At 61.9% G+C, this 57671-nt stretch carries 45 protein-coding genes and 2 pseudogenes (1 of these 47 running past the window's edge); 12 read left to right on the top strand and 35 right to left on the bottom strand.

From position 1 onward, the window contains the following. Together ccoG and FQ192_RS28280 are read right to left on the bottom strand one after the other, a co-directional pair. Positions 1–1290: the 5' portion of a cytochrome c oxidase accessory protein CcoG gene (gene ccoG, locus FQ192_RS28285; protein ID WP_149661475.1), read on the bottom strand. 123 nt of this gene lie to the left of the window's left edge; the window shows 1290 of its 1413 coding nt (coding positions 1–1290); its start codon is at positions 1288–1290; its stop codon lies off the left edge, out of view. Positions 1291–1485: 195 nt separating this feature from the next. Further along, entirely contained in the window at positions 1486–1719 is a 234-nt protein-coding gene (locus FQ192_RS28280) for a DUF3203 family protein (protein WP_149661474.1), read from the bottom strand. A gap of 121 nt (positions 1720–1840) precedes the next feature. Here FQ192_RS28280 and FQ192_RS28275 point away from each other — a divergent pair, with 121 nt between their 5' ends. Continuing rightward, a complete protein-coding gene (locus FQ192_RS28275) occupies positions 1841–2347 on the top strand; it encodes an MgtC/SapB family protein (RefSeq protein WP_149661473.1) in 507 nt (168 codons plus the stop codon). 141 nt (positions 2348–2488) lie between these two features. On the opposite strand, the gene FQ192_RS34110 is transcribed toward FQ192_RS28275, so the two are convergent. After that, the gene (locus FQ192_RS34110) at positions 2489–2656 is read right to left on the bottom strand and encodes a hypothetical protein (protein WP_178129263.1); all 168 of its coding nucleotides are present in this window, start codon (positions 2654–2656) and stop codon (positions 2489–2491) included. A gap of 218 nt (positions 2657–2874) precedes the next feature. On the opposite strand from FQ192_RS34110, the gene FQ192_RS28265 reads away from it, so the two are divergent. The 3 genes from FQ192_RS28265 to glgB all read left to right on the top strand — a co-directional run bounded on the left by FQ192_RS28265 (position 2875) and on the right by glgB (position 10597). Continuing rightward, entirely contained in the window at positions 2875–4869 is a 1995-nt protein-coding gene (locus tag FQ192_RS28265; protein ID WP_149661472.1) for an alpha-1,4-glucan--maltose-1-phosphate maltosyltransferase, read from the top strand. Between the two features lie 152 nt (positions 4870–5021). Next, on the top strand, positions 5022–8363 hold the full coding sequence (treS, locus tag FQ192_RS28260) for a maltose alpha-D-glucosyltransferase (protein WP_149661471.1): 3342 nt from the start codon (positions 5022–5024) through the stop codon (positions 8361–8363). Between the two features lie 2 nt (positions 8364–8365). Continuing rightward, the gene (glgB, locus tag FQ192_RS28255) at positions 8366–10597 is read left to right on the top strand and encodes a 1,4-alpha-glucan branching protein GlgB (RefSeq protein ID WP_149661470.1); all 2232 of its coding nucleotides are present in this window, start codon (positions 8366–8368) and stop codon (positions 10595–10597) included. Between the two features lie 161 nt (positions 10598–10758). Here the strand turns inward: glgB and FQ192_RS28250 are convergent, their stop codons facing one another. From FQ192_RS28250 to FQ192_RS35180, 22 genes and pseudogenes are all read right to left on the bottom strand, one after another. Continuing rightward, a complete protein-coding gene (locus FQ192_RS28250; RefSeq protein ID WP_149661469.1) occupies positions 10759–11826 on the bottom strand; it encodes an autotransporter outer membrane beta-barrel domain-containing protein in 1068 nt (355 codons plus the stop codon). 322 nt (positions 11827–12148) lie between these two features. Then, positions 12149–14857 (bottom strand): autotransporter outer membrane beta-barrel domain-containing protein, encoded by a 2709-nt coding sequence (locus FQ192_RS28245; protein WP_149661468.1) that lies wholly within the window; start codon positions 14855–14857, stop codon positions 12149–12151. A gap of 267 nt (positions 14858–15124) precedes the next feature. Further along, positions 15125–15952: an endonuclease/exonuclease/phosphatase family protein gene (locus FQ192_RS28240; RefSeq protein WP_372242367.1), complete on the bottom strand. Its 828-nt coding sequence runs from the start codon at positions 15950–15952 to the stop codon at positions 15125–15127. Positions 15953–16184: 232 nt separating this feature from the next. Then, the gene (locus FQ192_RS28235; RefSeq protein ID WP_149661466.1) at positions 16185–16943 is read right to left on the bottom strand and encodes a PIG-L deacetylase family protein; all 759 of its coding nucleotides are present in this window, start codon (positions 16941–16943) and stop codon (positions 16185–16187) included. Positions 16944–17122: 179 nt separating this feature from the next. Then, positions 17123–17782 (bottom strand): glycosyltransferase family 2 protein, encoded by a 660-nt coding sequence (locus FQ192_RS28230; RefSeq protein WP_149661465.1) that lies wholly within the window; start codon positions 17780–17782, stop codon positions 17123–17125. After that, a complete protein-coding gene (locus tag FQ192_RS28225) occupies positions 17779–18378 on the bottom strand; it encodes an SAM-dependent methyltransferase (protein WP_149661464.1) in 600 nt (199 codons plus the stop codon). The genes FQ192_RS28230 and FQ192_RS28225 overlap by 4 nt, the downstream gene beginning before the upstream one ends. Then, entirely contained in the window at positions 18375–19133 is a 759-nt protein-coding gene (locus tag FQ192_RS28220) for a PIG-L deacetylase family protein (protein WP_149661463.1), read from the bottom strand. The genes FQ192_RS28225 and FQ192_RS28220 overlap by 4 nt, the downstream gene beginning before the upstream one ends. Further along, on the bottom strand, positions 19130–20119 hold the full coding sequence (locus tag FQ192_RS28215; protein ID WP_149661462.1) for an acyl-CoA dehydrogenase family protein: 990 nt from the start codon (positions 20117–20119) through the stop codon (positions 19130–19132). The genes FQ192_RS28220 and FQ192_RS28215 overlap by 4 nt, the downstream gene beginning before the upstream one ends. Position 20120: 1 nt before the next feature. Next, positions 20121–22280 (bottom strand): glycogen debranching protein GlgX, encoded by a 2160-nt coding sequence (glgX, locus tag FQ192_RS28210; protein WP_149661461.1) that lies wholly within the window; start codon positions 22278–22280, stop codon positions 20121–20123. A 228-nt stretch (positions 22281–22508) separates the two neighbouring features. Beyond that, on the bottom strand, positions 22509–22838 hold the full coding sequence (locus FQ192_RS28205) for a DUF2934 domain-containing protein (RefSeq protein ID WP_149661460.1): 330 nt from the start codon (positions 22836–22838) through the stop codon (positions 22509–22511). A 21-nt stretch (positions 22839–22859) separates the two neighbouring features. Beyond that, positions 22860–25655, bottom strand: a complete 2796-nt coding sequence (locus FQ192_RS28200; protein ID WP_149661459.1) for a malto-oligosyltrehalose synthase — start codon at positions 25653–25655, stop codon at positions 22860–22862. Then, a complete protein-coding gene (gene malQ / locus FQ192_RS28195) occupies positions 25652–27730 on the bottom strand; it encodes a 4-alpha-glucanotransferase (protein WP_149661458.1) in 2079 nt (692 codons plus the stop codon). The genes FQ192_RS28200 and malQ overlap by 4 nt, the downstream gene beginning before the upstream one ends. Continuing rightward, positions 27727–29520 (bottom strand): malto-oligosyltrehalose trehalohydrolase, encoded by a 1794-nt coding sequence (treZ, locus tag FQ192_RS28190; protein WP_149661457.1) that lies wholly within the window; start codon positions 29518–29520, stop codon positions 27727–27729. The genes malQ and treZ overlap by 4 nt, the downstream gene beginning before the upstream one ends. Positions 29521–29536: 16 nt before the next feature. Further along, positions 29537–31117 (bottom strand): glycogen synthase GlgA, encoded by a 1581-nt coding sequence (gene glgA / locus FQ192_RS28185; RefSeq protein WP_149661456.1) that lies wholly within the window; start codon positions 31115–31117, stop codon positions 29537–29539. Between the two features lie 588 nt (positions 31118–31705). Continuing rightward, positions 31706–32659 carry a D-2-hydroxyacid dehydrogenase family protein gene (locus tag FQ192_RS28180; RefSeq protein WP_149661455.1) on the bottom strand — a complete coding sequence of 318 codons (954 nt, stop codon included), beginning with the start codon at positions 32657–32659 and terminating at the stop codon, positions 31706–31708. Between the two features lie 10 nt (positions 32660–32669). Then, on the bottom strand, positions 32670–33692 hold the full coding sequence (locus FQ192_RS28175; RefSeq protein ID WP_149661454.1) for an alpha/beta fold hydrolase: 1023 nt from the start codon (positions 33690–33692) through the stop codon (positions 32670–32672). Between the two features lie 85 nt (positions 33693–33777). Further along, on the bottom strand, positions 33778–34212 hold the full coding sequence (locus FQ192_RS28170; protein WP_149661453.1) for a YqaA family protein: 435 nt from the start codon (positions 34210–34212) through the stop codon (positions 33778–33780). After that, on the bottom strand, positions 34212–34658 hold the full coding sequence (locus FQ192_RS28165) for a DUF411 domain-containing protein (protein ID WP_149661452.1): 447 nt from the start codon (positions 34656–34658) through the stop codon (positions 34212–34214). Before FQ192_RS28165 ends, FQ192_RS28170 begins: the two co-directional genes overlap by 1 nt. A 300-nt stretch (positions 34659–34958) precedes the next feature. Further along, positions 34959–35225, bottom strand: a complete 267-nt coding sequence (locus FQ192_RS28160) for a short-chain dehydrogenase (RefSeq protein WP_149661451.1) — start codon at positions 35223–35225, stop codon at positions 34959–34961. Further along, positions 35222–35506, bottom strand: coding sequence for a DUF3077 domain-containing protein (locus FQ192_RS28155; RefSeq protein WP_149658722.1), 285 nt, complete (start codon positions 35504–35506; stop codon positions 35222–35224). Before FQ192_RS28155 ends, FQ192_RS28160 begins: the two co-directional genes overlap by 4 nt. Before the next feature lie 435 nt (positions 35507–35941). Continuing rightward, positions 35942–36469, bottom strand: a pseudogene (locus FQ192_RS35185) (methyl-accepting chemotaxis protein); the annotation flags it as partial. Between the two features lie 336 nt (positions 36470–36805). Further along, positions 36806–37933, bottom strand: a pseudogene (locus tag FQ192_RS35180) (cache domain-containing protein); the annotation flags it as partial. 419 nt (positions 37934–38352) lie between these two features. Here FQ192_RS35180 and FQ192_RS28145 point away from each other — a divergent pair. Continuing rightward, complete coding sequence (locus FQ192_RS28145; protein ID WP_149661449.1) at positions 38353–38862, top strand: hypothetical protein; 510 nt, start codon at positions 38353–38355, stop codon at positions 38860–38862. 46 nt (positions 38863–38908) lie between these two features. Here the strand turns inward: FQ192_RS28145 and FQ192_RS28140 are convergent, their stop codons facing one another. Further along, positions 38909–39904 carry an aldo/keto reductase gene (locus FQ192_RS28140; RefSeq protein WP_149661448.1) on the bottom strand — a complete coding sequence of 332 codons (996 nt, stop codon included), beginning with the start codon at positions 39902–39904 and terminating at the stop codon, positions 38909–38911. A 118-nt stretch (positions 39905–40022) separates the two neighbouring features. Between FQ192_RS28140 and FQ192_RS28135 the strand changes: the two genes are divergently transcribed. Then, complete coding sequence (locus FQ192_RS28135; RefSeq protein WP_149661447.1) at positions 40023–40949, top strand: LysR family transcriptional regulator; 927 nt, start codon at positions 40023–40025, stop codon at positions 40947–40949. Here the strand turns inward: FQ192_RS28135 and FQ192_RS28130 are convergent. Genes FQ192_RS28130 through FQ192_RS28110 form a run of 5 tightly spaced genes read right to left on the bottom strand, consistent with a single transcriptional unit; the run spans position 40938 to position 47995 of the window. Next, on the bottom strand, positions 40938–41873 hold the full coding sequence (locus FQ192_RS28130; protein ID WP_149661446.1) for a GNAT family N-acetyltransferase: 936 nt from the start codon (positions 41871–41873) through the stop codon (positions 40938–40940). The two genes, FQ192_RS28135 and FQ192_RS28130, sit on opposite strands and share 12 nt — an antisense overlap. Continuing rightward, positions 41870–43159 carry an AMP-binding protein gene (locus FQ192_RS28125; RefSeq protein WP_149661445.1) on the bottom strand — a complete coding sequence of 430 codons (1290 nt, stop codon included), beginning with the start codon at positions 43157–43159 and terminating at the stop codon, positions 41870–41872. Before FQ192_RS28125 ends, FQ192_RS28130 begins: the two co-directional genes overlap by 4 nt. 45 nt (positions 43160–43204) lie before the next feature. Further along, the gene (locus FQ192_RS28120; RefSeq protein WP_149661444.1) at positions 43205–45613 is read right to left on the bottom strand and encodes an acyl-CoA reductase; all 2409 of its coding nucleotides are present in this window, start codon (positions 45611–45613) and stop codon (positions 43205–43207) included. A 1-nt stretch (position 45614) separates the two neighbouring features. Beyond that, positions 45615–46745, bottom strand: coding sequence for an acyl-protein synthase (locus FQ192_RS28115; RefSeq protein ID WP_149661443.1), 1131 nt, complete (start codon positions 46743–46745; stop codon positions 45615–45617). A gap of 26 nt (positions 46746–46771) precedes the next feature. After that, positions 46772–47995, bottom strand: a complete 1224-nt coding sequence (locus FQ192_RS28110) for an MFS transporter (RefSeq protein ID WP_149661442.1) — start codon at positions 47993–47995, stop codon at positions 46772–46774. A 573-nt stretch (positions 47996–48568) separates the two neighbouring features. Between FQ192_RS28110 and FQ192_RS28100 the strand changes: the two genes are divergently transcribed. Continuing rightward, positions 48569–48757 (top strand): hypothetical protein, encoded by a 189-nt coding sequence (locus tag FQ192_RS28100; protein ID WP_149661440.1) that lies wholly within the window; start codon positions 48569–48571, stop codon positions 48755–48757. On the opposite strand, the gene FQ192_RS28095 is transcribed toward FQ192_RS28100, so the two are convergent. Next, positions 48747–49148 (bottom strand): fe2+ zn2+ uptake regulation protein, encoded by a 402-nt coding sequence (locus FQ192_RS28095; protein ID WP_149661439.1) that lies wholly within the window; start codon positions 49146–49148, stop codon positions 48747–48749. The two genes, FQ192_RS28100 and FQ192_RS28095, sit on opposite strands and share 11 nt — an antisense overlap. Positions 49149–49403: 255 nt before the next feature. On the opposite strand from FQ192_RS28095, the gene FQ192_RS28090 reads away from it, so the two are divergent. Then, entirely contained in the window at positions 49404–51749 is a 2346-nt protein-coding gene (locus tag FQ192_RS28090; protein WP_149661438.1) for an acylase, read from the top strand. A 58-nt stretch (positions 51750–51807) separates the two neighbouring features. On the opposite strand, the gene FQ192_RS28085 is transcribed toward FQ192_RS28090, so the two are convergent. After that, positions 51808–52809, bottom strand: coding sequence for a FecR family protein (locus FQ192_RS28085; protein WP_149661437.1), 1002 nt, complete (start codon positions 52807–52809; stop codon positions 51808–51810). A gap of 153 nt (positions 52810–52962) precedes the next feature. Between FQ192_RS28085 and FQ192_RS28080 the strand changes: the two genes are divergently transcribed. Continuing rightward, on the top strand, positions 52963–53232 hold the full coding sequence (locus FQ192_RS28080; RefSeq protein ID WP_149661436.1) for a PepSY domain-containing protein: 270 nt from the start codon (positions 52963–52965) through the stop codon (positions 53230–53232). A gap of 378 nt (positions 53233–53610) precedes the next feature. Further along, entirely contained in the window at positions 53611–54642 is a 1032-nt protein-coding gene (locus FQ192_RS28075; protein ID WP_149661435.1) for an Ldh family oxidoreductase, read from the top strand. A 56-nt stretch (positions 54643–54698) separates the two neighbouring features. Here the strand turns inward: FQ192_RS28075 and FQ192_RS28070 are convergent, their stop codons facing one another. Continuing rightward, positions 54699–55016, bottom strand: coding sequence for a YqjD family protein (locus tag FQ192_RS28070; RefSeq protein ID WP_149661434.1), 318 nt, complete (start codon positions 55014–55016; stop codon positions 54699–54701). Positions 55017–55180: 164 nt separating this feature from the next. Here FQ192_RS28070 and FQ192_RS28065 point away from each other — a divergent pair, with 164 nt between their 5' ends. After that, entirely contained in the window at positions 55181–55432 is a 252-nt protein-coding gene (locus FQ192_RS28065) for a hypothetical protein (RefSeq protein ID WP_054046380.1), read from the top strand. A 160-nt stretch (positions 55433–55592) separates the two neighbouring features. On the opposite strand, the gene FQ192_RS28060 is transcribed toward FQ192_RS28065, so the two are convergent. Next, positions 55593–56537 (bottom strand): LysR family transcriptional regulator, encoded by a 945-nt coding sequence (locus FQ192_RS28060; protein WP_149661433.1) that lies wholly within the window; start codon positions 56535–56537, stop codon positions 55593–55595. An 85-nt stretch (positions 56538–56622) separates the two neighbouring features. Between FQ192_RS28060 and FQ192_RS28055 the strand changes: the two genes are divergently transcribed. After that, positions 56623–57546 (top strand): carbon-nitrogen hydrolase family protein, encoded by a 924-nt coding sequence (locus FQ192_RS28055; protein ID WP_149661432.1) that lies wholly within the window; start codon positions 56623–56625, stop codon positions 57544–57546. Positions 57547–57671: the final 125 nt, after the last annotated feature.

Here is a 57671-nt window from a genome sequence, read left to right as displayed (position 1 = left end):
CACCGACAGCGGCACATCGACAATCTCACCCGGCGCCAGGCTCAACTCCGTCTTGCCTTGCAGCTGGAAGCCCTCGCCATCCACCAGGCTCAGACGGTAATCCTGGCGCTGCTGGGTCTTGTTGATGACTTTGAGGCTGTAGATGTTCTCGATCAGGCCTTCGCTGTTTTCACGGTACATGCCCCGGTCCTTGGTGACGTCCAGCGACACCATTGGCCGTTCCACCAACGCCAGGGCCAGCGCGCCGATCATGATCAGCAGCACCGCCGTGTAGCCAATCAACCGTGGCCGCAGCAGATGGGTCTTGCCACCCTGCAATTCATGTTCGGAGGTGTAGCTGATCAGCCCGCGAGCGTAGCCCATTTTGTCCATGATCGAATCGCAGGCGTCGATGCACGCCGCGCAGCCGATGCATTCCATTTGCAAGCCGTCGCGGATGTCGATGCCGGTCGGGCAGACCTGCACGCAGACCTGGCAGTCGATGCAGTCGCCGAGGCCGACGTCGGCCGGTTTCACCTCGCGTTTGCGCGGGCCACGGTTTTCGCCACGGGCCACGTCGTAGGAAATGGTCAGGGTGTCCTTGTCGAACATCACGCTCTGGAACCGCGCATACGGGCACATGTGCATGCACACCGCTTCACGCAGCCAACCGGCGTTGATGTAGGTGGCGCCGGTGAAGAAGATCACCCAGAACAGACTGACCCCGGCCATTTGCAGGGTCAGCAGTTCTTCGGCCAAGGGGCGGATTGGTGTGAAGTAACCGACAAAGGTCAGGCCGGTGAGCAGGCTGATGGCCAGCCACAATGTGTGTTTGGCCGAGCGCCGTAGCAGCTTGTTCAGGCCCCAGGGCGCGGCTTGTAGCTTGATCCGCTGGTTGCGCTCGCCTTCGGTGATCTTCTCGCACCACATGAAAATCCAGGTCCAGGAGCTTTGCGGGCAGGTGTAGCCGCACCAGACCCGCCCGGCAAACACGGTGATCGCAAACAGGCCGAACGCGGCAATGATCAGCAACGCCGACAGCAGGATGAAATCCTGGGGCCAGAAGGTCGCGCCAAAAATGTGGAATTTGCTTTCGGACAAATCCCAGAGCACCGCCTGGCGGCCGCCCCAGTTCAGCCACACCGTGCCGAAGAAGGCGAGGAACAGGAAACCGGCACCGCTCATGCGCAAGGTACGGTACAGGCCGGTGAAGCTGCGGGTGTGGATCAGGTTGTCGCTGGATTTGACCTTCATCTTTGGGCGTGAAGGTTCATAGGTCTCTACGGTTCGGACGGGGATTCTCTCGCTCATGGTCGTTCGCTCATCAGCCTCCATCAGGCCGGTGCACTATGAGCGTCGATCTGTTTGCATAACAGACTCAGGTATTGCAATAAAAAGCGGATCAGATGGGATTTGAACGAATGCCTGCGACAACTTGATGCACCCGCGAACGCAGGCCGCAAACGCCTATCCCAGGCGCCTGCGGGCGTTGTTGATCCGGGTCAGTCAAATCACCGAATCACTGTCGGTGGCCTTCAGATGCTTACGACCGTCGACAGCACCTGCTACGGTCAATGCGTCGGCTTCTGCTTCGGTGATGTAGATACGCTGGCCGTTGATCTCCACTGCCGACATGGCTTTTTCCGAGTCGGTGATGATGGTGACGTCGGGGCACAGACGAATTTCTTCGCCGTTTTCGGTGGTGAAAAAGCAGGTTTGGCTTTCGATGCGCACGGTCATGGGACTGTCCTTTTTTCGGCGGAGACTAAAACCTTAGGTCGCCGGGGGCGGCCATCGTTCTGTGCAACCGATTAATGGTCGACGCGGTCCATCCTTTATCAACTCTCACAAGGACTGCGCGATGGATGCCTGGTGGCATGAAGTTTGGGTGACGCTGCAAGCGGAGTTCGCCGACGTTGGCGACGCTTCACAACTGACGCGCATTACCGTGCGTTTGCTGATGGCGGCCGTGTTGGGCGGTATTTTGGGTTTCGAGCGCGAGCACAAGGGCAAGGCTGCCGGGGTGCGCACGCATATGTTGGTGGCCCTGGGCGCTGCGCTGTTTGTACTGGTGCCGCAGATGTCCGGCTCCCAGGCGGATGCCATGAGCCGGGTGGTGCAGGGGGTGATCGCCGGGATCGGCTTCCTCGGTGCCGGGACCATCCTGAAGAACACCGAAGGCGATGAAGGTCACGTGAAAGGCCTGACCACGGCTGCCGGCTTGTGGATGACTGCGGCCATTGGCGTTTCCGCCGGGTTGGGCCGCGAGGCGACGGCGGTGCTCAGTACGTTGCTGGCCTTGGCGATTTTCAGCGTGATGCCGATGGTGGTGCGGATGCTCGACAAGAACAACAACCGCGAACCGTAAGATCGTTCCCACGCTCTGCGTGGGAATGCCTCAAGGGACGCTCCGCGTTCCACTGGGACGCAGAGCGTCCCGGGCTGCATTCCCACGCAGAGCGTGGGAAAGATCAGTCGCGCACAGTCGCGCAGTAGCGTGGGAACGATCTTACGCGGGGCTGACGATCACCGGCGGCATGGTCTGCGGCGGGTCTTCGCGGGGTGGCGGGGTGGTGCCTGGTGGCTCTTGTTCGGGCACCGGCTCCGGTTCGGTTGGCGGGATCGTCGGGTTGTCGATGTTGGGATCAGGTGTTTCTGCCGGGATCGGAATGCTCATCGTTGATGCCTCCTGGTTGCACATGGCGTGAGTCGTGCTTAAGTGAGTTGACCACCGCGTGAAGGTTTTGATTCCCACCAATACTCAGGCAAATCCCCGTGAACTTTTACCGGCGCCCGTCGCTCGGAACCTAAGTGAGTTCATTCCGGGACGGACCGGCCCATGTGGATGAACATCTGGCACAAGAGCGTCCTTGGGGCGTAAAGGAGAGATGCTCGATGATCGCTGAAAAACCGACAGAACTCAGTTACAACCCGCACATGCCGCTGTCGCAGGCGTTATTGCTGCCGCGCATTGCGATTGAAAACGTCATGCCGACCCTCGATGGCGGGCAGTTTGCCGTCAAGGCCGTGGTCGGCCAGGACGTGTTGGTGACCAGCAAGGTGTTTGCCGATGGCCACGACAAACTGGCCGTGCGCATCCGCTGGCGCGGCGAGGGTGAGGAGTCCTGGCACAGCGAAACCATGGCTGAACTGGGCAACAACGGCTGGCAGGGCCGGTTCCGGGTCGAGCGCCAGGGCCGTCATGTGTTCTGCATCGAAGCCTGGATCGATCAGTTCGCCAGCTTCTGTTATGAACTGGAAAAGAAACACACCGCCCGCGTGCCGGTGAGCCTGGAGCTGCAGGAAGGCCGCACGATGGTGCAACAGGCCGGCGAGCGCAGTGACGGTGAGTTGAGCGAGCAACTGGCGGGGCTGCACCATGAGCTGTCCGGGTTGCTCGAAACCGAGCAGGTCGCGCTGTTCCTGCACCAGCGTAGCGCCGACCTCATGGCCGAGGCCGACCATCGCGCCTACCTGAGCCTGAGCCAGGAGTACCCGCTGGACGTCGAACGGGAAATCGCCCAGTTCGCCAGCTGGTACGAGCTGTTTCCGCGCTCGATCACCGACGATCCCACCCGCCACGGCACCTTTAACGACGTGCACTCGCGGCTGCCGATGATCCAGGACATGGGCTTCGACGTGCTGTACTTCCCGCCGATCCACCCGATCGGCCGCAGCTACCGCAAAGGCCCAAACAATTCCCTGACCGCCGGCCCCGACGATCCGGGCAGCCCGTACGCCATCGGCAGTGCCGAGGGCGGGCACGAGGCGATTCATTCCGAGTTGGGCACCCGTGAAGATTTTCGCCGGCTGGTGGTCGCAGCGGCGGAGCATGGGCTGGAAATCGCCCTCGACTTCGCCATCCAGTGCTCCCAGGACCACCCGTGGCTGCAACAGCATCCGGGCTGGTTCAACTGGCGGCCCGACGGCACGATCAAATACGCCGAGAACCCGCCGAAGAAATATCAGGACATCGTCAACGTCGACTTCTACGCCGCCGACGCGATTCCCAGCCTCTGGGTCGAATTGCGCGACATCGTGGTCGGTTGGGTCGAGGAGGGCGTGAAGATCTTTCGCGTCGACAACCCGCACACCAAGCCGCTGCCGTTCTGGCAATGGCTGATTGCCGATGTGCGGGCGCTGCACCCCGAAGTGATTTTCCTCGCCGAAGCCTTTACCACCCCGGCGATGATGGCGCGGCTGGGCAAGGTCGGTTACTCCCAGAGCTACACCTATTTCACCTGGCGCAACACCAAGTACGAACTGTCGACTTATTTCAGTGAGCTGAACGAGTCGCCGTGGAGTGAATGCTTTCGCCCCAACTTCTTCGTCAACACCCCGGACATCAACCCGGCGTTCCTGCACGAATCCGGACGCCCCGGCTTTCTGATCCGCGCGGCGCTGGCGACCATGGGCTCGGGCCTGTGGGGCATGTATTCGGGGTTCGAGCTGTGCGAGGCGGCGCCGATTCCGGGCAAGGAGGAATACCTCAATTCCGAGAAGTACGAGATCCGCCCGCGAGACTTCAATGCGCCGGGCAACATCATTGCCGAGATCGCCCAGCTCAACCGCATCCGCCGGCAGAACCCGGCGTTGCAGACGCACCTGGGGCTGAAGATCTACAACGCCTGGAACGACAACATTCTGTACTTCGGCAAACGCAGCGCCGACGGCAGCAACTTCATCCTGGTGGCGGTCAGCCTCGACCCGCACAACGTGCAGGAAGCGAATTTCGAATTGCCGCTCTGGGAAATGGGCCTGCCCGACGATGCCAGCACCCAAGGCGAAGACTTGATGAACGGCCACCGCTGGACCTGGCACGGCAAGTACCAGTTCATGCGGATCGACCCGGCGCATCAGCCGTTCGGGATTTGGCGAATTACCGTTTAGCACGATCGTTCCCACGCTCTGCGTGGGAATGCAGCCCGGGACGCTCCGCGTCCCCTCCAGAGCCGAACGCGGAGCGTCCGTTGAGGCATTCCCACGCAGAGCGTGGGAACGATCTGGGTCGAGGCGTTTTCTGTTTTTCACAGGAGTTTCAAATGGCGAAGAAACCCAAGGCCACAACTTTTATCAAGGATCCACTCTGGTACAAGGATGCGGTGATTTACCAGGTTCACGTTAAATCCTTTTTCGACTCCAACAATGACGGGATCGGCGACTTTCCTGGGCTGATCGCCAAACTCGATTACATTGCCGACCTGGGCGTCAACACCATCTGGCTGTTGCCGTTCTATCCATCGCCGCGCCGCGATGACGGCTACGACATCGCCGAATACCGTGGCGTGCATTCCGACTACGGCACCATGGCCGACGCCAAGCGCTTTATCGCCGAGGCGCACAAACGTGGTTTGCGGGTGATCACCGAGCTGGTCATCAACCACACCTCCGACCAGCACGCCTGGTTCCAGCGCGCGCGCAAAGCCAAAAAAGGCTCGGCCGCCCGGGACTTCTACGTCTGGTCGGATGACGACCAAAAGTACGCCGGCACCCGCATCATTTTCCTCGACACCGAGAAGTCCAACTGGACCTGGGACCCGGTCGCCGGTCAGTACTTCTGGCACCGTTTCTATTCCCACCAGCCGGACCTGAACTTCGACAACCCGCAAGTCATGAAAGCCGTGCTCTCGGTGATGCGCTACTGGCTGGACATGGGCATCGACGGCCTGCGCCTTGACGCGATCCCGTACCTGATCGAACGCGACGGCACCAACAACGAGAACCTGCCCGAGACCCACGACGTCTTGAAGCAGATCCGTGCCGAAATCGATGCCAACTACCCCGACCGCATGCTGCTGGCCGAGGCCAATCAATGGCCCGAAGACACGCAGCTGTACTTCGGTGACGCGGATTCCATCGGCCTGAACGGCGACGAATGCCACATGGCGTTCCACTTCCCGCTGATGCCGCGCATGTACATGGCGCTGGCTCAGGAAGACCGCTTCCCGATCACCGACATCCTGCGCCAGACCCCGGAAATTCCGGCCAACTGCCAGTGGGCGATTTTCCTGCGCAACCACGATGAGCTGACCCTGGAAATGGTCACCGACAAGGAGCGCGATTACCTGTGGAATTACTACGCGGCCGACCGTCGGGCGCGGATCAACCTGGGGATTCGCCGCCGTCTCGCGCCGCTGATGGAGCGCGACCGTCGCCGCATCGAACTGCTCAACAGCCTGCTGCTGTCGATGCCCGGCACGCCGACCTTGTATTACGGCGATGAAATCGGCATGGGCGACAACATCTACCTCGGCGACCGCGACGGCGTGCGTACGCCGATGCAATGGTCCATCGACCGTAACGGCGGCTTCTCCCGCGCCGACCCGGCCAGCCTGGTGCTGCCGCCGATCATGGACCCGCAATACGGCTACCTGTCGGTCAACGTCGAAACCCAGGCCGGCGACCCGCATTCGCTGCTGAACTGGACCCGACGCATGCTCGCCGTGCGCAAGCAGTCCAAGGCGTTCGGCCGTGGCACGCTGAAAATGCTCTCGCCGAGCAACCGCCGGATTCTGGCGTATACCCGTGAATTCACCGGCGCCGACGGCAAGCACGAAATCATCCTCTGCGTGGCCAACGTGTCGCGCAGTGCGCAAGCGGCGGAACTCGACCTGTCGGCCTACGCCGGCATGGTCCCGGTGGAGATGCTCGGCGGTAACGCCTTCCCGCCCATCGGCCAGTTGAATTTCCTGCTGACCCTGGCGCCGTACGGCTTCTATTGGTTCGTCCTGGCGGCGGAAAACCAGATGCCGAGCTGGCACGTGGAACCGGCGCAAAGCCTGCCGGACTTCACCACCCTGGTGCTGAAAAAACGCATGGAAGAACTGCTCGAAGCGCCGTCCCGCGGCACCCTGGAGCAAGACATCCTGCCGAACTGGTTGCAGAACCGGCGCTGGTTTGCCGGCAAGGACGCGGCCATCGACAAGGTCAGCATCGCGTACGGCGTACGCTTCGGCGATCCGCTGCACCCGGTGCTGTTGAGTGAAATCGACGTCACCAGCGGCGGCCAGACCAGTCGTTATCAACTGCCGTTCGGCTTTATCTCCGAGGATCAGGTTGGCGCGGCGCTGCCGCAACAACTGGCCCTGTCGCGGGTTCGCCGTGTGCGTCAGGTCGGTTTGATCACTGATGCGTTCAGCCTGGAAACCTACGTCCGCGCGGTGCTTGAGGGCATGCAGGCCAGTACCGTGTTGCATTCCAGCGAAGGCGAGATTCGGTTCGAACCGACCCAGGAACTGGCCAAGCGCGGCCTGAGCGCCGAGTCGGAAGTGCGCTACCTGTCGGCCGAGCAGTCCAACAGTTCGGTGGTGATCGGCAACAGCCTGGTGCTCAAACTGATCCGCAAAATCGCCTCGGGCGTGCACCCGGAACTGGAAATGAGTGCTTACCTGACCCAGGCCGGGTTCGCCAATATTTCACCGCTGCTGGGTTCGGTGATTCGCCGCGATGCCCAGGGTGAAGACACGCTGTTGATGATTGCCCAGGGCTACTTGAGCAATCAGGGCGATGCCTGGGAATGGACCCAGAACAACCTCGAACGGGCGCTGCGCGATGAACTCGCTGACGCCGTGTCCGAGCAGGAGCAGCACTACAACGCCCTCGGTGAGTTGAAGGATTTTGCCGGCATGCTCGGCCAGCGCCTGGGGGAAATGCACGTGGTGCTGGCGACCCCGAGCGACAACCCGGACTTCGCCCCGCAGGTCACTACGCAGAAGGAAGCCCTGGCCTCGGCCAAGGACGTGGCGGCGCAACTGGAACACGCGCTGAAGTTGCTAAAGCAGCATCAAAGCGAATTGAACCCGGCAGACAAAGCGCTGGTCACTCGTTTGCTGGACAACAAAAAAACCATCCTCGGCCATGTCCAGGAACTGGGCAAAAAAGCCGCGGGTGGCTTGCGGATTCGTGTCCACGGCGACTTGCACTTGGGTCAGGTGCTGGTGATCAAGGGCGATGCCTACCTGATCGACTTCGAAGGCGAACCGGCGCGGCCGCTCAGTGAGCGTCGCGGCAAGCACAGTCCGTACAAAGATGTCAGCGGCGTGCTGCGCTCCTTCGACTATGCCGCGGCGATGGCGATCAACGTGCATAACGTCGACAACACCGCCGATGCTCAAGCGGCCCGGCAACGGGTGGCCGACCGCTATTTAGTTGAAGCGCAACAGGCATTTATCGACGCTTATCGGCTGGCGGCAGCTAGTCTTGGTCATGCGTGGCAAGATCCTGAAGGCGAGGACGCCGCACTGGCGTTGTTCGGCCTGGAGAAGGCGGCCTATGAAGTGGCTTATGAGGCGGAAAACCGCCCCACCTGGCTGCCGGTGCCGTTGCACGGTTTGTATGGGTTATTGAGTGGGCTCAAACCCTTTTCCGATCTTGGTGGAGAGTAGTCATGAGTTTCTCGAACAAGGAACAGGGGCACCATAAAGAAGCGCTGCTACCCAGGGCGCGAGACATTGATGCGCTGGTACGCGCCGAACACCACGACCCGTTTTCCATCCTCGGCCCCCACGGCGACGACCAGGGCGGGCAATTCATCCGCGCCTATCTGCCGGACGCTCTGAGCGTGCAGGTGTTGGCCAAGGATTCCGGCGAAGAGCTGGGCAACCTTGAAGCCACCCAGACGCCGGGGCTGTTCGTCGGCCATTTCGACCGCGCGCAGCCGTACCTGCTGCGCACCCGCTGGGCCGGTGGCGAGCAGGTGGCGGAAGATCCTTACAGCTTCGGGCCGTTGCTCGGTGAAATGGACTTGTACCTGTTCGCCGAGGGCAATCACCGCGACCTCAGTGCGTGCCTTGGCGCGCAGTTGAAGAATGTCGATGGCGTCGATGGCGTGCGTTTCTCCGTGTGGGCGCCGAACGCCAAACGCGTGTCAGTGGTCGGCGACTTCAACGTCTGGGACGGCCGTCGGCATCCGATGCGCTTGCGTCATCCGACCGGGGTCTGGGAGTTGTTCATCCCGCGCCTGCAAGCGGGGGAGGCCTACAAATACGAAATCCTCGGTGCCCAGGGCATTTTGCCGCTCAAGGCCGACCCGATGGCCCTGGCTACACAGATGCCGCCGGACACCGCCTCGAGAGTCGCGGCGCCCCTGAGCATCGACTGGCAGGACCATGAGTGGATGCAGTCGCGCGCTGACAAGCAGAAACCCAGCGCACCGCTGTCGATCTATGAATTGCACGCCGGTTCGTGGCAATGCGAGCTGGATGACCTGGGCGAAGTCGCGCGCCAGTACACCTGGCACGAATTGGCTGATCGGCTGATTCCGTATGTGAAGGAGCTGGGGTTCACCCACATCGAACTGATGCCGATCATGGAGCATCCGTTCGGTGGCTCCTGGGGTTATCAATTGCTCTCGCAATTCGCCCCGAGTGCGCGTTACGGTTCGCCGGACGATTTCGCGGCGTTCGTCAACGCCTGCCACCAGGCCGATATTGGCGTGATCCTCGATTGGGTGCCGGCGCATTTCCCTACCGATACCCATGGTTTGGCGCAGTTCGACGGCACGGCGTTGTATGAATACGCCAACCCGATGGAAGGCTTTCACCAGGATTGGGACACGTTGATCTACAACCTGGGGCGCACCGAAGTGCACGGCTACATGCTCGCCTCGGCGCTGCACTGGCTCAAACACTTCCACGTCGATGGCCTGCGGGTCGATGCCGTGGCCTCGATGCTCTATCGCGACTACTCGCGCAAGGCCGGCGAATGGGTGCCGAACCGCCATGGCGGTCGCGAAAACCTGGAAGCCATCGATTTCCTGCGGCACCTCAATGACGTGGTCGACCTCGAAGCGCCCGGTGCCTTGGTGATCGCCGAAGAATCCACCGCGTGGCCCGGCGTCAGCCAGAACACCCAGCAGGGTGGCCTCGGTTTCGACTACAAGTGGAACATGGGCTGGATGCACGATTCGCTGCATTACATCCAGCAGGATCCGGTGTACCGCGCCCATCACCACAACGAGCTGAGTTTCGGCTTGGTGTATGCGTGGTCCGAGCGTTTTATCCTGCCGATTTCCCACGATGAAGTGGTGCACGGCAAGCATTCGCTGATTGACAAGATGCCCGGCGACCGCTGGCAGAAATTCGCGAATCTGCGCGCCTACCTGAGTTTCATGTGGGCGCATCCGGGCAAGAAACTGTTGTTCATGGGCTGCGAGTTTGGCCAGTGGCGCGAGTGGAATCACGATCAGCAACTGGACTGGTACCTGTTGCAGTACTCCGAGCACAAAGGCGTGCAGAAACTGGTCGGTGACCTCAACCGGTTGTACCGCGAAGAACCGGCGCTGCACGATCAGGACGATGCGCCGCAAGGCTTCCAGTGGTTGATCGGCGATGATGCGGTCAACAGCGTTTATGCCTTTATGCGCTGGAGCAAGGACGGTCGGCCCGCGCTGGTGGTGGCCAACTTCACGCCGGTGCCGCGTCCGGCCTATCGCATCGGCGTGCCGTTTGCCGGACGCTGGGCCGAGCTGATCAACAGCGACGCCGACACCTATGCCGGTTCCAACTATGGCAATGGCGGCGGGGCGTTTACCGAGGAAGAGCCGAGCCACGGCCAGGCGTTGTCGCTGGTGTTGAATCTGCCGCCGCTGGCAGTGTTGATTTTGCGGCCGGAGGGTTGATCCTCTAACACCGCGTCGCTCCCTTCGCGGGCAAGCCTCGCTCCTACGGAATTGATCGTTCCCACGCTCTGCGTGGGAATGCCTCAAGGGACGCTCCGCGTTCCATTGGGACGCGGAGCGTCCCGGGATGCATTCCCACGCAGAGCGTGGGAACGATCACCTCACCACCGCATCCGAACCCCCAGACTGCCAATCAACCCATTCAAATCATTGTCGTCCACGTCACTGCTGTAATCGGCGCTGACGTACAGGCTGACGGCGGGCGTGACCCTGGCCACCAACCCCAATCCCACATCCACCGTCGATGAATTGCGACTGCTGCTGATCTTGTCCACCTGATCCAGGGTCACGGTCGTGCCGGTGTACACCGTGTGCCACAAGTTGGTCCGCACATAGGGTTCGACTGGCAGGCCATTGATGTCGTAACTGCCTTTCAACCGCGCACCGACCCGGCCGCTCCATGACGTCAGATCGCTGGAAGACGCGTTATTGGCCCCCGCATAGAGCGTGTCCAGGGTAATGCGCTGGTTGATCAATTGCGCCTGGGGTTCCACCACCCAGTTCTCGCCCAGGCCGATGGGGAAGCCACCTTCCACCGACACCGTCATCGCGCTGCCCTCGGCGGTTTGCCGCATGCCTTGGGCATCGCGGCTGTAACCATTGACCCGGCCACCGCTGGCGGTCAGGTCGACGTGCCAGCCTTGAGGCCCGGTCAGGCTCCAGTAGGCGCCGAGGCTCTGGCCTTGCAGGTTGAGGGTGTCATTGCCGGGGTCGGCCATCGCGCGGCCGGTCAACAAGCCATCGCTATTGCCCTGGTACTGGCTGGTGCCCCCGATCAGCCCGACCCGTTGCACATGACCGCTGCTGCTTTGCAGGGTCAGGATGGCCGGGCCTTTGAATTCGTCGACACCGGGGCTCGCAAAACTCCCGGACAGCGCGTCGGTTTGGGCTTGGCGTGACGCTTGGCCATAGAGCTGATCCCAGGCAGTGGGTGCGGCGTTTTCGATGGTCAGGTGTGAACTTCGCAAGTCCGGGTTGAAGGTGTAGCGTCCCGGGTAGGTGGCGGCGACATTGGGCAAGGTCAATGTCGGCACCTCCTGACGATACCAAGGGGTGGCGTCGTCTTCGGCGGGACCGGCTTGTACATCCATGGATGAACACAGCAACAGTGTGCTCGAGACGGTGCAAACAGTGATTCTGATCTCTTGTGGGGTGAATGAGGTTTTCATGGAGGCCTACCTTGCACACGCATGCCGTTTCTCGCTTGGGCGTCTCTCCTACCCCGAATGAGGGGCGACCGAATGGATTGAGGCAAGCCTATGGCCGCCCGTTTTTGCGGGTGTCTGAAGGTTTGCCCCGGATGTATTTCCGGGGGTAGTACCGTGTAGCTAAGAAGACCTGTGACCTTGCGTCAAGAAAATGGCCGATAAATGGTAGGGCTATTTTAGCGATTGCAAGTGTCTGTTTTATCGCGTGTCTATAAGTGATTGTTTGTGCAAAAGATCATCAGGAAACCCTCAAGCCAGCGGCTTTTGATAGTTGGCTAAACACCTACCAACTCAACCTGACGCCGACATTGCCCACCACGCCGCGCAACGGATTACTGTCAATATTGCGGGTGTAATCGGCACTGGCGTACACACTGACGGAGGAATCCAGGCTCAGGACCACGCCGATCCCGAGGTCGGCGCTGGAGGATTTCTGTTCGCTCTCGATCCGGTCGACGTGATCGAACGTCACCGTGTCGGTCCCCGAAAACGTGTGCCACAGATTGGCCCGCAGATACGGCTCCAGCGGCCGACCACTGACTTCATAACGACCCTTGAGGCGCGCACCGAGGCGACCGGTCCAGGCGCCGTCGGAATCGAAGGACACCCGGGAAATGCCGTCGTCCTGACTGTCCAGGGAGATTTTCTGGTGAATCACTTGCGCCTGGGGTTCCACCACCCAGTTGCCGGCCAGGCTGATCGGGTAGCCGGCCTCTGCCGACAGCGTCAGGGCGTGCCCCCGGTTGTCGAGCTTGAGGCCGCGCTCGGAACGGTTATCGCCGTCGAAGCGCGTGCCCATCACCACCGTATCGACGTACCAGCCCTTGGGATCGGTCAGCGTCCAGTACAGGCCGTAGCTGTCGCCTTCCAGTTCCACGCTGCCGGCACGCTTGCCTTCAAAGCCTTCGTTGAAACCGTCGACATCGCCCTGTAAACGGGTGTGACCGACGAAGAACCCGGTGCGCCGGGTTTGCCCGCCGTCGGTTTGCACGCTGTACAAATCGTTGCCCACTTGAAAACCGTTCAGCGAACCGTTGAGCCGTGGCGTCACGGTGCCGGCCCAGGTCTGGTCGAAATTCCGGCCATAGACCCGCGCCCAACCCGCGCTGAAGGCGCCGGTCTCGGTGAGCAGGCGCTGCTCGCCCTGGCGATCGTGGAAGGTGCCGAGGGCGCTGAGGGTCAATTGCGCGGCGGCCGGTGGCAGCACCGACCAGGTCGGGACTTCCGGGCGGTACAAGGGAATCGGCGCCGCCCCGGGGACGGCGGCGGGCAACACGGGTAGCGGCGAACTGCCGGCCGGTGCGGCGGGCACGGTGACGAGGGTCGGTGGCAGGGTCGGGTCGGCGTTGGGAATGCTGATGACCGTGGGTGTCGCGGCGGCCGCCACGAGGATCGGCGGCAAGGTTGGATCAGGGTTGGGAATGCTGAAGATCGTCGGCGTGGCCGCCGCCACGGGCGTCGCCACCGCCGGCACGATAATCGGCGGCAAGTCTGGATCGGGATTGGGAATGCTAAAGGCCGCCGCTGGCGCGACCACCGCTGAGCGCAGGTACCAACTGTTCTCAGTGCCTGCGGTGACGCCGCCCTTGAACAGACGGTAATCATAGGCGCCCGCCGACACCGTGCCATTGAGCACAAACGCGCTGTTATCGCTGACGGCCGTGCCCTGGGCCTGGACTAACTGGATGCCGTTCTGCTGGGTCAAACCGCCGACGCCGCCCAGGTTGCTGACGCTGATCACGGTGCTGCCGGTCAAGGTGCCGTTGTTCACCACCAGTTTGTCGCTGGGGGAACTGTCGTCGCCGACCACGCTTTGCAGCCGCAGTTGGCCGTTATTGCCGGCGTAATTGCCCTGGACGGTCAGGCTGTCGTCGGTGCTGGTGTTGCCGCTGGCCAGGTCAATCACCCCGGCGTTGTTCAGGGTCGCGAACTGGCCGGCGGTAAACGGTGTGATGCTGCCCTGAGTCGACGTCAGGGTGCTGCTGGAATCGATGTTGAATGCCCCGGTGCCGCTGGCGCTGTCGCCCAGGACGAAGTTGCCGGCCAGGTCGAATCGCGAGCCGTTGCTCAGGTTCACCGTTTCCCAGTTGATGTAGCGGGCGGGGTTGGCGGTGGCGGTGTGGTCGAAGGTCAGCAGGTCGTTACCGGTTCCGCCGTCGATACTGGGGGTGAGGGCGAGGATGCTTTCATCGAGGTTGCTCAGAGTCGCGCGGTCGTTACCTTCGGCCATGAGGATGGCTGAGCGGATAATGCCGCCACCGCTCCAGTTCAAAATGTCATCGCCGACACTGGCGCGGATTTCACCGACGATCTCGCCGCCGGTCACGGTGATGCTGTCGTTGCCGCCGCTGACGCTGATATTGCCGCCGATGAAGCCACCGGAAACGATGATGGTGTCGGTGCCGAACCCGGTCACCAGGTTGCCGAGGATCTGCCCGCCGGACAGGTCGAAAATATTGTTGTCGAGCTTCATGTCGACCCGACCGATAGTGCCGCCGGTCATCCGCGCCACGTCGCCATCCTCGAAGGCGCCGGTGATCGTGCCGCCGGTCATCAGGAAGGTGTCACGCCCATCGCCCTGGGCCAGGGACTGAATCGTGCCGCCGCTCATGACGAAGTCATCGATGCCGTTGCCTTGGCTCACGGCGCCGGTGATTTGCCCGGCGCTGATGCGCACGCGGTCGTTGCCGTCACCCTGATCGAGCGCACCGGCGAGGGTGCCGGAGTTCATGTCGAAGGTGTCGCTGCCGGCGCCAAAGGTTACGTTGCCATTGATGCGGCCCGTGCCGTTGGCGGGGAAGGTCAGGCTGTTGTTGCCCGCCAGATCGGTCAAGGCACCGCTGGTGCCGCTGTCGCAGGTGAAGGCATCGTTGCCGGGGCCGGCGATCAGTGAGCAGGCGCCAGAGGCGAGGGGACTGACGAAAATCAGGAGTGAAGCAGGAACAACGAAGACCTGCGGCATTGTCCGCAGCAGCCAGGCATAGCGACTCATGGCGAATCCCTTCTCGTGTTTCGGGGGATGTCATCCTTGGTGGTTCGCCGGACTGTAAAACAACCCTAATTCATGAACTGCGTGAGGCACGGGCCCTAACGAATTGAATGTGCTAGTCCTTAAGCTTTTTTAAGGTGTAGTCGCATTCTTTGACCAAGGGGAGCGCTACTGACGAATGGTTCTGTCAACCCTGACATCGTGGCGAGGGCTTGTTGTGGCGCGGGAGCAAGCTCCCTCGCCACAGGGTACTCAACCGACTTGCATCACTCACAGATGCACTTCCACCGCCAACGGCAAATGGTCCGACAGGTGGGTCCAGGGCCGGTTGCCGAGAATGGTCGGGTGGTGGCTGCTGGCATTGCGCAGGTAGATGCGGTCCAGGCGCAACAGCGGGAAGCGCGCCGGGTAGGTCTTGGCGGGGCGACCATAATGGCGCTCGAAGGCTTCGTGCAGGTAATCGCGCCGGGCCAGGGCGGCATTGCCTTGCAGCTGCCAGTCGTTGAAGTCGCCGGCGATGATCACCGGCGCATCGTCGGGCAGGGACTCCAGCAGTTGGCAGAGCAACTGCAGCTGCAACTGGCGATGGCTTTCGAGCAGGCTCAGGTGCACGCAGATCGCATGGACTTCGGCGTGGCCCGGCACATCCAATACACAGTGCAATAAGCCTCGGCGTTCGGGGCCGGTGATCGAGACGTCGAGGTTGCGGAATTCGCGAATCGGGTACTTCGACAGCAGCGCGTTGCCGTGATGGCCGTCGGGGTAGACCGCGTTGCGCCCATAGGCGAAATCACTCCACATGCTGTCGGCAAGGAACTCGTATTGCGACATCTGCGGCCACTCGTGGTAACGGGAAGAGTGACGCTCGTGTTCGCCAATCACCTCCTGCAGGAACACCAGGTCCGCCGAGGTACTGCGCACCGCTTCGCGCAATTCCGGGAGGATGAAACGGCGGTTGAGCGCGGTGAAGCCTTTGTGGGTATTGACCGTCAGCACGCGCAGTCGATGGATGGCGGTGGGGGTGTTCAAGGGCGCCGATGTGCGCGTGCGGTGTTCTGAATCGCTGGTCACGTTGGCTCCTCTGAATCCAGGCTGCATAAGTATGCGACTGATGGAGGCGCGGGCAGTTCAGCGGGATTTTGTGTAGGAGCAAGGCTTGCCCGCGATAGCGTCCGTGAGATCGCTGTCGCGAGCAAGCTTTGCTCCTACGGGGCACGTTCAGACGAACACATTTCGTATGGCAGACGGATTTTGTGTAGGAGCAAGGCTTGCCCGCGAAGGCGTCCGTGAGATCGCCATCGCGAGCAAGCTTTGCTCCTACGGGGCGCGTTTAGACGAACACGATTTCGTACGGCAGGCGAATCCGCTCGAGCAGTGCCTTGGGCAGCAGCGGCGCGATACCGATGGCCGGTTCGCCGTCGAGCTGGCTGGCGTAGGCATGGGTGGCGTGGCTTTTGCGGGCGATGGTCCAGGTGTCGAGGCGCAACTTGCGGGCGCGGTGCCAGGGGATCTGCCCCTGGTCGCGCGTCGGCAAGTGCCAGGCCCAGACCGGCATTTCGTAGAACGCCACGCCGACGATCGCCGCAGCCCTGGCGGCGGCCCGGCCAACGGCGTCATGGTCATCGGTGCCGTCTTCACGCCAGGTGCTGAACAACACATCGCCGGGGCGCAGGTAGCGCGCAATGTAGTGACTCAACGGTTGCTCGTGCTCGGCCAGGGCGTTATCGGTAAAGCCGCCACGAATCCATTTCAGGCTGTGCATCGGCAAGCCGAGGCGGCGCAAGGCCTCGACACTTTCCTGGGGGCGGAACACGCTCAAGCGTTTTTCCGACCATTGCTGCGAGCCCGGATGGCTGGCGCTGCCGTCGGTGATCGAGATCAGTTGCAGGGGATGGCCGAGGGAGGACAGCAGTTGCAGCAAGCCGCCGCACATGACCACTTCATCGCCCGGATGGGGCGCGATCACCACGGCGCGTGCGCCTTCGGGGACCAGGGTTTGAGTATTGATGACCGGGATGTTGTCCAGTTGCTGGGCGTTGTTCCAGATCTGGGAAGGCAGGCTGCTTTCGCTGAGGTAAACCGATTTCATGGGCTACATCCTTGTTCTGTCTCGCCCTCAGTCGTGCAACGCTTGATCGTCAAGCCTGGCAGACCCGTGAAGGCTGGTTGATAGCAATGTGCCGTGCTCCGAACCCTGGATTGCGGCCAGCAGAGTATTGCTCATACAACCCTGTTCGTCGCCTCGCGGTTACATCTGATCCGGTTTTTTTATTCAATCTGTACCATGTTTCGCAAAAAATCCCCGAAACCACCCCGTGCACGGCTGTCCAGCCGGGCGCTGGTCAGCACTTGCGGTTGATGGCTCCAGGCGATGTTCGCCCCGCTGAGTTCCAACTGGCGCACCAGTTGCACATCTTCATCGCAGGCCAAGGCTTCAAACCCGCCGGCGCGCTGATACGCCTCGGCGCTGATGCCCAGGTTAGCGCCGTGGATGTGCCGGTGACCGTCCCGGGCCTGGTAATGCTGGTGATAGCGAATCTGCGCCGACTCATCGAAATCAGCGGTCCACTGATCCACGGTGACCGTGCCGCATACCGCATCGGCGCCCAGGGCCAGTTGCGCCACCAGCCAGTCCTTGGCGACCAGGCTGTCGGCGTCGGAACAGGAAATCCAGCGCGCACCCTGTTCCAGCAGATAGCGTGCGCCGGCGGCGCGGGCCTGACCCACATTGCGCGCCTCGATCGCCAGGCTGTGCACCGGGTATTGCTCGACGATCCAGGCGGAGCGGTCGGTGCAACTGTCGAGCACCACCAGCACCATCACCGGTTCGCCCTCCAGTCGTTCATGGCAGCCGGCCCGCAGCGCAGCGCGGATACAGGGTTCGAGCAGGTCTTCTTCGTTGTGTGCCGGGATCAGGATTCCAATCATCGCAAGCCCTCCAGAGCCGCCACGGAGCGGGGTTCTCGGCTCCAGAGTTCCAACAGGAAATCCGCTTCCTGGTGCAGGACCAGGCGCGGCAGATGCAACTGTTCGTGGAGCAAGTCATGCACCTGACGGGCATTCAGCGGGCAGCCGTCGATGGGCGGGCGCCAGTGGCAGGCAAGCAATTGGCCGTCCGCCGTCAGCGACTGTTCGGCTTTGGCGATCAGGCGTTTCAGGTCGTCGGCGTCCAGGTAATAGCCGATCTCGCTGATCACGATCAGATCGAATTTCTCCTCGGGCCACTCGGCGGGCAAACGGCTTTGGCGCACTTCGGCGTGGTCAAACAGGCTCAGGCGTGTGCGGGCCAGGGCGACGGCGGCGGCCGCGGTGTCGCAACACAGCAGGCGGTCGCAGCGGCTGGCCAGTTCGGCGCTGAGTTCGCCGTTGGCACAGCCGGGCTCGAAGATCGCGCGGTAATGGGGCCGGGGCAGGGCAGCGAGGGTGATCGCGCGTTTGCGTTGTTCGTACCAGCGCTGGCGAAACGCCCAAGGGTCATCGTTGCCGGAAAACAGTCCGTCGAAATAGCGATCCTCGACACTCATACAAACACCACTTCGAACGGTTGCAGTAAGCGGTCCAGCACGTAGGGCGGCAGCACCGGCGCCAGGCCGATGTGCGGGTCGCCTTCCAACTGGCTGGCGAAGGCCTGGACCGCGTGACGCTTGCGCGCGATCAGTGGCGGGTCGAGCAGAATCTTGCGCGCCCGGTGCCACGGCACGACACGGTCTTCCGGGGTTGCCCAATGCCAGGTCCAGACCGGCAGTTCGTGCAGCGTCGCGCGCACCCGTCTGACCGCCTCGGCACTGGCGCGGCCCACGGCTTCGTGGTCGCAATGGCCGTCCTCGCGCCAAGTGGTGAAGACCACGTCGTCGGGCTGCAAATGCCGTTCGATGAACGCAATCAGCTCGACTTCCCGCGCCGCGACCTGACTGTCGGCAAACCCGCCACGCAACCATTCCAGGTTGTGCACCGGCAGGCCGAGTCGGCGCAAGGCTTCGGCGGATTCCTGCGGCCGCACGGCGCTCAGGCGCTCCACGGGCCAACGCCGCGAGCCGGGATGACTGGCGCTGCCGTCGGTGACCGATATCAGTTGCAAGGCCCGGCCCGCGTCGGCGAGCAGTTGCAGGAAGCCGCCGCAACCGAGCACTTCGTCGTCCGGGTGCGGGGCGATGATCACGGCGCGGGAACCTTCGGGCACCAGGTCGAGGATGTCGATCACCGGCACTTGCGCCAGGTGTCGCGAGCTTTGCCACAGGTGCAGGGGCGTGCCTTGGCCGACGATGGGGTTGGCTTTCATAGCGCCCAACCTCCGCTGACGACCTGTTCGCCGAGGGCGGCGAGATCCCGTTCGGCGTGGCTCTGGCGCAGGAACACCGGCAGATCCGCCATCAATTGGGCGAACTGCCGATCCTTGCAAAAAGGCCCGGCGCCGAGGGCATGGCCGACGTGCCGAAGGACCTGCTCGACGCTGTGCTCGACCACCGCACGGGCGCGTCGAGCGAGCACTTCGGCGTTATCCAGGGGATTGGCATCGATGGTCAAAGCACTGACCCGCAACACTTGCGCCGCTGCGTGCAAGGCACTGTCGACCGCGCCGAGGTGTGCCAAAGCATGGGGTTCCGGGCGTTGTGCGCAGTGCCGGCGCAAACGCTCGGCGATACTCTGGGCCGCGCCGTACCAGCACGCGGCAATGCCGATCCCGCCTTGCCAGAACCCCGGCCGCTGCAAGTAGTCGCCGGGGTTGCCGATGGCTTGCGCCTCGGCCCCTTCAAACACCACCTCCACGCTGCCGGTGGCGCCCATGCCCACCGCTTGCCAGCCCTGCGTCGTGACGTTGACGCCGGGTTGATCCAGCGCCACCGCGACCAATTGCTGGCGGTCCTGGTTATCCCACGCCGTGAGCAAGGCATGGCTGAGCACCGCCGCGCCCGAACACCAGGCCTTGCGCCCGGTCAGTAAAACCATATGCCCCGAAGGGCTGAGCCGAACCTTGGCCTGGGGCGGTTCGGCCGCCCACATGCCCCAAGTGCTGGCCGGGGTCGGCGACCCCCCGAGTTGCTGGATGATCGCCAGCGCGTCGGTATGGCCTTCGTATAACTTACACAACCCCAGGTCATGCCCACCGACCTCGGCCAGACGCTGGAAACGCGCCAGGGTCTGGCCATCGCCGGGCAAGGGCAACTGATCAAGACCCGCCTCGACGATCGCCCGCAGGCACCGGCCTAGCGCCTGGGTATCGGCGTAGTCCGGCGCTTGCTGTTGAAGAAAGCCTTGAAGGTCCATTTCACTCATCTTCCTCATGCTGCAATTCAAACAGCAGCAGCGAACGGCCGGTGACCGAATATTCATGACCGAAATCGAAGCGTTCCTGACCGCGAATCGACGGTTGATTCGTATCGATCATGCAGGTCCAGTGACCGCCGTCCGGCACTTCGGGCAAGGTGAAGTTGACGATGTCGTGGTGGGCGTTGACCACCAACAGTAGCGTCGCGTCGCCACCCTTGCGGCGGATCCCGGTTTCCTGAGCGCGACCATCGAGCAGCATGCCCAGGCAACGACCGTGAGCTTCCTGCCATTGTTCGGTGCTCATCTCGCTGCCGTCCGGGGCCAGCCAGGTCACGTCCTTGACGCCGATGTCCTCGTTGTAATTACCCACCAGGAAACGACCACGGCGCAGGATCGGATAGGTCAGACGCAGCTTGATCAGGCGTTTGACGAACTTGAGCAGGGCCTTGCCGTCATCGCTCAGGTCCCAATTGACCCAGCCGATGTCGCTGTCCTGGCAATAAGCGTTGTTGTTGCCGTCCTGGGTGCGGGCGAATTCGTCGCCGGCCACCAGCATCGGCGTGCCTTGGGACAGCAGCAGCGTGGCAAAGAAGTTGCGCATCTGGCGCTGGCGCAGTTCGTTGATCTCGGGATCGTCGGTCGGGCCTTCGACGCCGTGGTTCCACGACAGATTGTTGTTGCTGCCGTCCTGATTGTTTTCGTCGTTGGCCTCGTTGTGCTTGTCGTTGTACGACACCAGGTCGTTGAGGGTGAAACCGTCGTGGGCGGTGATGAAGTTCACCGAGGCGTATGGCCGACGTCCGCGCTGGTTGAACATTTCGCCGGACGCGGTCATGCGGCTGGCGAAGTCCGCCAGTTGCCCGTCATCGCCTTTCCAGAACGCACGCACGGTGTCGCGGAATTTGTCGTTCCACTCGACCCAGCCCGGTGGGAAGCCACCGACCTGATAACCACCGGGGCCGCAGTCCCAGGGCTCGGCGATCATTTTCACCTGGCGCAGCACCGGGTCCTGGCGGCAGGCGACGAGGAAGCTGTGGCGCTCGTCGAAACCGTCGTGATAACGCCCGAGAATGGTCGCCAGGTCGAAGCGGAAACCGTCCACGTGCATTTCCGTGGCCCAGTAGCGCAACGAGTCGGTGACCATTTGCAGCACGCACGGGTGACTCAGATCCAGGGTGTTGCCGGTCCCGGAATCGTTGATGTAGAAGCGCTTGTCGTCGGGCATCAAGCGGTAGTACGAGGCGTTGTCGATGCCGCGCATCGACAGGGTCGGGCCTTGTTCGTTGCCCTCGGCGGTGTGGTTGTAGACCACGTCGAGGATCACTTCCAGATTGGCTTCGTGCAGGTGCGCGACCATCTCCTTGAACTCGGCGATCTTGCCGCTGGCCAGGTAGCGCGGGTCCGGGGCGAAGAAGGCGATGCTGTTGTAGCCCCAGTAATTGGTCATGCCTTTGTGCAAGAGATGCTGGTCGTTGACGAAGGCGTGGATCGGCAGCAATTCCACGGTCGACACGCCGAGCTTGCGGATGTGTTCGAGCACGTCATCGACCATCAACCCTGCGAAGGTGCCACGCACGTTCTCGGGGACGGAAGGGTGACGCATGCTGATGCCGCGCACGTGAGTCTCATAAATGATCGTTTTGTCCCACGGAATGCTGACCCGATGGTCGTGGCCCCAGGTGTGGGCCGGGTCGATGACTTTGCACTTGGGCACGAACGGCGCGCTGTCGCGTTCGTCGAAGCTGAGGTCGGCGTCTTTATGGCCGATGGTGTAGCCGAACAGCGCTTCCGACCATTTCAGCTCACCGACCAATTGCTTGGCGTAGGGGTCGATCAGCAATTTGTTGTGGTTGAAACGATGGCCGTTGGCCGGGTCGTACGGACCGTAGACACGGTAGCCGTAGATCAGCCCCGGATGGGCGTCAGGCAGGTAGCCGTGGTAGATCTCGTCGGTGTATTCCGGCAGCTCGATGCGCTCCAGTTCGACTTCGCCGGCATCGTCGAAGATGCACAGCTCGACCTTGGTGGCGTTGGCGGAAAACAGCGCAAAGTTGACCCCCAGGCCATCCCAGGTCGCGCCCAGCGGGAAGGGCAAACCTTCACGGATTCGCGAGGCCTCGGCATGAGGTTCTGGCGCGGCTTTCTTTGGATTGGTCATAGATGCTCCTGCAAATAGGGGTGACATAAACGGTGTAATGCCCGTCGGTCTTGATACGTAGGCGCTGCCGAAGGCTGCGATCTTTGATCTTGCTTTTCAAAGTCAAAAGATCGCAGCCTTCGGCAGCGCCTACGGGGAACGGTGGCGTTCCGGTTTTTTTGCGGGCGAACGCGCCCACAGTGGCGAGCGAACCCGCCACGGGATCAGTCAGTTCAAAAGCGTGAAACGTCAGACCGCAGGTGGTTTTTTCGCGGTACGTGGTTTCTTCTCGGCAGCTTTTTCCCCTGGCGGGGTTACTTTTGCCGCCGCAGCCGGTTTGGCTTTGGCCTTCGCTGCTGGCGCCTTGCTGTCGGGCTTGGCGTCGAGCTTGCCGTTAGCCTTGCTGGCAGCCGGGGTCTTGCCGGCGGCTGCTTTCGACGATTTCTTGGGTGCCAGGGCTTCCGCTTCAGCCAGTTTGCGCGCCATCTCCCAATGACGTTCTTCCTGGCCTTCTGGCTTGCCTTCGGACTCCCAGATTTGATAGGCAAATTCGCGAACGCGTTTATCTTCGGTACTCATCGCAATGCTCCTGAACTGAACTCAAGTGTCGATAGTTTGGATAAAGAGATTGACCGGGAAATCCCCCAGCGCGGCGCTGATATTCAGCTCCCTGTGGTTTGTGACTGCTACGGTGGAAAAAAGTCCCTTCAGGTTTTGGTCCGGGGCGGCGAACGGTAATTTGACCCGGGTATCGCCCCACTGCGGCGCGCCAACCTGAGGTTCGGCACTGTTTTCCAGCAGCCCGGCACAGCGGATCGGCACGATCACGATGGCCCAGGTGTGTGCGTGCTGGCGAGCAAACGCCAACACCCGATGCGCCTCGCTGCCGACCACTTCAAGGGCATGATAGGCCCCTTGACGGAACAGCTCGGCGTGCTCGGCCCGGCGCTGCAACGTCGTGGCGATCAGGCGCTGCTTGATGCGCCCGTCACGCCAGTTCGTCAGCAACGGCGGCAGTTCGAACGGTGCCTGCAACGCCTGTTCACGGGCCGGGTAATCCACGGGGCGGCGGTTGTCCGGATCGACCAGGGTAAAGTCCCAGAAGTCGTTGCCCTGATAGAGGTCCGGCACCCCCGGCACGGTCATGCGCAGCAAGGTTTGCGCCAAACCATTCAACGCACCGGGTGCGGCAATGGCCTGCGCCGCTTCAGCGAGGGCGGTGCGCAATGCCTGTCCTTCAGCGCTCAGCAACAGCCGGTTGAGAAAGGCTTCGGTGGCTTGCTCGTAAGCGTCGTTCGGCGCGCTCCAACTGCTTTGCAGCTTGGCTTCGCGCAGGGCTTTTTGCTGCCACTGCCACAGGCGTTTGGCGTAGTCCGCCAGGGCTGGTTGATCGTTGCTGCGCAGTTCCAGCGGCCAACTGCCGAGAATCGCCTGATACAGAATCAACTCGTCACCCGGCGACGGCGCGCTGTCATCGCTGCGCAGTGCTCGCGCCATTTCCCGCCAGTGCTCGACCTGTTCGGCGTACCACGTGCTGCGCTCACTCAACACCGCGAGCCGCGCCCGGGTGTCTTCCCCGCGTTTGTGGTCGTGGGTCGCGGTGGCCAGCAGATTGTTCGGGAAGGTGTCGAGGCGACTGCGGCACACCGCATGGAAGTCGCTGACCGGCGCACTGAACTGCTCGGTGCTGAAGCCCACGTCATTGCGCGACAGCAACACCGCCGAGCGATAGAACGCGGTGTCTTCCACAGCCTTGGCCGCCGCCGGCGACGTCAGCTGCTGAAAGCGTACGCAGGCATGCTTGAGGATCTTGCGCTGGCGGCCCATCGGGCGCTTGCGCCAAGGCTCGCCGCCAAGCCAGCCGGCCAGGCAATCGAGCACCGGCCAGTCGGCCTCGCTCAGCGTCAGCCGCGCACCGTCCATGGCTTGCTGGAAAAACACATCGTCCTCGGCCGAGCGGCCACGGGGGCTGATGTAGGTGCGGTACACCGGGAAATGCACGATCAATTCCTGCAAGGCCCGGCGGATCGCGCCGAGGGTCAGGTCGCGGGTCATCACGTCATCCCGGGCCACTTGCAACAGCGCTTGGGCGACGCTTTCGAAATCCCCGGCTAGCGAGCCATTGAGGATCTGCTGGCGTGCCAGTCGTGCTTCCTGGATGAATTCGGCGGGGCGCTCGCTGTGACGGTTCCACAACTCGCCCAGGGTTTCAGCGCCGGCCGGGTCGTGTTGCAGCAGCGACAACTGGTTCATGAATTCGTAACCGGTGGTGCCGTCCACCGACCAGTCGCGGTGCAGGGTTTCGCCTTCGCCGAGGATCTTTTCGACGTAGATCGGCAAGTGCCGCTCTGGCGACAGGCTATCGACCCGGCGGCGCAGTTTGCGGCAATAACCCCGTGGGTCGGCGAGGCCGTCGATGTGGTCAATGCGCAAGCCGTCCACCAGGCCTTCGGTGATCAGCTCGAAGATTTTTGCGTGGGTGGCTTCGAACACGGCCGGGCGCTCAACGCGCAAACCGCCGAGTTCGTTGACATCGAAAAAGCGCCGCCAGTTGATGTCATCCGCCGCCGTGCGCCAACTGGCCAGCCGATAACTCTGGCGCTCCAGCAGGTTGTGCAGGTTGTGGAAGCCTTCTGGTGTCAGCGAGTCATAGGTGCTGATCTGCTGTTGGAGGGCGTGCAGGATTGCCGGGTCGCCCGCCAACTCGCGCAGTTCCTCTTGCAGGGGAATCGCCAGGCTGTGGGCGTCGGTCTGAAAGCTCAGCGCCGCAAAACGGTCGCTGAGGAATTTCAGTTGTTCGGTCTGTTCGGCGTTCAGTTGCTCGTTGGGCTTGAGCAGCTCGCCGTACCAGGTCGGGCAGATTGGAAAGTGATGGTCGTAGTGCTCGACGAAAAACTCGCCGCGCCCGGCATCGAAGCGCAGGGGCAGGGTGCCGTCCTGCAACGCCACGCCGTAGTCGCTGCCCAAGAACGGCAGCAACAATTGGCCTTCCATCAATGGGTCCGGCGAATGCCACTGGATGTCGAAAAACTCACCGTAGGGACTCAGGCGTCCCCATTCCAGCAAGTCCAGCCACCACGGGTTGTCGCCGCCGCCGACGGCCATGTGATTGGAGACGATGTCGAGGATCAGCCCCATTTTCTGCTCGCGCAGGGCCGCGACCAAACGGCGCAACGCCGCTTCACCGCCGAGTTCCGGGTTAACCGTGGTCGGGTCCACCACGTCGTAGCCATGCATCGATCCGGCGCGGGCGCTGAGCAGCGGCGAGGCGTAGACATGGCTGATGCCCAGGCGGGCGAAGTACGGCACCAGCGGCACCGCATCGTCCAGGGTGAACCCTTTATGAAATTGCAGGCGCAGGGTCGCGCGCAGCGGCTGAATGAGGGCTTGATTCATTGGTCACGCTCGGCCGCCTGAAGTCGCGCGCAGGCGAGCAGTTCCAGGCGCCGGGCGGCGTCCGGGTCATCGAGCAAGGCTTCACTGCCGCCGCGCAGGCGTCGCGACCAGTTCGGGTGCGAATCGGTGGTGCCCGGCAGGTTGGCTTGCTGTTCGATGCCCAGGGCATCTTCCAGCGGCAGCAGCACCAGCGGCGCACGGGTGTGGCCGAGGAACCGGATGGCAGCGTCGAGCACCTGATCGGATTCGTGGGACTCTTCGCGAAAGTTCTGCGGGTCTTCACTCAAGACCCGGCGCAAGCCTTCGCGCTCGCGTTCGCGGTGATGGCGCCACTCGATCTCACCTGGGGCATCCACCAGGCCGAGACGCGCATTCCAGTCGATGTCATGGCCGTGCCACCAGCCGTTGAGTGTCGGCAAGTCATGGGTGCTGGTGGTCGCCAGGGCGTTGTCCGGCCAGTCGAGGATCGACTTGAAGTGGGTGTTGTCCTGTTCAAACAACAGCACGCGCATGCCGAGGATCGAGCGGGCGATGAGTTTTTCCCGCAGGCCGTCGGCCACCGTGCCCAGGTCTTCGCCGAGCACGATTGCCTGATGTCGATGGGATTCGAGGGTCAGCAGACGCAGCAGGTCGTCCACCGGGTAATACAGGTAGGCGCCATCGGCCGGCGGTGCGTCGTTGGGGATCACCCACAAACGTTGCAGGCCCATCACATGGTCGATGCGCAGGCCACCGGCGTGGGCGAAGTTGGCCCGAAGCATTTCGATGAACGCGCGAAAGCCGTTACGCACCAGGCCTTCCGGGGAAAACGCGGAAATGCCCCAGCCTTGGCCGGTACGGTTGAGGATGTCCGGCGGTGCGCCGACGGTCAGCGAGGCGAGCAATTCGTCCTGACGACTCCAGGCCTGGCTGCCACCGCCATCGGCGCCGACTGCGAGGTCCGCCACCAGGCCAATGCCCATGCCGGCGCTGACTGCAGCGGTTTGCGCACGGGCCAGGCAGCGGTCGATCAACCATTGGCAGAAGGCGAAGAAGCCGATACGGCCGGCGTTTTCTTCGGCAAAGTCGGCCAGCGCGGTGCTGCGCGGGTCCTGCCATTCCTGCGGCCAGTGCCGCCAGTCCAGGTCTTCACCGCGAGCGGCGCGGGCTTCCTGGATCGCTTCGAAACGGCAGTGGTTTTCCAGGGCTTCGCCGCCGGCGTGGCGGAAGCTGCTGAAGTCTTCGTGCAAAGGGTGTTCGCCCTGGACGAAGCCTTCGTAGAGCGCCTGCAACAACCGGTGTTTGGCTTCAGCGGCCACCGGCCAGTTGATCAGCGGCAGGGCTTCGAGTGCTTGCAGTTGCTCGGCCAGCCCGGTGGCGTCAATCGCGTCACGCAGGGCGCGTTCGCCGAGGATCGCCCCCGGCGCGGCATAAAGGCTGTTGAGGAACAAACGGCTGGACGGTGAATACGGGCTATAGCGGTGGGTGTCGCTGCTGAACATCGCGTGCATCGGGCTGATCGCCAACGCTTCGGCACCGCGTTCGCCGGCCACTCGGGCCAGCTCTTCCAACGCCTGGGTATCGCCAAAGCCGCCATCGCCGGGACGACGCAGGGAATAGAGCTGCACGCTCAGGCCCCAGGTGCGCGGGATCGGACTGTCGACCGCGTCACCGACGCTGTAGCAGCGTTCCGGGGCCACGGCCAACGTGAAGGATTGGCCGTCGATGCTGACGTGCTGATAGCCGACCGGGATCAAGCCGGGCAGGACTGCTTCGGCATCGAGTTTGAGGTGCAGGCGCGAACCGTCTTCCAGGTGCACTTCGCACGGTGTTTCGGGCTCGAAATAGCGCGCCAGATCCAGGCCTTTGCCGAAATCCGCGGTGATCAGCGGCGGCAAGTGCCGGGTTTGCTGGAGCTCTTGCAATTGCAGGAGGCTGGCGTCGATTTCCTGGGCCGTGCTGGCCGGGTGGCCGAGCCCGATCAGCACCGCGCGCAGCACGGCCGGGGTGACTTTCTGTGGACGGCCATTGGCGTCGATCCAATCGACCGCCAGGCCAGCTCGGCTGGCCAGTATTTCCAGTTGCGCATCGCTCATAGGCGCTCTCCATCAGGTAGCAAAGGGTTTGCAGCCGTGAGGCTGACGAGCACGCTAAATGGGGCGAGGCTGCTCTGATTCAGCAGGTCGGATGCGGGCGGGTGTTCGAACAACAGCAACGCATCGGCCTGTGGAGGGTGGACCACAGGCGTGTCGCTGAGGTTCAGGTCAATACGCAGCAGGTTGCCGTTGCCCAGGCGCCAGCGCGCGGACACGGCACCGGCGCCCAGCACCTCAGCGCCCAAGGCGCGGGCGCCGGGCAGGTGCGCAACGATGTGCTCATGGCGCAGTTTCAGCAGGTGCCGATACAACGCGTGAATCGCCTGTTGCTCCGGCTCATCCGCCGGGCGCGGCTGTGACGCCTCAAAGGTGTCGGGCGCGTTCGGGTCGGGGATCTTTTCCCGTTTGTGCGGATCCTTGAACGCGCTGAACGCCGCAAATTCATTACGCCGCCCCTCGCGCACCAGTTCCGCCAGTTCACCGTGATGGCTGGTGAAAAACAGGAAGGGTTGCGCGGCGGCGAACTCGTCGCCCATGAACATCAGCGGGATCATCGGGGACAGCAGCAGCAACGCGGTGGCGGCTTTCAACGCATCGGTCGGCGCCAGTTGATGCAGGCGTTCGCCAAAGGCGCGGTTGCCGATCTGATCGTGGTTCTGCAAAAACAGCACAAACGCGCTCGGCGGCAAGTGACCGCTGGGCTCGCCCCGCGCTTCACCGTGGCGATTGATGTGGCCCTGGAACACAAAGCCTTCGCTCAGGCAGCGCGCCAGTTGCTCGGTGGGGTTTTCGGCGTAGTCGGCGTAATAGGCGTCGGTTTCGCCGGTCAGCAGCACATGCAGGGCGTTGTGCCCGTCGTCGTTCCACTGCGCGTCGAAGCCTTGCTCCAGCAGGCTGGCCTGGTTGTGTTCGTTTTCCAGGTTTAGCCAGACGTGCCGACCCGGCTCGGTCTGGCGGCGTACCCGTTGCGCCAGTTCCTGGAGGAAGTCCGGGTCTTCGATGGCGTGCACCGCGTCCAGGCGCAAGCCGTCGAAGCGGTATTCCTGCAGCCACATCAGCGCGTTTTCGATAAAGAAGTCACGCACCTCGCGGCGGCGGAAGTCGATGGCCGCGCCCCACGGCGTGTGTTTGTCTTCGCGGAAGAAACCCTTGGCGTAGCGATGCAGGTAATTGCCGTCGGGGCCGAAGTGGTTGTAGACCACGTCGAGAATCACCGCCAGGCCATGGCCGTGGGCCGTGTCGATCAGGTGCTTGAGTTGTTCGGGGGAACCGTAGGAGGCCTGGGGCGCGTAGGGCAGGACCCCGTCGTAGCCCCAATTGCGCTCGCCGGGGAATTGCGCCAGTGGCATCAGTTCGATCGCGGTGACGCCCAGTTCGACCAGGCGCGGCAGGTGCTGCTCGACCGCGCTGAAGCCGCCGAGCGTGCCGACGTGCAATTCGTAGATCACCGCCTCATGCCACGGCCGACCTTGCCAGTCGTTGTGTTGCCAGTGGTAGGCGAGGGGGTCGACCACCACGCTGTGGCGGTCGAGGTCCCCGGCCTGGGCGCGGGAGGCCGGGTCGGGCACCTCCTGTTCGCCATCGATGTTGTAGCGGTATCGCGTGCCGGCCGGGCAGCGGGTCTGAATCACAAACCAGCCATCGGCCTGGGGTTGCAGCGGTATGGATTGTCCATCATCCAGTTCGACACTGACGTCGAACGCATCTGGCGCCCACAAGGCAAAACGCGTGTGTTCTGCGTCCAGCATGATTGCGCCGTGGGGCCAGGTCTCAAGGGTCCGTAACGGCATCTTTGAAAACCTCTTCTTATTTGTGGCCCGATTTACCCAAGGCTTTAGCCACCAGTTGTTCGTAGAGTTCGGCGTAGGGTTCGACCGCCTTGCACCAGTTGAACGGTGCGGCCATGGCACGGCAGCGCATGGCGTTGAGCAGATCGGGGAAAGCGAACACCTTGAACGCACGGCCCACGGCTTCGCGGTAACTTTCGACGGTGGATTCGTCGAACAGGAACCCGGTCACACCGTTTTCAATGGTGTCCGCCAGGCCGCCCGTGTTGCGTGCCACCGGCAATGAGCCGAAGCGCTGGGCGTACATCTGGCTCAGGCCGCAAGGTTCGTAACGCGACGGCATCAGCAGGAAATCGCTGCCGGCGAACATGCGGCGGGCGTCGGTTTCGTTGAAGCCGATGCGTACACCCACTTGACCGGGGAAGCGCAGCGCCAATTCGCGCATGGCTTGTTCTTCTTCCGGCTCGCCACGGCCGATGATTGCGATCTGCCCGCCGTTTTCGACGATGAATTCGGCTACGGCTTCCGTCAGGTCGAGGCCTTTCTGGTAGACCAGCCGCGACACCACGGCGAACAGCGGGCCTTCGGAATCTTCAAGACCGAACAACTCACGGACATGGGCGGCGTTGACGGCTTTGCCGTCCCAGTCGCCAATGGTGAACGGGCAGAACAGGTGCGGATCGGTGGCCGCGTCCCAGCTTTCATCAATGCCGTTGGGAATCCCGCTGAGCAAGCCTTGCTGGGTCTTGGCGGCGAGAAAACCGTCGAGGCCGCAGCCAAAGGCTGGCGTGGTGATTTCCTGGGCGTAGGTGGCGCTGACCGTGGTGATATGGCTCGAATAGGCCATGCCGGCCTTGAGGAACGACATCTTGCCGTAGAACTCCATGCCTTCTTGTTGCAACGCGTGCATCGGAATACCCAGTTCCGGGCAAGAGCCGAGGCTGGTCACGCCTTGGTAGGCGAGGTTGTGGATCGTGAAGAGCGTCGGGGTGCGTTGTCCACGCCAGTGCATGTAGGCAGGGGCCAGGCCGGCCGGCCAGTCATGGGCGTGCACCAGGTCCGGGCACCAGTGGATTTGCGCGAGGTTGGCGGCGATATCGGCAGCGGCCAGGCCCAGGCGGGCGAAACGAATGTGGTTGTCCGGCCAGTCGCGACCGTTATTGGCGCCGTAGGGCGAGCCTTCGCGCTCGTAGAGCTCGGGGCAGATCAACACGTAAATGACCAGGCCGTCGGGCATGTCCATGCGCCCGATCTTGCAGGGCGGCAATGCGGCATGACCGCCGAGTTCACCAATGATGTGGATCGGGTTTTCGCTGTGCAGCACTTGCGGGTAACCGGGGATCAGCACACGCACGTCGTGCAAATGAGCCATGGCCCGGGGCAGTGCCGCGGAGACGTCGCCCAGACCGCCGGTCTTCACCAGATCGGCGATTTCCGAGGTGACAAACAAAACCTTTTTCTTGTTCGGGTTCTGACTGGCCACCGGTGCAAGGGTCTTGGGAACGCTGATGACCTTGCTGCTGGGGGCATTCACGGCGCTCGATTCGCCGACCTGCTGATGAGCACGTTCTCCCTGAATATCTAAAGCCGCACTGATCATATGAATCTCCCGTGTTGTTGATCTAATTCTAGGCCTGGCACAAACGGTGTTCGTGGCCGAATCCTGTGGCCGGGCGCAAACGCGCTACGCATCGAGGAGCAAGGGCTGCCCAATACGCTAAAGCACAAAGGGTGGAGCGGCTCATACAAGGGTTACTGCAAGGATTGCACCAGTCGGAACGCACCTGTCTTAGAGAGGACTCTGCACGACAGGCAAAAGTTTCGACTATTTTCCCGCTTTGTGACCGACCGGTTTCAACCCGCGAAAATCAGTCTAGGCCAGAACTTAGAGCGGCACGGACCAAATGGCAAAATTGTTCGACAATCGGTTTAAAGAGGTACGGACGTGCAGATACGGAGGGTAAACGCACCGACGAAGGGCATGTTTTTTTGGAATGGCGGGCCAAAATGTCACGTGCAAGTCACATGGGTGTGCGAGGGGGAAAGAGGTTTTGCACCATTGCGGTGCGCAAGGTTTTTCAGAGGTGTGGTGAATGTGAGGGCCTCTTCGCGGGCAAGCCTCGCTCCTACAGAGGATCGCGTGAACCTGTAGGCGCGAGGCTTGCCCGCGAAGAACGATAACGGGGTTTTACGTCAACAACCGAACCGGCGCCCCTGCCGCCCAACCCTGAATGTCCTCAATCATCTGCGAAAAAAACTGCTGGTAATTCTGTCGGCTGACATACCCGACATGGGGCGTGGCCAGCACATTGGGTAGCGTTCTGAACGGATGCAATGCGGGCAACGGCTCCACATCGAACACATCCAGCGCCGCCCCCGCCAGCCGATTTTTCTGCAACGCCTTGATCAGCGCCGCTTCATCGACAATCGGCCCGCGCGCGGTGTTGACCAGCAGCGCGGTGGGTTTCATCCAGTCCAGCGCCTGAGCGTCGACGATCCCACGACTGCGGTCGCTGAGCACCAAATGCACCGATAGCACATCGGCCTGTTCGAACAACTCCTGCTTGCTCACATAGGTCACGCCAACCTCGGCAGCCCGTTCGGTCGTGAGGTTTTCGCTCCAGGCGATCACCCGCATGCCAAACACCTGGCCGAATTGCGCCACGCGCTGGCCGATGCTGCCCAGGCCGAGAATCGCCAGGGTCTTGCCATGCAGATCGCCGCCCAGGCCTTGTTGCCAAAGGCCGGCGCGCAGGGCGTTGGCTTCGGCGACGAGGTTGCGGGTGGCGGCCATGATCAGTGCCCAGGTCAGTTCCGGCGCCGCGTGTTTGTAGCTGTCGGTGCCGCTGACCTGAATTCCCAGCGCGGCGGCGGCTTTCAGGTCCAGGGCGGCGTTGCGCATGCCGCCGGTGACCAGCAACTTCAGTTTCGGCAAACGGCGCAGCAGGTCTTCGTCGAACCGCGTGCGCTCGCGCATCACGCAGATCACCTCGAACCCGCCCAGGCGTTCGGCCAAGGTGTCGTTGTCGGCTGGGTAGTCGTGGATAAAACTGACGTCGCCGATGCTGTCGAGCACTGACCAGTCCACCACGCCGCTGGCCACGTCCTGCCAGTCATCGATCACCGCAATCTGCACTGCCATCAGCCTTACCTCATCCGCGAACAGGGTTGTATTTGCTTAGCCAGCCCAGCAGGGCCTGGTGGAATTTCGCCGGTTCTTCCATCTGTGGTGCGTGGCCCAGGCCGGGGAATTCGATCAGCGTCGATTGGGGAATCAGCTGGGCCACCTGCTTGCCGAGCACTTCATAGTGACCAATTTTCGCCTTCACCGCCGGGGGCGCGATGTCTTTGCCGATGGCGGTGGTGTCGGAAGTGCCGATCAGCAACAGCGTCGGCACTTTCAAGTCCTTGAACTCGTAGTACACCGGTTGGGTGAAGATCATGTCGTAGATCAGCGCCGAGTTCCATGCCACCTGGGCCTTGCCCGGACCTTTGCTCAAGCCGGCGAGCATGTCGACCCAACGGTCGAACTCAGGCTTCCAGTGCCCGGCGTAATAGGTGCTGCGTTCGTACTCGCGGATGCTCTCGGCGGTGACTTTCAGCTCTCGCTCATTCCATTGATCGACGGTGCGATACGGCACGCCGAGGGCTTTCCAGTCTTCCAGGCCGATGGGGTTGACCAGCGCCAGTTGCTCGACCTGTTCCGGGTATTGCAGGGCATAACGGGTGGCGAGCATGCCGCCGGTGGAGTGCCCCAGCAACGTGGCTTTCTGAATGCCCAGCGCCTTGAGCAACTGCTGGGTGTTGGTCGCCAGTTGCTGGAACGTGTATTGGTAATTGTCCGGTTTGCTGGAAGTGCAGAAACCGATCTGGTCCGGGGCGATCACCCGGTAACCGGCCTCGCTCAGGGCCTTGATCGAACTGTCCCACGTGGCGCCGCAGAAATTCTTGCCGTGCAGCAGCACCACGCTGCGCCCGTTGGCCTTGCCATGGGCGGCGACGTCCATGTAACCCATCTGCAGGGATTTGCCCTGGGATTGAAAGGCAAAGTGCTTGACCGTGTAGGGGTAGTCGAAACCTTGCAGCTGCGGGCCATACGCCGGGCCTTCGGCATGGGCCAGGACGGGCAGTGCGGCGGTCAGCAGCAGGCTGGGCAGCCAGCGGGAAGGGGACATAGGTTTACTCCATGGGAAATTCACGGATGCTGGAAGCGCATGATTAGGGCGACATTAAACACAGGCAATCAGCGACCCCGATCGTTCAACTCATCCAGCCCAGGGTTGCCAGGGCCAGCACGGCGTAACGGGCGCCCTTGGCGAGGGTCACGATCAACAGGAACCGCCCCAGCGGCTCGCGCAGGACGCCCGCCACCAGCGTCAGCGGATCACCGATCACCGGCACCCAACTGAGCAACAACGACCAATGGCCGTAGCGCTGATAATGTTTTCGGGCTGTTTCAAGATGCCGCGGGCTGACGGGAAACCAGCGTCGCTCGCGAAAGCGCTCGATGCCACGGCCCAGCCACCAATTGACCAGCGAGCCAAGGACATTGCCCAGGGTCGCGACCGCCAGCAGCGACCACAGCCAATACTGGTCGCTGAGCAACAGCCCCACCAGCACCGCTTCGGACTGCAACGGCAACAGCGTCGCGGCACCGAACGCCGCCAGGAACAACCCGATATAAGCGCCGGACATCAATGGGCGGGATAGTCCGCCACCACCGTGTCCGTCCCGTCCTTTTTCAGGCCGATGACTTGATAGGCGTCGCTCATGCCGTCCATTTCCATGCCGGGCGAGCCCATCGGCATACCCGGCGCCGCCACCCCCAGCAGATCAGCACGCTTGCTCAGCGCCAGCACTTGCTCGGCCGGCACATGGCCTTCGACGAACTTGCCGTTGATCAATGCGGTATGACACGACGCCAGGCGGGGCGGCACGCCGTGCTGTTGCTTGAACGTGCTCATATCGGCTTCGACGTGATCCTCGACCTTGAAGCCGTTGGCTTCCAGGTGGCTGATCCATTTCTTGCAGCAGCCGCAATTCGCATCGCGGTGCACTTCGATGGGGACCAGGTCGGCGGCCTGGGCCAGGGAGGAGAGAAACAGGGCGCTCAGGGCGAGCAGACGCAGGTGGGTTCGCATGGGAAGGTCTCGACTCGGGTGGCGGTCAAAAAAAGAGGCATTTTGACGACTTTAGCCAGGAACGCGGGGGGAGAGTGTTTCGAAGTAATACGAAAACGACACCAATCCTGTAGGAGCGAAGCTTGCTCGCGAAAGCGGCGGGTCAGCCAACATCCCTGCTGAATGTGAAACCGCCTTCGCGGGCAAGCCTCGCTCCTACAGGGATCGGCGGTGAACACAGATGTTGTGTACGACGATCCCCCGTGTAGGAGCAAGGCTTGCCCGCGAAGAGGCCCTAACGGCTGGCCTCAAACCCGGCAATTACACCCGAGCCCGAATCCGCCGCCCCAACACATCCATCACATCACACCCATCCCTCAACAACAGCGCCGCCGCCAGCGCCAATTGCTGCACATCGGCGCCCTTGGCCTGACTGATATCGAGGCTGGCCAGGCTCTCCATCATCTGCGTCCCCGCCAGAAACCGCGCGGCGGCCTGGCAGTGCAAAACGTCCAGCGGCGCCTGCGTGGCCACCAGTAACACCGGGGTATCGGATTCATTGCTAGTCATCGGCATGTGCGGATTCATGCCTCACCTCCCGCTTGCGCGGCGTGCAAACCATCGATCGAGGCCTGTACCAGCGAACGGGCAGTATCGAGCAGGTGCTTGCTGGCCCAGCGCAGAGTCGCGATATGTTCCGGGCGGGTGGCGTTGGGGGCTTGATGGGCGAGGGCTTCGGCGCCGCTGAGGAAGATTGAGGCGTGTTCCAGGGCATCGAGCAGGGGGATGTCGGGTTGTACGGCGAAGAGGTGGTGGTCGGTGTGATCGCAGGGGGCGAACGGGGTGGATTTTGTGGTTGCGTGGGTCATTGTTGTAGCTCCTTAGTCATCAAGAGCTGCCACAAGATCGCCGTCAAACGAATGGGTGGCAACTGTGCGCAGGTTGACGGACCGGTCTAAGGTACCCGGCGCACTCGAAAGTGCCCCGCGCACAGTCACCATAAAGCTTTGTGTCGAGCACACGAGTGCACGAGCAAAGTTGGAGAACAATGCGCACCTTAAAACCGCCGAGCCGTCAAACCCGATCACGAATGAGTCGTGACGGGCGTGAGGATAGGGAGCGCGGGCAGGGCAGTCAACCGGCGCAAGGCTGGAAAAGGCGGCGTTACCTGTAGGCATATTCTGGCGTGACGTTGCCCCTGTAGGAGCAAAGCTTGCTCGCGATGGCGTCGTGTCAGCCAACATCATTGTTGGATGTACCGGCGCTTTCGCGAGCAAGCTTTGCTCCTACAGGGGTTGTGTTGACTAGCGGACTTTGAAGCGCCCCATGATCGAGCTGACGCGGCTATTGGCTTCCAGCAACTGCTGGGTGTTCAGCTCGCTGGCGTGACCGCTTTTCACCAGTTCATCCACCATGTGGCGGATTTGCACCATGCTGCGGTTGATCTCTTCGGTCACGGCGCTTTGCTGTTCGGCGGCGGTGGCGATCTGGGTGCTGAGGCTGTTGATGTGGCTGACGGAGCCGGCCATTTCACCCAGGCCGGAGTTGACCCGTGCCGTCGCATCGGCGGCGGACTGGCAACTGGCCTGGGTGTTTTCCATGGCCGCCACCGAGGAGCTCACGCCTTGGGTCAGGCGTTTGAGCATTTCGTTGATTTCCGAGGTGCTGGCCTGGGTCCGGGCGGCGAGGGCGCGGACTTCATCGGCCACCACCGCAAAGCCACGACCTTGTTCACCGGCACGTGCCGCTTCAATCGCCGCGTTGAGCGCCAGCAGGTTGGTTTGCCCGGCAATTGCGCCGATTACCCCGAGAATCTCGGTGATGCGTTGCGCGTCCTGCTGCATGTTTTCGACTTTATGGGTGGCGCTGGCCACTTCTTCAATCAACGCCACCACACTGCTGGAGGCTTCACCCACCACCACCCGCGAACGATCCGCGTGTTCGCTGGCGCGCTGGGTGAACGATGCGGTTTCGGCGGCGTTCTGCGCCACGCTGTCGGCGGTCGAACTCATTTCAGTGATGGCGGTGACGGTCTGATCGGTTTCCGAGGCGTGACGCACCAGGATCTGGCTGGTGTGCGCCGAGGTCCGTTGCAGGTTGTCCAGGCTCGAGGCCATGGCGCCGGTGGCCTGGGTCACTTCGCCGATCATGTTCTGCAAGTAGATGATGAAGGCGTTGACCGAGTGCCCGATGGCCCCCAATTCGTCTTCGGCGCGGATAGTGATGCGCTTGGTCAAGTCAGCATCGCCAGCCGACAGCGCGTCGATGTTGGCCTTGAGGATTTTCATGCGGTTGATCAACTGGCGGATCGCGTAGATCTGCAGCAGCACCAGCAGGATCACCATCGGAATCTGCAACAGGCTCAGGGTGTTCAGGACATCGTCACGCTGGGCGGTGATCAGCTTGGTCGGCAGGGCGGTGGCGAGGAACCACGGCGTGCCTTCGATCGGGCGCATGAAGAAGGTACTGGCTTCGCCGTTGTTGTCGAATTCGACGCGCTGGGCTTTGTCGCGGTTAGGCAGACCGGCCTTGACCTGGCTGGCGAACGGCGAGCCGCCGGCCAGCTCACTGATGTTCTTCAGCACGACCGGCCCGCTGATGCGCGAACTGTTGCTGATGATTTTGCCGTCGGCTTCGACGATCAGCATTTCGGCGCCGAGGTCTTTTTCCTTGCGCGCGATCAGGTCGTTGAAGAAGCCCAGGGTCACGTCGATGGTCGACACGCCGTAGGCCACACCGTTTTTCTGGATGGCCATGGCGCAGTTGGTGCGCGGCTCGGCACTGGCGTCATCTTTATAGGCAGCGGCCCAGGCGCACTGGCCGCGCGGGGTGGCCATGCCGCCCTTGTACCAGGTCTGGTCGTAATAGTTGGGCGCGGCGTCGCTGTTCCAGAAGGTGTTGACCGCCAGTTTGCCGGAGCTGTCGCGGTGCCAGAAGGTGCTGAACTTGTTGCGTCCCGCTTCACGCTGGCCGGGCAATGGCCAGATCCCGCCGCCAAACACCTTCAGCTCGCCGTACTGATCCACCAGGCCGGGCAGCACGGTATCGATGGCGGCGCTGTCGAGCAGGGGAATGGTCTGAGTGATGCTGCGTTGCTGGGATTGCACCTTGTTCAGTTCGCCCTGGATCTGCTCGGCGACTTCGGCAATGCGATTGAGGGCTACCTGTTCTTCGGTGTGGCGCAGCTTCGGCGCGACCAACTGGCTGATGCCCACGACCGTGAGCACGGAAAGCAGCAGGATGAACAGGACCAGAAACAGCGTGTAGCGAGCCTGAATGGTACGGAATGCGGGCATGGGACCGGTCCTTGTGCTGCGTTCTTATTGTTGGGGAGTTCGGGTTTGAAAAATAAGGCTATCCAGGACTTATCGGCGCGCTGGGGGCGAGCTTTAGTACGCGCGTGCAAGAAAACGGATCGAGGGACGGACGGTGCGCAAAAGGTGCGTATCGTAAACGGTACAAACCGACTACATCGGCAGTTATGACAGACGATCGATCGGCTACAGCAAACTTTAAAAGTTCATATAGGCCAATGAAACTGGGCACTTGGTGGTTTGTATCGTAAATGTACGAAAATTGTAAAAAGTAGAAATATTTGTAGGTGGACGTCCTCGTCGCGCCGATACTTCCCCGCATTCATCTCGGTTAAACAAGGATTTTTTATGTTCCCGTCGCAAGGACATTCCTCTCTTCTCACGCTGGCAGGAGTTCGGTCATGACGATTGGTCTGGTCGGCAACTGGACGGCGAAGGCCGGCGTATTTGTTCGACAGGGTTCGGTCAATGCCAAGCCACTGAGCCAAAGCGTCAAGGCGCGAGAGATTTTGAGTCAGGTGGGCACCAACCCGTTGTCGCTCGACAAGGCAAAGATGGATTCCATGTCGATGTGGAAGCAGGTCAAGGGCTTCGACCCGGAAAACGTTTCGGTCAAGCAGCTCGGCAACATGAGCACCTTTCTCAAGCAGAACGGCATCATCAGCGATGTGACGGCGCTGACGCTGCTGAACGCGGGAAACGAGTTCGATAAATTTGGCGTGCCGAAGGACGTGGACGCGAAATTCAATGCCCTGGAATACTTTGCCATCCAACTGGACACCATCCAGAGCAATAACCTGAAGGGCAACAAGTACGCCAACTACCTGGTGCCCGAATACAAGAAAGCCATTTACGCCCTGCAAAACCTCAAGACCTACGGCGAAACCAACGGCCCGGTCAAGAAGAAGTAAGGCGTCATCCTCTGACCCGACCCGCACCGGGTCAGAGGACGGCTGTTCAGCGGTCGAGCAACTTCATCACCTCTTCGGGGTAACGCAAGCCGGCGGTGGCCTCGGCCGGGAAGATCGCTTCCAGCGCCTGCAACTCGCTGTTGCTCAGTTTCACCTCCAGTGCCGCCACATTTTCCTCCAGGTATTTACGTTGCTTGGTCCCGGGAATCGGGATCAGGTAGTCGCCTTGCGCCAGGACCCAGGCCAACGCCAGTTGCCCGGCGGTCACGCCCTTATCCGCCGCCAGCGCCTGGACTTGCTGCACCAGCAGCAGGTTTTTCGCGAAATTCTCCCCTTGAAAACGTGGGCTGAAGCGGCGGTAGTCATCCGCGGCAAAGTCGTCCGGGCTTTTGAGCGCGCCGGTCAAAAACCCCCGACCGAGCGGGCTGTAGGGCACAAACGCAATGCCCAGGCGCTGGCATGCCGCCAGGCAGCCGTTGTCTTCCTGATCGCGGCTCCACAACGAGAATTCACTTTGCAACGCGCTGATCGGATGCACCTTGTGCGCCCGTTCCAGCGTGGCGGCCGAGGCCTCGCTCAAACCCAGGTAACGCACCTTGCCGGCCTGCACCAGTTCGGCCATGGCGCCGACGGTTTCCTCAATGGCCACTTGCGGGTCGATCCGGTGCTGGTAGTACAAGTCCAGGGTGTCGACGCCCAGGCGTTTCAACGTGCCGTCGATCGATTGGCGGATGTACTCGGGGCGGCCATCGACACCCCGCGCGGTCGGGTTGGCCGGGTCGCGCACGATCCCGAACTTGCTGGCCAGGAACACTTGGTCACGCTTGCCGGCAATGGCTTTGCCGATCAGTTCTTCATTGGTGTGCGGGCCGTACATGTCGGCGGTGTCGAGCAGGTTGATCCCCAGTTCCAGCGCCCGGTGCAGGGTGGCGGTGGCTTCGCGGGTGTCGGTGCCGGTGGTGTAGAAATCGGTCATGCCCATGCAGCCCAGACCGATGGCGCTTACCTGTGGTCCGTTCTTGCCCAATTGACGTGTTTGCATGAGATCAGCTCCTTGAATGGTGAGCCGCCATTGTTCACCTCGACACAAAGCAGATAAACCGGCTAAAACTGCTATCACTATTCGCTATTTCTAAATAATTAGCAGGTGCAGCAGAACCATGGACCGTCTCAACGCCATGCGCGTGTTTACCCGGATCGTCGAGTCGGGCGGCTTTGCCAAAGCGGCGGACAGCCTGCAAATGCCCCGGGCCTCGGTGACCATTCTGATCAAGCAACTGGAGGCCCACCTGGGGGTGCAACTGCTGCAGCGCACCACCCGGCAAGTCAGCCTGACCCTCGACGGCGCGGCGTATTACCCGCGATGCGTGCGTTTGCTGGCGGATCTTGAGGAAACCGAAGCGGTGTTTTCCGCCGCCCGGCACAACCCCAAAGGCTTGCTGCGGGTGGACATGCCGGCGGGGATCGGGCGTCTGATCGTGATTCCGGCACTGGCGCAATTCACCGACAGGTACCCGTTGATCGAGCTGGAAATCAGCTTGAACGACCGCACGGTGGACCTGATTCGCGAAGGCGTGGACTGTGTGCTGCGTGGCGGTTCACCGCTGGATGACTCACTGGTGGCGCGGCCGCTGGTCACGCTCGATCAGGTGACCTGCGCCAGCCCCGACTACTTGCGGCGTCACGGCGTACCCCTGAACACCTCGCAGCTGCAAGGTCATCAGATGGTGGAGTATTTCTCCGCGACCACGGGCACGCGCTTCGGGCTTGAGTTTGTGGTCGAGGGGCAGGTGCAACCGGTCAATTTGCCGAAGCGGATTTCGGTCAACAGCGCCGATGGTTACATGGCCGCGTGCGAGGCCGGGTATGGATTGGTCCAGGCCCCGTATTACCACGTGGCGCGGCAATTGGAGGAAGGGCGCCTGTGCGAGGTGCTCAGGGAGGCGCCGCCCCCGGGCATGCCGTTGACGGCGCTGTACCCGCCACACCGCCAGTTATCCCGGCGGGTGCGGGTGTTTGTCGACTGGCTGGTTGAACTCTGCGCGCAACCGGGCCAGCCTTTTTACCGAGATGATTCAGGCCGCTGAACGATCGGCGTCGGGGTCCGTTGAGCGTTGCAGCGTGTGATGCAGGTGTTGCATGTGCAAGCAGTGCAGGTCCAGCGCGCGTGACCGGGCGCCGCGATGAAACAGGGCGAGCCATCGCGCCTGATCAGGTGCAGGCATCACCCCGGTGAAGACGAAGCCCTTGCTGTTCAAGCGTTCGACATCCTCGGCAAAGCGCGATGACAGGGCCAGCCGGACCGAAATCAGCCAGTTCCAGGGCAATTCCGTCAGCTGATCGAGCAGGCGTTTGTCCAGGCGTTCGATGACAACATCCACCCTCTGGTGATGCTGCTTCATCTGCAGGGGCCGCGACAGGTAGTCCGGCACAAACGGGTCGCTGCCGAACAGCGACCCCAGATGCTGCATAAACCCTCGGCAGCTTGGCGGCCACGCGATGTCGGGCAGCGGGCAACTGCGCCCGGCGAGCGGATGGACGCCGACGACGACGCTTTCCGGCAAGGCTTCGGCGAAGGGCGACGGCACGTAGTCCGGCAGCAACCCGGTGCAATGGAACCCCAGCGTTTGCGCCATGCGTTGGGTGTAAGGGTGGTGGGTGACCTGTTTGATCAGGACACAACGACCCGCGACCGCACGGGAGTGTTCCAGCAATTCACGGCCCAGGCGCGTGGCGATGTTCTGTCCGCGCGCCTGCGGGTGGACGACGCTGAGGGCCAGTTCGGCGATGTCGGTCGGGTGCTTGTCCCGGCATAACGCCGCGTGCCCGAGGACCTGCGAGCCGTCCACCGCGAGCATGGATTGCCAGCGCCCGTCGTTGTTGTGCTGGGTGATCAACGTCGGCAGATACACATCCGGCTGCACGTAGTGTTGGCCGTACACCTGTCGAAAAAGCCCGCTGACCGCCGCGGCATCGGAAGGCCGGAAGGGGCGGAAAATCAGCTGACTCATGGCCTGGTCTCCGGCGCGGGCGTGTACTCGCGCAAATCCAGGACACGCAGTTGTTTGCCCGAGCGCGGATGCAACGCCAGGTCAGTAACGGCACAAGGGAGAACCTGGAAATCCAGCAAACCGTCTTTGTTCAGGCTGTCGATGGCGGGGTAGTGGGCCATGAGTGCCAGGCGCAACGCCTGGCTCGGCGCTTCGATGGCGTGGGCGCCGTCTTCGGGGACCCAATGCACGCTCAACAGGTCCTTGTGGCCCACCTGTTCGATCCGCAACTGCCACTGCTCGCTGTGGGTGACGCGCTGGACGATGTGGTGTATCTCGTCGGTCAGCAGCGACATCACCCCCACGCGCACCCGCTGACTGTGGACGCTGCGGCCCCTGAGGGCGAATTTACGCCTTGGCGTACCCGCGGGCTCAAGCCAGCAGGCGCGATCACCGACCGGGTAGCGCAGCAGCGGCATCAACCGGCGATTCAGATTGGTCACCACCAACAGGCCCATACGGTGGCACTCATCAATGATGTCGCCGCTGAACTCGTCGATGATCTCGAGCACGGTGTGCTGGTCGAACACCCGATGTTCACCCAGCGCACAGTCTCGGTCGCTGGCCCCGATCAGCCCGGCATCGACACTGGCATAACCGATGGAGGCGACGCGGGCATTGGGGAAGACCTTGGCGAAGATCGGCAGTTGGCTGGCAAACACGCTTTCACCGCCGTAGAGCAGGGTGTCGACGCCACTCAACACGTGCCCATGCTCTGCCAGATACGCCGCATATTTGAGCAACTGTGCCGGTATGCCCGCCAGGACATTGATCCGGTGGTCGCCAATCGCCGCTGTCAGCCCCCGGAAATCGACGTTGCCGGTAAAGGGAAACTCACTGATCGACACCCGCACATGGGTCAGTGACTCGTGGATAAACAGAAAGCTGGCGCAAAGGTCCCCGGAAAAAAACAGGTTGGCGACCCGGTCGCCATTGTTCAATTGCGACGACAGACTTTCACCGAAAGTCGTGACCAGGGTTCGCCATTCTTCGTGGGTGTAAACCGCCAATTTACCCTGGCTGGTGGTGCCTCCGGTTTTAAACAACAGCGCGTTGTCGACCGGTGCCGTCAGTACCGGCCACTGTTTCAAGTCATGGCTGCCTGCCCAATAGTTGTTTGCGTCGATCAAGGGAATATCGTTTGTGGTGAATCCCTGTAACGGTAAGTGTTTGAGGTGCTGATGATAAAAACGCGAATGTTCACGTATGTATTGCACCAGTTGTTCGAGGGTCAATAGTTCTTTCACTGGAATTCCTTTTTCAGGTTTTAATCTACGGTTAATAAATAATAATTATTGTTGTTTGCGTTGGTCGATAACTAACGGGGTCTTGCCGCTGTGGCGGTTTCGTTCAAATTGAGTGGCGGCGCAGGTATTAACTTCAAGGATCAGCAGTGCGCCGACAAGGGCCGTTTCAAGTGCCGGGTCGGACACCAATCGGGCGCGAACCTGTTGCGCCTCGCCCTCGGCATGCACCACCAGGCGCTCGCACCCGTCGGGCCCATGGTCGAGCACCATTTGAATGGGCACGCCTGCGCAGTGGGCCAGGTGTGAAGGCGAAACGAATACGGTACCGATTCGCAACAATTGCCCATGGCGCTCCAGCAATTGGAACCGTGGCGAACTCAGTCCGCAGGGACAGTTCCCATGCACCCAGCGCCCGGTGTCGCCCACTTCGTAGCGGCGCACGGTCTGACTGTGGCGGGCTCGCGAGGTGAACAGCAGGCGTCCGACCTGACCGTCCTGGACGGGCACATCCTGTTCCAGGTCAACGATTTCCAGATGCTGGGTATCGCACATCAAGTGAAAGATGCCATCGGTGGTCGCCGCGCAGGCATGGCCCAGGGGGCCGGCGTCCACCGAACCGTAGATCGCCGAGCGAATCGTCGACACGCTGCAGCTTTCCATCAATTGACGACTGGCCAATCCGAGATGCTCGCCAGCGAGAAACACCTTGCGGATACCCCCATAGGCTCGCAGGGTTTTCTGTTCGTTGAAAAACAGCCGGTGCAGGGTGCTCGGCATGCCGATCAGCACGTTGACGTTTTGCTGCACGATCAGCCGGGCGATTTCGCTGAAGTTATCGTCATGCGGCGCGCCCATGGGCAAATGGGTGATGTCCATCAGTTGCAGAACCCAGGAGAAACTGGAAAAACCGCCGTAAAGACTGCCGCCATAGAACAGGTTCATCACTCGGTCCTGTGCCGGATCAAGCCCGGCGGCGAACAGCCCGTCAGCCGCCGCGCGCATTTGCCGCTGAAAGTCGCGGTAGCTGAAACCGGCCAGCGCCGGGGTGCCGCTGCTGCCGCCGGAGCGAAAGAACAGCTGCGCCGACGGGGCGATGGGCTGGGCCTGGAAGGCGTGTTTGTCCATGATCGCCAAACCCGTGGTGTCCACGGCGGCGGGCAGTGCGTCGAGGCACGCATGGCTGCTCAGCACATCAGCGGGCAGGCTCACCGAGAGGCGGCGGCTCAGGCGGGCCAGCGCGTACACGCCATCGTGGGGCTCGCCGGCATAGCCGTCGTGGATCGCGCCCGCTGGCGCAATGCGCGTGACGCCGGCGTTGACCAGGGTTCGCACCAACTCCGGTGTGTGTGCCGGCGGGCAAATCAAGGCGCAGCTTTGCAGCACGGTGCGCCAGGGCAGCAGGGTTTCGGCAATCAGCGCCTGCGGCACCGGTTTGAGCAGCAGGGTCCGAAACAGCGGGGAGGGGGCGAGGGTTTGATGATGCTCCCAGATGACCCGCCAACCCGCTTCGCTCCAGACCTCACCGGTGTGCCCGGCAAAACATTGTTCCAGGCGCGCCATGGCGCAGCGGGTGGTGATTTCCGAGGCTTCCTGGTCGGACGGGACCAGCGCCGGCCAGTGCGCGTTGCGACGCTTGAACGCCTCGGTCAGGCGCACGCCCATGTCGTGCAGGATGGCCGGGTCATCGCTGTCCACCAGCACCCATTGCGGGCTGGAACAGGCTTGTTGATCGAGGCGACAGACTTCGTCCACCAGGGCATCCAGTGCGTCCGGTTGTGCCGCTTCCGGTGAGAGATAAGCGAAGCTGATGCGGTGCCCCCAGTCGATCCAGCGACAGCCGATGGGCACTTGGCTGCGAATCGCCTTGAGCGCGGTTTCGCCGCCCCACGCCGCCACGGCATCGGCCCGGGTGCAGAGGCGTGCAATGTCTGCGGTCGCCACGGGCAGCACCGCGATAAAGTCGGCCAGCCGGCCATTGCTGTCACACCGGCCGAGGGCCTCCAGCAGGCGTGCTGTCAGCCCTTGGTCGCTGGAACTGGGGCGCAACCAGTTGACGTTGCCGGCCAGCAGGCTTTCCAGGACCGCACAAAAGGCGAGCATCGGCGCATTGGCCGGCGTGATGTGTACCACCAGCCCCAGCGGGTGCCAGCTTTCGAAGCGCGGTTGCCGGTAGTCGATGCGTCGCAGGGAGCGTGGTTGTACACCCAGTTCGCGCTCCAGTTTGGGATTCAGATGCTCGGGCTGGCAGAAATCGATCAGTGCCAGGCGTTGATCGTCCTCCAGGCCGAAGTCGAGCTCGCCCGTTTGCAGTTGCCGGGCAAAGCGTGCGGCCGAGGCCACGACGGTGTCACTGTCGATAGGGCTCATCAGCAAGCGCGGCAAGGCCTGGTGCAGAGCATTCAGGGCGGTATCGAGGGCAAGGTCGGCGTGCAGTTGGCCGTTGATCAAATACATCTCAAGCCCTCCCGAGCAGTTCGGCGGCGGCCATGGCGCAGCTACGGCCGGGGCTGGTGCCGGCACGTCCATGCAACTGGAACCAGTCAGTGGCCAGACCGCAGCCGCAGGTTGCGCCGGGGTACAAGGTGGCCAGGTCGCTCATGACCACGGCATGGGCCGGGCTCGACGAAATATAAGGTGATACGAAGTTCAGCAGGCCGCTTTGGCCATAGGGCTGGACGCTGAAGTCAGCTGGATTGCGCACGAAAACCTTCGAGTAAACCGGTACATGGAAATGATGATGGGCACATTCGATATAGGGCACCGCGTGCTCGACCGCGCCGTAGCCGTCGCGGCAGCGGGCCGGTTCGATGCCCAGTTGCTGCCCGATCCGTTCATAGAGTCGAGCCCGGGAAATCTCCTGCGCGGCGTGGTTTTTCCAGCCGCCGCCGAGAAACACCAATGACCCGGCAGGCAAATCCAGCGGCGCCAGGCCCGTCGCCTGCATGCGTTGCAGCGTCTGCCAGAGGAACGCCGGAAAACCGAAAATGCGCACGGGGAGCTGTTCTTCGGCGAACGCCTGCAAGGCGCGGATCACGCCGAACAGGTCGAACTCGTGACCATCGCCGGTGCGCCGCAGGGCATAGACGACTCGGTTGGCGGGGGCATAACGACACAGAAATTGATCGGTGTAAGCGGTACCCAGGCGGTTGTCAGGCTCGGGTTCATAGCTGAGCAGCAAGTAGTTGCACGGGGTGTCCGGGGTGTCCCAGCCATACTGCTGGAAAATCCGTGTGACCATGCCTTGGGCGGCGGCCATGCTGCGATCGTCATAGCGCATGCGGCTCTTCTGGCCGCTGGTGCCGGACGAGGTCAGTTCCAGCGCGCCCTCAGCGGTGGGGCTCAATAGCAGCTGTTTTTTGAAAAAACTGGCGAAGATCGGCGGCAGGCGCGACCAGTCCTCCAGGGTGTCCAGAGCCTGGGCATCCAGGCCGTGGCTGTGCAGCCAACGTTCGTAGCCGGGGGTATGGTGGCAATGAAACAGGCTGGTTTCAGCCATGGCGCGATCGAACAAACCCGGCGGTACAGCCTCCAGGTCATAAGGTTGCACCAGCGCGCACAACGCGTCGGTGTTGGGAAGATGAATCATCGAAATTCCTTTTTTGATTGTTTGATTCAGACGGCGACCGAGGGGTGGCACCGTCGTAGAAATGCGTGCAAAGGCACCAGGCACAGCAGCCCCGCCGTAGCGGCGATCAAGGCGAACGACTCCAGGCTGTCACCGGCCCCGAGCGCCGCAATCAGTGACCCGACGCCGCCCATGATCGAGATGGACAACATGCCGATCATGGCCGACACCAGTCCCTTGCTGTCCTCGCTGGAAAACAGCGCCAAGCGGTACAGCGCGGCATTGCTCATGCCCAGGCCGACGGCGTAGATCGCCAGGCACCCGACCAGTAACCCGGTCGACGCCCCGTAAAAGCCAACGATCAGGAGTGCCGCGAGCCCGGCGCAAAACGGCCAGAGTGCATAGCGCACCAGTTGTGGCAGGGCCGATCCGGTAATAAAGCGGTCGAGCAGCAAGTTGCCGAGAATGACCGCGCCGAACACCGGGATCTGCCAGAGCCCGTAGTGCAGGACTGACAGGCCCTGACCCTGGATTAACAACAACGGCGACAGGCCGATCCAGGCAATCAGCGGCAAGCTCATCAGCCCCAGGGCGACGGACGACAGCACAAACCCCCGGTTGCGCAACAACACGCCGTAGCGGCGCACGGTGGCGCGCACGTCGAAGGGCTTGTCGGTGGCTGCGCCGCCCAAGGTTCGCGGAATGAAGACATACAAGCTGACCCAGACCGCCAGGGCGGCGATGCCGAGCAATAAAAACAGCTCTCGCCACGACAGCCATTGCAATAACAAGCTGCCGAACAAAGGCCCCAGCAGTGGCGAGAGCAGGGCAATGTTCCCCAGCCACGCCATGATCCGCACCGCATCGGCCTCGCAGAACACTTCCTGCAAGGCGGGATAACTGACGGCGATGACAAAGCCCAGGCCCATGCCCTGGATCAGGCGCAAGCCGTTGAATGCTCCGATCCCTTGCACCCAGTACGTCGCGCCACAGGCCAGGGCAAATAGCGCACTGCCGATCAGCAGCAGCGGACGACGCCCGTAGTGATCGGACAGCGGGCCGATCAGCCACTGCAACAGCACACCGCCGGTCAAATACAGGGTGAATGCATACGGGACATATTCAGGACGGGTGTTCAATTGTTCGGTGACGGTTAGCATGGCGGGCATGATCAAATCGCTGGCCATATAGGTCAGTAGTTCGAAAACAGCGACAGCCAGGCAAAAGCCGGTCAGTTGGAAGCGTCTCCGGTTAGTTGATGAAGTGTGCATGATATCCTTGTCGATACTGTAAAGTTCAAGTTGTAACGCGTGTTGCGTTATATCGAGAGTAATCATCTAACGATATTCGCTCTAGTGCGCGATTGAGACTTATAGTTTCAAGGGTTTGCCATGTATTTCAATAATTCGGAATGAACTAATGAAAGGCGCGACTGTGGATCCTAAGTTTCAAAAAAAGTTGAGAGATTAATAAACGAAAAATGCCCGCAGCAGGGCGGGCATTTGTTCAGGATTGATTAAAAAGAAGTGAATATTTTCTAACGGGTCGAACTAGCGGTGTTGGTAATAACCTGGTCCGCCACGATCATAGTGGTGGTCGCCATGCCAGCCTCCGTGGGGAAAAATGATACAGCCGCTCAGGGACAGGAGAGCGATCAGGGGAATCAGCAGTGTGATTCGACGAAGCATTTCAGAATCCTCATGGTTAGCGCCGCAATGAAGCCAAAACTCTTCATCGGCTGTAACATGAGACTTCGTTTGCACCTGTTCATCCCCGCCAGAAGGTAGGGGCTTGGCATGCAAGCGGATACAAACCGGATACATTTCAAGTTTCAGGAACCCGCAATGACCCAGTCGCAACGTTTGAAATACTCGATTCTGATCTCCCTGGTCGTCCTGGGGATCATGTTCGGCCTTTCCTATCTGCAAAATGCAGGGATCATCAGCGAGAAGCTGTTCCAGTACATCGCCATCGGCGTGGCCGTGATCGTGGTCATCGTCAATGGCGTGATGCGCCGCAAGGTCAAGCCTTGAGCGAAGCGTGCGAGGCCGATTCGCTGTAGAGAATGGCAATGGCCTGCGGATGCAGGCTATAGCTCTTGTCCGGATTGAGCGTGATCACGCCCTCGCTGCATAGCCGCTTCAACACCTCCCGCACACTCAGGAAGGACAGGGGAATATCCAGGTCCAGCAAATGCGTGTGCACGCCGCGCACGCCCAGGTTGCGTTCGCTTTCGGCGGCGCTGAGCAGGGCGTCGATGACTTTGAGGCGAATCAGGCTGGTTCTCAGGCCAAAGCTCTTGAGCAGTACCCGGATTCGTTCGTTTCCGTGGCGATCGGCTCGTTCAAAGATCCCGGAGCCGTGGCTCATGGAAACGCTCTTTGGCGCATGGCTACCGTCCGTTGGCAGTTGCGAGTTGTACATGCAAAAACTCCTTTTCAGAGCCTGATCAGGAAAAAAATGAGGGTGCTCTCAATCATTAAGACGGACGAGCACGGCAAATCATGAAGACGTTGATGTAGAAAATTTGTCGAGGCCACGTGAGCGCCATGTGATACGGCCGCCGATGATCGTCGCGCCGCCTAAATTTCCTGATGTTTTTTTCGTTCCTAAGGCCAGGCACATTCCGTGTTGTACGCCGGATGTGATTTTTCAGGGCCATGTCCATCAGGAGCGAGCGTGATTATTAGCAGGCAGTTAACCCGGTTGAGTCTTGCAGGTGTGATGCTGGGGTTGAGCCTTGCGGCCAGCGCCCGCAGTGCACCGGAATCTTCGGCCGTGGATATTCGGCGCACCAGTTTCGGCGTGCCGCACATTCGTGCCGAGAACGAACGCGGGCTCGGTTACGGCATCGGCTACGCCTACGCCCAGGACAACCTGTGCCTGATGGCCAACGAGATCGTCACCGTCAACGGCGAGCGCTCGAAGTATTTCGGCCCGGAACAGTTCACCCTCGAAGAACGCGCCAACCTGGCCAGCGACCTGTTTTTCAACTGGCTGAATACGCCCCAGGCGGTGGCCGGTTTCTGGCAGGCGCAAACCCCGCAAGTCAAGGAGCTGATCGACGGTTACGTGGCGGGTTACAACCGCTCGCTGGCCGAGCGCCAGGCCCAGGGTTTGCCGGCGCAATGCCAGGGTGACTGGGTTCGCCCGATTGCCGCGCAGGACCTGGTGAAGCTCACGCGGCGCCTGCTGGTCGAAGGCGGGGTCGGGCAGTTTGCCGAAGCACTGGCCGGCGCGACGCCGCCAGCGAGCGTCGCCCAAGCGGCGGCGGGGGCGCAGTCGTTCCTGGCGGCCGCCGAGCGCCAGCAACGCTTTGCCCTGGATCGCGGCAGCAACGCGGTGGCGATTGGCAGCGAGCGCTCATTCAACGGTCGCGGCATGCTGCTGGCCAACCCGCATTTCCCTTGGGTCGGCGGGATGCGCTTCTACCAGATGCACCTGACCATCCCCGGCAAACTGGACGTGATGGGCGCGGCGTTGCCCGGTCTGCCGATGATCAACATCGGGTTCAATCAGCACCTGGCGTGGACCCACACGGTGGATTCGTCCAAGCATTTCACCTTGTATCGCCTGCAACTGGACCCCAAGGATTCCACCCGTTACCTGCTGGATGGCAAGTCGTTGCCGCTGGATAAACAGACGCTGATGGTCAACGTGAAACAGCCGGACGGCCAGGTCAAAGCGGTGTCCCACGTGGTCTACAGCTCGGTGTTCGGCCCCGTGGTGCAGTGGCCGGGCAAGCTCGATTGGGACAAGCAGTTCGCCTACAGCCTGCGCGATGCCAACCTGGACAACAATCGCGTCCTGCAGCAGTGGTACGCGATGAATCGCGCCACCAGCCTCAAGGAATTGCAGGCCTCGGTGCACAAGATCCAGGGCATCCCGTGGGTCAACACCCTGGCGGCGGATGATCAGGGGCAGACGCTGTACATGAACCTGTCGGTGGTGCCGAACGTCAATGCTGACAAACTGGCCAAGTGCAGCGATCCGCGCGCCGGGTTGCAGATGATCGTGCTCGATGGTTCCAACAGTGCCTGCGCCTGGGACATCGACCCGAAGGCCGCGCAACAGGGCATTTACGCGGCGGACCAGTTACCGCAGCTGCTGCGCAAAGACTTTGTGCAGCATTCCAACGATTCCGCCTGGCTGGCCAACCCGGCGCAACCGCTCACCGGTTTCTCGCCACTGATCAGCCAGGACAGCCAGCCGTTGGGGTTGCGCTCGCGTTTTGCCCTGGATCGCCTGGGCTCGCTGGCCAAGGCCGGGCCGGTGGCGGCGGCGGATCTGCAACGGATGGTGATGGATGATCAGGTGTATCTGGTGGCACAGGTCATGCCGGACCTGCTGAACTTCTGTAGCACGGATCTGGGGGCGGATGCCGCGACACTCGCACCGGTGTGCGCCAGCCTGAAGGCGTGGGATGGCCGGGCGAATCTGGACAGCGGGCTGGGCCTGGTGCATTTCAATATCGTCATGGAGTCGTTGCAGCTTTTACCTGACGTCTGGCGTGTGGTCTTCGATCCGAAAGACGCGCAACACACCCCGCGGGGATTGGCTTTCGAACGACCAGACGTTGCCAAAGCCATCCGCGAGGCGATGCTCGCGTCCGTGGAACGGACCGCCCATATGGGACTCAAGCCGGACAGCCGCTGGGGCGACATTCAGGTGGTCAGCAGCGGCGGACAACAAACGTCGATCCACGGCGGGCCGGGCACATTGGGGATTTATAACGCGATCCAGAGCGTCCCGAGAACCGACGGCAAACTGGAAGTGGTCAGCGGCACCAGTTACCTGCAAATCGTGACCTTCGATGACAAAGGTCCGCACGCCCAGGGATTGCTGGCGTTCTCGTTGTCCAGTGACCCGGCATCGAAATACGCCCGGGACCAGACGCAGGCGTTCTCGAAGAAGCAGTTGAGTGTGTTGCCGTTCACCGAGCAGCAGATCAAGGCTGATCCGCAGTATCAGGTGCAGACGCTGCGCGAATCGGATGAAAAAGCCGGGAAGATAGCGGCGCAATAAACACCGCGCGACAAGTTGTAGCCAACACGAAGGCCGCCTCCCCAAAGGGACGCGGCCTTCAGCTTTTTGGTGCTTGCTGCGGAATCGAATTGAGCACCGGGTTGCCGTTCTCGTTGCGAGTCAGGTACACCGGCAATACCCGGGGCAGGGACGCCACCAGGTTGTTGAGTTCCTTGATGTTGTAGATGCCGCCGATGCGGATCGACGCGGTGCTGTTATCGGCCACCATCACCGGTTTGCTCAGGTAACGGTTGATCAGCGGCAAGGCCTCGCTCAGGGGTAAGTCGTCGAGCACCAGTTTGCCGCTGCGCCAGGCCAGGGCGTTGTCGTTGGCGTAGGTCTGGCTGATCTGCGGCATGTAGTCGCCGTGGCGAAAGCGGGCCTGCATCGCTGGCCCCAGGCGCAAGCCGTCGCCGGCCAGGGCGTCGTTGCTGGTGACCAGCACCGAGCCTTCGATCAGGTTCACCCGCACCTGATCTTCATACAGCCACACGTTGAATTTAGTGCCCGTTACTCGAATCCGGCCTTCGGCGGCCTTGACGATGAAAGGGTGGGTCATGTCGTGGGTGACACTGAAGAACGCTTCACCCTTTTTCAACGTGACCCGACGCTCATCCTTGTAATTGCTGAAGGTCAGTTCACTGCCCAGGTTCAGCTCCACCTGGCTGCCGTCGTTCAGGGTGACATGACGCACTGTGTCACTGGCTTCGAAATGCTGATAGGCGTTGGGCAGCCAGCCGAGGTTCCAGCCGCTGTACGCCGCCAGCGGCAGCGCCAGGGCGCAGACAGCCGCGGTGATGCCGTAGCGGCGCCAGGAGGTGGCACGTTGGTTGGGCAGCAGGGGCTCGGCGGACTCAGGGTGTGGCAAATCGCCTGCGACCTCCCAGATTTCCAGCATGGCTTCGAACTCGAAGGCATGCAGCGGATGAGCGTCGCGCCATTGTTCGAACGCCTGGCGCTCCTCGGCGGTGCAGTCGATGGCGTGCAGACGCATGCACCAGTGCGCAGCGGCATCGGTGATGGCGTCGTATTCGGCTTCCGAGAAGGTGTGTTCGGTCATTGACTCATCCTGATTTGCTGCATTCTAACCTTGCGGGCGAGGTGCCGAGAACATCCGTCATGGCAATTACCCATCAAAGTGGAACTTATTTTCCCCGCTGACGCCCAAAAACCAGGACGCATGACGCCTACTATCCACAAATGGAGTGAAAAAATGATCAAAAGAACCTTCGCCGCCCTGATTGCCACCGCCTGTCTGTTCAGCGCTGGCGCTGCATTGGCCGATCGCCCGGGCGCAGGCTGGATCACCATCGAGAAGGCCATCGAAACCGCGAAGACCAAGGCCGGTTACGTCGAGGTCTACGAGATCGAAGCCGATAACAATGGTTACTGGAAAGGCGAGGGCCGCAAGGCCGATGGCGTGGTCTACGAGTTCCGCATTGATGGCGCCTCCGGCAACATCCTGCGCGACCAGAAAGACTAAACCTGTCGGGGCACTGTCATCACAGTGCCCCGATCACTGTTTTATGGCGTGCTGGTGTGCAGTTGCCGCCCCAGGTGAGTGATCAGCCAGGTCACCGAATCGGCATTGCCCAGTTGTACCGCCAGCCTCACCGAGGCATCCCTCATGAATACCTTTCAGGGGAGCGGGGCAGAGGTCATGGTTTTTCCTCGATGGGGTGGAGGAAAAACGGTAAGGCTGGGGCACGGCGGGTGTGCGGTACATATTGCTGAGGTATTCGAAGTTTCGAGGCTTGACAGGCACCCTGCGCAACAGCGCTTAATCGGCCATGTTTTTTGGGTTGCCGCGCAACCCGTTTCAGCCTGTAGCCCGCACTCAATAATAAAACTGGAGCCTCAGATGACCGCAACACCCGCCTCTTCGAACACGCAAACCCTGGACTTCAATTCACTCGTTCAATTGCTCGAACACATCTTCCTGCGCCACGGCACCTCGGCCGAGGTCGCCAACACACTGGCCCTGAACTGCGCCGGCGCCGAACGCGACGGCGCCCACAGCCACGGCGTGTTCCGGATTCCCGGTTATGTGTCGACGCTCAACAGCGGCTGGGTCAATGGCCAGGCGGTGCCGGTGGTTGAAGACGTGGCCTCGGGCTTTGTCCGCGTCGATGCCGGCGGTGGCTTCGCCCAACCCGCCCTGGCCGCCGCCCGTGCATTGCTGGTGGAAAAAGCCCGCAGCGCCGGGATTGCCGTGTTGGCGATCCGCAATTCCCATCACTTCGCTGCGCTGTGGCCAGACGTCGAACCGTTCGCCTATGAAGGCCTGGTGGCCCTCAGCGTGGTCAACAGCATGACGTGCGTGGTGCCCCACGGCGCCGATCGCCCACTGTTCGGCACCAACCCGATTGCTTTCGCCGCGCCACGGGCGGATGGCGACCCCATCGTGTTCGACCTGGCCACCAGTGCCATCGCCCATGGCGACGTGCAGATCGCCGCGCGCAACGGCGAGCGCCTGTCGCCGGGCATGGGCGTGGACAGCCTGGGCCAGCCGACCCAGGACCCGAAAGCGATTCTCGAGGGCGGTGCGTTGCTGCCGTTCGGCGGGCACAAGGGCTCGGCGTTGTCGATGATGGTGGAGTTGCTGGCCGCGGCGTTAACCGGCGGCAATTTTTCTTTCGAATTCGATTGGTCGAACCACCCGGGGGCGAAGACGCCGTGGACCGGGCAACTGCTGATCGTGATCGACCCGAGCAAGGCCGTCGGGCAGAACTTCGCCGAACGCAGCCAGGAACTGGTGCGGCAGATGCATGGCGTGGGGTTGAAGCGCTTGCCGGGGGATCGGCGGCATCACCAGCGTGCCAAATCAGCGACTGGGGGGATCGAGTTGGAGGCGGATGTTTTGGCGAATTTGCGGGAATTGGCTGGGCTCTGAGCCTTGTGAAGCAAAAAAGGCGAGCATCAAGCTCGCCTTTTTTTATGCAGGACCGATCAACGACGACCGAGCAACAACCCGACCACCAGGCCGAAACCGGCAGAAATCGCCACGGTCTGCCACGGGTGACCACCGATATAGGTTTCAGTGGCGTCGACCGCCGGTTTGGTGCGTTCGCGCACGCTGGTTACTGATTCCAGCGCCTGTTGCAGCTTCTGGGCGACTTGTCCGCGCAGGGTATCGGCTTCCTCGCCCACCAGCGACGCACTGCTTTTGAGCAGCTTGTCCGATTCTTCGATCAGCGCCTGAAGCTCACTGAATGCCTGATCCTTGATTTGGTCTGCGGCGTTTTGTACGGCTGTTTTGCGGGCCATTGAGTAACTCCTTGCGGGTAAGTGGGCAGTGAACAATGGAGTCTCGGGCGATTGAAAAAGTTGCACTCATTTTGTGTGCAGGCTCCACCCTGAGGAAAAATCCAGGGTCGGAGATTTCCTCCTACGGTGTAAGATGTCGCCTATTTACGCCGCAGGTATTTCCCATGAGCTTCAATCTGGCCGACAAACCCCTTGCCGAGCGCGCTGCGCTTGAAGACGAAAAATCCCGTCTGTTCGACCTCTGGCAAAGCAACCTGGGCAAGTCCAAAGGCGAAGCGGCGCGGTTATTCGGTGAACGGGCCAAGCGCAAAGGCAAATGGGCTGAATGGGTTCGCTCCGAGCTCGACCTCCTGTCGCCGCCGGAATACGCCAACATGGTGCGCAGTGAAGTCAATCGCCTGATGGCCGCCAAATAACCCGTCAATGACCGCCGCAAAACCCTGTAGGAGCGAGGCTTGCCCGCGAAGGCGTCATATCATCCAGCATCGACGTCGAATGACACACCGCCTTCGCTGTAGGAGCAAGGCTTGCCCGCGATGACGATCTCAAGGATGCCATCGCGGGCAAGCCTTGCTCCTACAGGGTGGGGCGTCGTTTATAGGCGTGAGTCGTGCGGGGAAAAATCGCCACAATCGCCTCACGCACCTTCAACACCACCGGATCCAGTTGCGCGCTGGTGCGCCAGCCCAGTTCGATGGGGTAACGCGGCAACGCCAGCGGGCAGGGCAGCAGCGTCAGACCGCTGAGTGCAGCGATGCTTTGCGCGGCGTGGGCCGGAATGGTCGCCACTGCCTGGCTGCCCTTGAGTAGATGCGGCAACGCCGCAAAGTGTGTGGTCGAGGCGCACACCCGCCGACTCAAGCCCAGCGCCGCCAGCCCCTCATCGGTGATCCCGATAAAACCGCCCGACGACACCAGAATGTGCTCCCGCGCGACGAATTCCTCCAGGCTGAGGGCTTGCTGCCCTGGCGCCAGGCTGATCGGGTCGACCAGGCACAGATAACCCCCTTCGCCCAGCACCTGCCGGCTGAGCAAGCGCTCGGCAAAACCGCCCGCCGTGATCGCCAGGTCGATGCTGCGTTCCATCAAGGCCTGGGCGACGATCTGGCTGTGGGTCTGGCGGAAGATCAACCGCAGTTTTGGCGCGGCGCGGGCGATCTCGTCAATCAGCCGCCGCCCGTAGGCAATCTCGAAGTCATCCGACAGCCCCACGGTGACCGAACGACCTTCGTAGTGACCGGCCGCCGGGTCGACCATGGCCAGGCTCTGTCGGCATTTGTTCAGCGCATCGCTGACCACCGGTTTGAGCTGATTGGCCTTGAGCGTCGGCGCCAAACCGCGCCCGGTGCGCACGAACAATTGATCGCCATACACCTCCCGCAGCCGGCGCAATGCCGCGCTGACCGCCGATTGCGTGACGCCCAGGCGCAGCGCGGCACGGCTGGCGCTGGACTCTTCGTGCAAGGCTTCGAAGACTTTGAGCAGGTTGAGATCGACGGTGGCGATATTCATGGTGTTCATATCATTCAGCAGCGAACGGGGCTTTATTCATGATCCGGTGGCGACCGAGAATGAGCAACACCTCATTACCTTCGGAGTTATCGCCATGTCCAGGTCCATCGTTGCTGCCCTGCAAATCGGCGCCTTGCCCGGTGGCAAGGGCGAAACCCTGGAACAGATCCTGTCCTGGGAAAACCCCATCATCGAGTCCGGTGCCGCGCTGGTGGTCATGCCGGAAGCGCTACTGGGCGGTTATCCCAAGGGCGAAGGGTTTGGCACGCAACTGGGTTACCGCTTGCCAGAAGGCCGTGACGCATTTGCGCGGTACTTCGCCAACGCCATTGACGTGCCGGGCGTCGAGACCGAAGCCTTGGCCGGGTTGTCGGCGCGCACCGGGGCCAATCTGGTCATCGGCGTGATCGAACGCGCGGGCAGCACCTTGCATTGCACCGCGTTGTACTTCGACCCTGCGGCCGGGCTGGTCGCCAAACACCGCAAACTGATGCCGACCGGCACCGAACGGCTGATCTGGGGCAAAGGCGATGGCTCGACGTTGTCGGTGATCGACAGCCAGGTCGGGCGCCTCGGCGCCGTGGTGTGCTGGGAAAACATGATGCCGTTGCTGCGCACCGCGATGTACGCCAAAGGCGTCGAAGTGTGGTGTGCACCGACCGTGGATGAACGCGAGATGTGGCAGGTCAGCATGCGCCACATCGCCCATGAGGGCCGGTGCTTTGTGGTCAGTGCCTGTCAGGTGCAGGACTCGCCGCAAGCCTTGGGCGTGGACATTGCCAACTGGCCGGCGGATCGACCGTTGATAGCCGGTGGCAGTGTGATCGTCGGGCCGATGGGCGACATTCTGGCCGGGCCGCTGCGGGGCGGGCCGGGTTTGCTGACCGCTGAAATCGACACCGACGAACTGATCCGTGCGCGTTACGACTTCGACGTGGTGGGGCACTATGCGCGGCCGGATGTGTTCGAGCTGAGCGTGGATGAGCGCGCCAAACCGGGCGTGCGCTTCACCGCATAATCCTCGGTTGCCACAAACCCTGTGTGCGCTTCACCGCATATCTTTCGGTTGCGGCATCCCTGTAGGAGCGAGGCTTGCCCGCGAAGGCGGTGTGTCAGTCGACATCTATGTTGGATGACACTCCG

Source organism: Pseudomonas sp. ANT_J12 (genome assembly GCF_008370045.1).
In the GTDB taxonomy this organism is placed as follows: domain Bacteria; phylum Pseudomonadota; class Gammaproteobacteria; order Pseudomonadales; family Pseudomonadaceae; genus Aquipseudomonas.
Note: the sequence above shows the minus strand (reverse complement) of the source record. Positions and strands in the feature narration are given on the sequence as shown.

Excerpts from the sequence above, each read along its gene's own strand:
- FQ192_RS28065 (WP_054046380.1), top strand. The coding sequence starts at position 55,181 with ATGAGCTTCAATCTGGCCGACAAACCCCTTGCCGAGCGCGCTGCGCTT.
- FQ192_RS28055 (WP_149661432.1), top strand. The coding sequence starts at position 56,623 with ATGTCCAGGTCCATCGTTGCTGCCCTGCAAATCGGCGCCTTGCCCGGT.
- FQ192_RS28155 (WP_149658722.1), bottom strand. The coding sequence starts at position 35,506 with ATGACCCACGCAACCACAAAATCCACCCCGTTCGCCCCCTGCGATCAC.
- FQ192_RS28095 (WP_149661439.1), bottom strand. The coding sequence starts at position 49,148 with ATGTACAACTCGCAACTGCCAACGGACGGTAGCCATGCGCCAAAGAGC.
- malQ (WP_149661458.1), bottom strand. The coding sequence starts at position 27,730 with ATGAGCGATGCGCAACTGGAAATACTGGCCAGCCGAGCTGGCCTGGCG.
- FQ192_RS28170 (WP_149661453.1), bottom strand. The coding sequence starts at position 34,212 with ATGTCCGGCGCTTATATCGGGTTGTTCCTGGCGGCGTTCGGTGCCGCG.
- glgX (WP_149661461.1), bottom strand. The coding sequence starts at position 22,280 with ATGACCAATCCAAAGAAAGCCGCGCCAGAACCTCATGCCGAGGCCTCG.
- FQ192_RS34110 (WP_178129263.1), bottom strand. The coding sequence starts at position 2,656 with ATGAGCATTCCGATCCCGGCAGAAACACCTGATCCCAACATCGACAAC.
- treS (WP_149661471.1), top strand. The coding sequence starts at position 5,022 with ATGGCGAAGAAACCCAAGGCCACAACTTTTATCAAGGATCCACTCTGG.
- treZ (WP_149661457.1), bottom strand. The coding sequence starts at position 29,520 with ATGCCGTTACGGACCCTTGAGACCTGGCCCCACGGCGCAATCATGCTG.
- FQ192_RS28160 (WP_149661451.1), bottom strand. The coding sequence starts at position 35,225 with ATGAATCCGCACATGCCGATGACTAGCAATGAATCCGATACCCCGGTG.
- FQ192_RS28120 (WP_149661444.1), bottom strand. The coding sequence starts at position 45,613 with ATGTATTTGATCAACGGCCAACTGCACGCCGACCTTGCCCTCGATACC.
- FQ192_RS28100 (WP_149661440.1), top strand. The coding sequence starts at position 48,569 with ATGACCCAGTCGCAACGTTTGAAATACTCGATTCTGATCTCCCTGGTC.
- FQ192_RS28165 (WP_149661452.1), bottom strand. The coding sequence starts at position 34,658 with ATGCGAACCCACCTGCGTCTGCTCGCCCTGAGCGCCCTGTTTCTCTCC.
- FQ192_RS28205 (WP_149661460.1), bottom strand. The coding sequence starts at position 22,838 with ATGAGTACCGAAGATAAACGCGTTCGCGAATTTGCCTATCAAATCTGG.
- FQ192_RS28220 (WP_149661463.1), bottom strand. The coding sequence starts at position 19,133 with ATGAAAGCCAACCCCATCGTCGGCCAAGGCACGCCCCTGCACCTGTGG.
- FQ192_RS28135 (WP_149661447.1), top strand. The coding sequence starts at position 40,023 with ATGGACCGTCTCAACGCCATGCGCGTGTTTACCCGGATCGTCGAGTCG.
- FQ192_RS28115 (WP_149661443.1), bottom strand. The coding sequence starts at position 46,745 with ATGATTCATCTTCCCAACACCGACGCGTTGTGCGCGCTGGTGCAACCT.
- FQ192_RS28130 (WP_149661446.1), bottom strand. The coding sequence starts at position 41,873 with ATGAGTCAGCTGATTTTCCGCCCCTTCCGGCCTTCCGATGCCGCGGCG.
- FQ192_RS28070 (WP_149661434.1), bottom strand. The coding sequence starts at position 55,016 with ATGGCCCGCAAAACAGCCGTACAAAACGCCGCAGACCAAATCAAGGAT.
- FQ192_RS28275 (WP_149661473.1), top strand. The coding sequence starts at position 1,841 with ATGGATGCCTGGTGGCATGAAGTTTGGGTGACGCTGCAAGCGGAGTTC.
- glgA (WP_149661456.1), bottom strand. The coding sequence starts at position 31,117 with ATGATCAGTGCGGCTTTAGATATTCAGGGAGAACGTGCTCATCAGCAG.
- FQ192_RS28280 (WP_149661474.1), bottom strand. The coding sequence starts at position 1,719 with ATGACCGTGCGCATCGAAAGCCAAACCTGCTTTTTCACCACCGAAAAC.
- FQ192_RS28060 (WP_149661433.1), bottom strand. The coding sequence starts at position 56,537 with ATGAACACCATGAATATCGCCACCGTCGATCTCAACCTGCTCAAAGTC.
- FQ192_RS28075 (WP_149661435.1), top strand. The coding sequence starts at position 53,611 with ATGACCGCAACACCCGCCTCTTCGAACACGCAAACCCTGGACTTCAAT.
- FQ192_RS28250 (WP_149661469.1), bottom strand. The coding sequence starts at position 11,826 with ATGAAAACCTCATTCACCCCACAAGAGATCAGAATCACTGTTTGCACC.
- FQ192_RS28235 (WP_149661466.1), bottom strand. The coding sequence starts at position 16,943 with ATGAAATCGGTTTACCTCAGCGAAAGCAGCCTGCCTTCCCAGATCTGG.
- FQ192_RS28230 (WP_149661465.1), bottom strand. The coding sequence starts at position 17,782 with ATGATTGGAATCCTGATCCCGGCACACAACGAAGAAGACCTGCTCGAA.
- FQ192_RS28085 (WP_149661437.1), bottom strand. The coding sequence starts at position 52,809 with ATGACCGAACACACCTTCTCGGAAGCCGAATACGACGCCATCACCGAT.
- FQ192_RS28265 (WP_149661472.1), top strand. The coding sequence starts at position 2,875 with ATGATCGCTGAAAAACCGACAGAACTCAGTTACAACCCGCACATGCCG.
- FQ192_RS28140 (WP_149661448.1), bottom strand. The coding sequence starts at position 39,904 with ATGCAAACACGTCAATTGGGCAAGAACGGACCACAGGTAAGCGCCATC.
- FQ192_RS28200 (WP_149661459.1), bottom strand. The coding sequence starts at position 25,655 with ATGAATCAAGCCCTCATTCAGCCGCTGCGCGCGACCCTGCGCCTGCAA.
- glgB (WP_149661470.1), top strand. The coding sequence starts at position 8,366 with ATGAGTTTCTCGAACAAGGAACAGGGGCACCATAAAGAAGCGCTGCTA.
- FQ192_RS28180 (WP_149661455.1), bottom strand. The coding sequence starts at position 32,659 with ATGGCAGTGCAGATTGCGGTGATCGATGACTGGCAGGACGTGGCCAGC.
- FQ192_RS28245 (WP_149661468.1), bottom strand. The coding sequence starts at position 14,857 with ATGAGTCGCTATGCCTGGCTGCTGCGGACAATGCCGCAGGTCTTCGTT.
- FQ192_RS28175 (WP_149661454.1), bottom strand. The coding sequence starts at position 33,692 with ATGTCCCCTTCCCGCTGGCTGCCCAGCCTGCTGCTGACCGCCGCACTG.
- FQ192_RS28080 (WP_149661436.1), top strand. The coding sequence starts at position 52,963 with ATGATCAAAAGAACCTTCGCCGCCCTGATTGCCACCGCCTGTCTGTTC.
- FQ192_RS28215 (WP_149661462.1), bottom strand. The coding sequence starts at position 20,119 with ATGGACCTTCAAGGCTTTCTTCAACAGCAAGCGCCGGACTACGCCGAT.
- FQ192_RS28145 (WP_149661449.1), top strand. The coding sequence starts at position 38,353 with ATGACGATTGGTCTGGTCGGCAACTGGACGGCGAAGGCCGGCGTATTT.
- FQ192_RS28240 (WP_372242367.1), bottom strand. The coding sequence starts at position 15,952 with ATGCAGCCTGGATTCAGAGGAGCCAACGTGACCAGCGATTCAGAACAC.
- FQ192_RS28225 (WP_149661464.1), bottom strand. The coding sequence starts at position 18,378 with ATGAGTGTCGAGGATCGCTATTTCGACGGACTGTTTTCCGGCAACGAT.
- FQ192_RS28110 (WP_149661442.1), bottom strand. The coding sequence starts at position 47,995 with ATGCACACTTCATCAACTAACCGGAGACGCTTCCAACTGACCGGCTTT.